The organism is Streptomyces sp. NBC_00386, from assembly GCF_036063235.1.
Taxonomy (GTDB): domain Bacteria; phylum Actinomycetota; class Actinomycetes; order Streptomycetales; family Streptomycetaceae; genus Streptomyces.
This window is the reverse complement of the sequence record NZ_CP107950.1, coordinates 5,234,030-5,291,132: the sequence shown is the minus strand read 5'-3', so window position 1 is coordinate 5,291,132 and position 57,103 is coordinate 5,234,030. Positions and strand designations below refer to the sequence as shown.

Below are 57,103 nucleotides of genomic sequence, written 5' to 3'. Positions count from 1 at the left end.
GAGCTTGTCGACGGCGGCGAAGGCGGGCAGGTCACCCAGGTCGTCACCCGCGTACAGAACAGCCTCCGCACCGATCTCCCGGACGTACTCCATGAGGGCGACGCCCTTGTCCATCCCGGGCGGACGCAGCTCCAGGACCATGCGCCCCGGCTCGACGATCAGCCCGTGCCGGGCGGCCAGTTCACCCAGCGGCTCCCGGAGCGCCTCGAACGCGGCCTGAGGATCGGCGGCACGCCGCGTGTGCACCGCGACGGCACGGCCCTTCTCCTCGATCCAGGTGCCCTGCCAGGCGCCGATACCGTCGAGGAACCCCGGCAGTTCGGCGCGGACGGCGGCCACGCCGGGATGCGGGGCGGGGGCGGTGACCGTGCCGCTCACCGCGTCCCAGCGCTCGGCGCCGTAGTGGCCGAGGACGACCAGGTGCTCCAGTCCGGCCACGCCCGCGAAGCCGCCGTGGCGCACGGCCACACCGGCGGGGCGGCCGGTGACCACGGCGACGGAGGCGACCTTGGGGGCGAGCGCGGCGAGTGCGGGGACCGCGTCGGGGTGCGCGCGGGCCCGGTCGGGGTCGGGGACGATGGGGGCGAGGGTTCCGTCGAAGTCGAGTGCGACGACGGTGCGGGTGGGGCGCGTGAGGATCGCTTCCAGAGCGTCGCGTCCGGCGGGGGTCACCGGGGCCGGCAAGGAGTCCTTGGATTCGGGGTGGCTGCCCATGGGGCGACCCTATCCGGGCGGGGGCGACCGCACCGTTCCTATGGATGAGCGGAAGTGAGTCCTGCTGCCCGGACTCGTGCTCGATCAGGCCGGATGCCCCGGTCACCCGGGTCGGGCCGGATGCCCCCGCCTCACCGCTCGTCCCGGCGGGCCTCCCGGACCCGGCGCAGTCTGTTCACCGTGACGGGGTCGTGCGCGAGGGCGCGCGGGTCGTTCAGCAGCGCGTTCAGGAGCTGGTAGTAACGGACCGGGGCCAGGCCCAGCTGCTCGCGTATGGCGCGCTCCTTGGCGCCGGGACCGGGGAAGCCGCGGCGCTCCAGGGCGAGAATGCTCCGTTCGCGCGTGGGCAGCTCTTCCATGGACAGCACGGTAGTCCCCGGCACCGACAAGCGCCGGGGCCGGGGCCGCCGTGCCGCCGCGCCCGGGGTGCGGGTCCCGGAACGTGGAATACGACGTCTCCTATCGCGTGAGTGGACTAGACCTTTCAAGGGGTAAAGGGCGACACTGTCCCCCGTGAGACACGTCATCGCCCTCGATGTGGGCGGCACCGGGATGAAGGCCGCCCTCGTCGGGGTGGACACCGAGCCCTCCCCGGACCGCCCCGACGCGCCGCGGCCGGGGACCCCCGGGCACCCCGCGCTGCTGCACCAGGCCCGCCGGGCGACCGGCCGCGAACGCGGGCCCGACGCCGTCGTCGAGGAGATCCTCGACTTCGCCGCCGAACTGCGCGCCCACGGCGAGGAGCACTTCGGCGAGAGCGCCCTGGCCGCGGGCGTCGCCGTCCCCGGCATCGTCGACGCCGCCGAGGGCATCGCGGTCTACGCCGCCAACCTCGGCTGGCGCGACGTCCCGCTGCGCCGGCTGCTCGGCGAACGGCTCGGCGGCGTGCCCGTCGCGCTCGGGCACGACGTGCGCACCGGCGGGCTCGCGGAGGGCCGGATCGGCGCCGGGCGGGGAGCGGACCGCTTCCTGTTCGTCCCGCTGGGCACCGGCATCGCGGGCGCCATCGGCATCAACGGCGTCGTCGAGGAGGGCGCGCACGGCTTCGCGGGCGAGATCGGCCACATCGTCGTACGGCCCGGCGGAGCTCCGTGCCCGTGCGGGCAGCGCGGCTGCCTGGAACGGTTCGCCTCCGCGGCGGCCGTCAGCCAGGCCTGGGCCGAGGCGTCGGGCGACCCCGGGGCGGACGCGGCGGACTGCGCCAAGGCCGTCGAATCGGGCGACCCGAGGGCGCGGGCCGTCTGGCAGGAGGCCGTCGACGCGCTCGCCGACGGCCTGGTCACCGCGCTCACCCTCCTGGACCCGCGCACGCTGATCATCGGTGGCGGGCTCGCCGAGGCGGGGGAAACCTTGTTCACACCACTGCGGGCCGCGGTCGAGCGACGTGTCACGTTCCAGAAGCTGCCGTCCATCGTCCCCGCGGCCCTCGGGGACACCGCCGGATGCCTCGGTGCCGGGCTCCTCGCCCGGGACCTCCTGAACACCATTCCTACGACTCCCCGGAGGTAACCACCCGATGGCCCCTAGCAAGGTTCTCGCCGGCGCCCGGGTGGTACTGCCCACCGGGATCGTGCACGACGGCCGCGTGATCATCGACGGTGCGCGGATCGCCGGCGCGGGTGCCCCCGAGACGCGACCCGCCGGAGTTCTCGGGGGAGCCCCCGCGGACACGCCCGTGACCGACCTGTCCGGCCACTGGGTGGTCCCCGGCTTCGTCGACATCCACAACCACGGCGGCGGCGGCGCGTCCTTCACCTCGGGAACGGTCGAGGACGTCCTGCGGGGCATCCACACCCACCGTCTGCACGGCACCACGACCGTCGTCGCCTCGACCGTCACCGGTGACATGCACGGCCTCGCCGAACGCGCCGGGATGCTCTCCGAACTGGCCGAACAGGGCGATATCGCGGGCATCCACTTCGAGGGCCCGTTCATCTCGCCGTGCCGCAAGGGCGCGCACTCCGAGGAACTGCTGCGCGACCCGGACCCGGCCGATGTCCGCAAGCTCCTCGACGCGGCGCGCGGCAGGGCCAGCATGGTCACGCTCGCCCCCGAACTGCCGGGCGGACTCGACTCCGTACGGCTTCTCGCCGAACACGGGGTGATCGCCGCGATCGGGCACACCGACGCGACGTACGAGCAGACGAAGGCGGCCATCGACGCGGGCGCGACCGTGGCGACGCACCTGTTCAACGCGATGCCGGCACTCGGGCACCGCGCGCCGGGCCCGATCGCCGCCCTCCTCGAGGACGGGCGGATCACCGTCGAGCTGATCAACGACGGCACGCATCTGCACCCCGCCTCGCTGGAGCTGGCGTTCCATCACGCGGGCCCCGGCCGGGTCGCGTTCATCACCGACGCGATGGACGCGGCGGGCTTCGGCGACGGCCGCTACATGCTCGGCCCGCTGGAGGTCGAGGTCGCGGACGGGGTGGCCCGCCTGGTGGAGGGCGGTTCGATCGCGGGCTCCACGCTCACCCTCGACCGTGCCTTCCAGCGCGCCGTCACGATCGACAGGCTGCCGGTCGAGGACGTCGTGGCGGCCATCTCCGCCAACCCCGCCCGTCTGCTCGGCGCGTACGACCGGGTGGGCTCCCTGGAGCCGGGCAAGGACGCGGACCTCGTGGTTCTCGACGCCGACTTCGCGCTCAAGGGCGTGATGCGCGGTGGAGAATGGGTGGTCGATCCACAACTGGGCTGATTCACACCTTTGTTGCTTGCGGCGGTTGGCCTGGGGGGACTGGGCCGACCGCCGTTGTGTTTGGCATGATCGAGCCTCCGGAACCACCGGCGGGCGTCCGACCGGCGCCCATGTCACAGAACTCTTCGGGGGAGGTCGGCCCAGGTGATCCTCACGGTCACACTGAACACCGCTCTCGACATCACCTATCGCGTGCGGGCGTTGCGCCCGCACAGCTCGCACCGGGTGAGCGAGGTGACCGAACGCCCGGGCGGCAAGGGCCTGAACGTGGGGCGGGTGCTCGCCGCGCTCGGACACGAGGTGACGGTCACCGGTTTCACGGGCGGCGCGACCGGCCGCACCGTACGGGACCAACTGGCCGAGTCGGCCGGGGTGGTGGACGCGCTCGTCCCGGTGCGGGGTTCGACGCGCCGCACGATAGCCGTGGTCGACACGACGACCGGTGACACGACTCAGCTCAACGAACCGGGACCGGCGATAACACCCGCCGAGTGGTCGGCCTTCCAGGAGACGTACGAGCATCTGCTGCGCTCCGCCTCCGCGGTGGCCCTGTGCGGCAGCCTGCCTCCGGGCGTCCCGGTCGGCGCCTACGCCCAGTTGGTCCGCACCGCACGCGCCTCGGCCGTCCCGGTGCTCCTGGACACCAGCGGCGAGCCCCTGCGCCGGGGAGTCGCCGCCCGCCCCGACATCGTCAAGCCGAACGCCGAGGAACTGGCCGAACTCACCGGCTCCCACGAGCCGCTGCAGGCCACCCGCAACGCCCGGCGGCGCGGCGCGCACGCGGTGGTCGCCTCCCTCGGCGCGGACGGGCTGCTCGCCCACACCCCCGAGGGCCACTGGCGGGCCACCCCGCCCGTACGGGCGCACGGCAATCCGACCGGCGCGGGCGACTCGGCCGTCGCGGGCCTGCTGTCGGGCCTGGTGGAGAAACTCGACTGGCCGGCCCGTCTCGCCCGCGCGGTCGCGCTGTCGACGGCGACCGTGGCGGCACCCGTGGCGGGCGAGTTCGACCGGGCCCTGTACGAGAGCCTGCTGGGCCGGGTGACCGTGACCGCGGAGTCCGCCGCGGCATAGCCCCCTTGGCCCCTTCAGCCACCCGGGGGAGGCTAGCGCTCGACCTTCCCCTTCTTCAGCGAGAACTGGTCGAGCAGCACGTTGCAGCTGTCGCCGTCCCCGCAGGACAGGGTGATCGTGTTGGTGCCCTTGTTGAGGGTGGGCCACGCGTAGGTCGTCGTCCAGCCCTTGGCGAAGTCGCCCTCGGCGGCGTGCGCGTAGTTCTTCATGCTCAGCTTGGAACCGAAGGGCTTGCCGTTGACCGTGAGCGTCATCGACGCGTCCTGGCCGGGCACGCTGTAGCGCGCGAACACGGTGTAGACGCCGTCCTCGGGGATGCCGTTGAACGTCCAGGTCACCGAGGCGCCCGGATTGTTCAGGCCGGCCACGTAGACCCCGCCGTCGGACTGGGCGCCCTGGACGTCGGAGGCCGTCGTCACGCCGGTGCTGCCCAGGTTCAGCGCCTTCGCGTCGGCCTTGGGGAGCTCCGCGGGCTTGTCGGACCCCTTCGTCTCCCCATCGGTCGGGGACGCGCTCTGGGCGGTCGAGGGGGTCGGGTCGGCCTGGTTGCCGCCCTTGTCGTCGTCCCCGCCGCCCATCATGGCGATGCTGATGCCGATCACGACGGCGGCGACCACGGCGATCGCGCCGATGAGGAGGCCCTTGGTGTTCGGGCCGCGGCCGCGGCCGCCGTCACCGTGACCGGGCATCGGCGTCCGCGCCGTCTGCGCACCGCCGGGAACGGTCTCGGGAGCCCCGTAGTGGGCGTTCGGCTGGCCGTAGCCACCCTGCTGCGGCACCTGGCCGTACGGGGCGGTGGGGGCCTGCTGGCCGTAGGTGCCCTGAGCGGTCTGCTGGCCGTACTTGCGCTCGCCGACCGCCCGCACCCGGTTGACCGAGCCCGGGTAGCCGTAGCCACCGCCTCCAGAGGGCGGCGTGGCTCCGTTGGCCTGACCGTCGGCGTAGAGATAGCCGAACGGGTCGTCCTCCTCGGGCGTGCTCGCGCCGTTGTTGCCGGGCGTCATCCCTTGGTCTCCTCAGCGGGTGCGGTTCTGATGCGGTACACGAATGAATGGCGAGCCTACCCGGTTTCCCTGGGCCGGACGGGAGGCCTTCACCGCATCGATGCACTGGCCTGTGTCTTACCCCGCGCGCCTGTGCTGTTTGGGACGAGAACGTTTCTCGACGTACATCCGTTCGTCAGCCGATTTCAACACCTCGTCCGCCGTCATTCCGCAGTGGGCCCACCCGATGCCGAAGCTGGCGCCCACGCGGACGGCCCGTCCATCGACCCTGATGGGAGGAATGATCGCGTTCCTCAGGCGTACGGCGAGGTCCTGGGCGTCCGCGCGGCCGAGGCCGTCGGCGAGCACCACGAACTCGTCGCCGCCGAGCCTCGCCACCGTGTCGCCGTCCCGGACCCCGTGGGTGAGGCGGCGGGCGACCTCGATGAGAACCTCGTCACCCGCGTTGTGCCCGAACCGGTCGTTGATCGACTTGAAACCGTCGAGGTCGCAGAAGAGCACCGCGAGCCCCTTGGTGCCGTCGTCCGTCTCGCCCTCGGGCGCGATGGTGTGCACATGGTGGTCGAAGGCCTCGAACGCCTCGGCGCCGGCCCGGAAGTCGAAGCCGTGCCCGTTCCCGTCGTAGGCGGGGTGGCCGTTGTCGTCGTACTCGCCGGACAGCGGGTCCGTGAAATCCCCGTGACCGTACGCCGCGTCCAGCGAGGCGACCGCGCCGGGCGGCAGGGACGCCGGGCGCCGGCAGAGGCGGGCGCCGAGCCGGGAGCGCAGCTCGGCGGAGTTGGGCAGGCCGGTGAGGGCGTCGTGCGAGGCGCGGTGCGCGAGCTGGAGCTCACGGCGCTTGCGGTCCTCTATGTCCTCGACGTGGGTGAGCAGGAAGCGGGGGCCGTCGGCCGCGTCCGCGACGACGGAGTTGCGCAGATGGACCCAGACGTAGGTGCCGTCGCGGCGCCCCAGCCGCAGCTCGGCCCGGCCGCCCTCGGCGGAGGTCCGCAGCAGGGTGCCGATGTCCTCGGGGTGCACGAGGTCGGAGAAGGAGTAGCGGCGCATCGCGGAGGCGGGCCGGCCCAGCAGCCGGCACAGGGCGTCGTTGGTGCGCAGGATGCGGCCGTGCTGGTCGCCGCCCATCTCGGCGATCGCCATGCCGGAGGGGGCGTACTCGAAGGCCTGGCGGAAGGATTCCTCACTGGCGCGCAGAGCCTGCTGCTCACGTTCCAGGCGGACCAGGGCGCGCTGCATATTCGCGCGTAGACGTGCGTTGCTGATAGCGATGGCGGCCTGGAAGGCGTACATCTGAAGGGCTTCGCGGCCCCAGGCGCCCGGCTTGCGGCCGTTGCGCGGCCGGTCCACCGACAGCACGCCGATCAGCTCGCCGTGGCCGCCACCACTGCTGCCGCTGCCGCTGACGTTCGGGGTGTACAACGGCGCGAAGAGACGGTCGGAGGGATGCCACTCGTCCTCGAAGCGGGGAGCGGGACCGTCGGTGTACCACTGCGGTACGTCGTCCTCGTCGAGGACCCAGCCCTCGGTGTGCGGTATGTACCGCAGGTCGCCCCAGGCCTCGCCCATGGTGAGCCGGCGCTCCCAGGACTCGCGGGAGCCGACGCGGCCGGTGATGAGGGCTTCGGCCGCGGGGTTTCCGGCGAGAGCGGCGACGACGAGGTCGCCGTCGGGGCGTACGAGGTTGACACAGGCCAGCTCGTAGCCGAGCCCGGTGACCACGCCGTCGGCGACGGTCTGCAGCGTGTCCGCCAGGCTGCGGGCGGTGTTCATGTCCGCCATCACCTGGTGCAGCTGCCGCAGGGTCGCAAGACGGACGTAGGGCTCCGACTCGGTCTCCATTCGCCCTCCCCTCGAGACCTCGCAGCAACTCCAGGGTTCACTCGGCGTACTGGGTGCTCTTTCGGTTCCGTGCTGACTGCCCGGCGCTTCCCCGCGAACCCCTTCACGCCGTACTGCTTGGTAGCTTCCCGCTCAACGCCTCAGCCACTGAATCACAGCGCGCTCCCCACTCGGTACACAGGGTCAACAAAATATGGCTCCTGTGACTCAAGTCACAGCGGAACCTGAGCAATTGAGTGGAGATTCTGCATTTCCGTGTGCGTCTGACGCATGCATTATTGGCCGACTGTGCAAAACCTGTGCACGCCCGGACCTGTGGAACGAGTACGGACGAGAGTACGGCCGTCCCGGCCTCCGCGTTCGCCCGCCCCGCCTTCGCCCCGGCGCCGGGCCCTCTCCGCCCGCTCTCTCGGTCCCCGGACCTAGGTCCCGGTTCGGGCCGAGGTCCGATGCGGCGCCCCCGGCGCGGAGACTAGCGTTTCGGCGTGCTCACGACTCCCCCTGCCCTCGCCACCACCCCGTCCGTGCATGCTGAGGGGGTGAGCAACGACGAGTTCCGCGCCGCCATGACCCGGCTCGCCGCGGGTGTGGTCCTGGTGACCGCGCACGAACCCGCGCTGGCCCCCGACGGGCCGCGCGGCGAGGACATCGGCATGACCGCGACCGCGTTCATGTCCGTCTCCCTGGACCCGCCGCTGGTCCTGGTCAGCCTGCGCGAGGGGTCCCGGATGGACGACCTGCTCGACGAACAGCCGCTGTGGGGCGTCTCCGTGCTCGCGGAGAGCCAACGCCACATCGCCGGCCGCTTCTCCATGAAGGGCCGCATCAGCGACCGGCTCCTCTTCGAGGACATCCCCTACGTCCGCGGCGAGGCCTCCGGGGCGCTTCTGGTGGGCGGCGCCCTGGCCACCCTGGAGTGCAGCACCGAGCAGCGGATCCCCGCGGGCGACCACACCCTCGTCATCGGCCGCGTCCTGACGGCCCGGGTGCCGAGCGCCGACGGCGGGCCCCTGACCTACTTCAAGGGCCGCTACCGGCAGCTCGGCTGAAGCGGCCCGGGCAGGCGGAAAGCCTCGGGGCGGCCCTCAGCCCCAGTCGCGGCCCGTGCGGCCGCGCTTGGTCTCGGAGCGGGCCTTCTTCTCGCGCAGCCGGCGTTCGTTGATGCCCCGGGGGATACGGGTGGCACGGCGCGGTCGGGGCGGCGGCGCGGTGGCCTCGGCGAGAAGGGCGGCCAGGCGCACGGCCGCCGTCTCGCGGTTGCGCCACTGGGAGCGGTGCTCGGAGGACCGGACGCTGACGACCCCGTCGACGAGCCGTCCCGCGAGCTTCTCGAGGGCGCGGTCCTTCCACACGGGCGGCAGCGCCTCGGTGCTCGCGAGGTCGAAGCGGAGCTCGACCTGCGAGTCGCTGGTGTTCACGTGCTGCCCGCCCGGCCCGCCGGAGCGCGAGAAACGCCACATGAGCTCGGCCTCGGGCAGGGAGACGGAGCCGCGGATGACATAGGGACCGGACATGTGTTCATGGTCGCCCGCGCGGCCGGTCCGCGTCACGCGATTTTCGGCGTCTCTCGGGGTGAAGAGGGAAGTCCGGGTAAAAAAGGTAAAGACACACGGAACCTCGGGTACCCCCCTCGGCGTTCATAGGGGTGACGGTAGCTTCGTCCTCAGTACGAAGCCCGTACGTCACGAGGGAAGGGACTCCCAACAATGGCTGTAAGCCTGTCCAAGGGTGGCAATGTCTCGCTCACCAAGGAGGCTCCGGGCCTGACCGCCGTCACCGTGGGCCTCGGCTGGGATGTCCGCACCACCACGGGCACCGAGTTCGACCTCGACGCCTCGGCCATCGCGGTCAACCCCCAGGGCAAGGTCTACTCGGACGCCCACTTCGTCTTCTTCAACAACAAGCAGACCCCGGACCAGACCATCGTCCACACCGGTGACAACCGGACGGGTGAGGGCGCGGGCGACGACGAGGCGATCAACGTCAACCTGGCGGGCCTCCCCGCCGACGTCGAGAAGATCGTCTTCCCGGTCTCCATCTACGACGCGGAGACCCGCACGCAGAACTTCGGCCAGGTCCGCAACGCCTACATCCGCATCGTGAACCAGGCCGGCGGCGCCGAGATCGCCCGCTACGACCTCTCCGAGGACGCCGCCACCGAGACCGCCATGGTCTTCGGCGAGCTCTACCGCAACGGCGCCGAGTGGAAGTTCCGCGCGGTCGGCCAGGGCTACGCCTCGGGCCTCGCGGGTATCGCGCAGGACTTCGGCGTCAGCGTCTGACAGCCGCGCGCACGCGCACGATGAGCGAAGCCCCCGGACCGCGGTTCACCCGGGGGCTCCTCTCATGGGGCAGCGCCGTCCGAGTCCGGCGGGCGGGACGCCGGGGCGCTCACGGACGTCGGCCTGTCCGGCGGCTCACGGGTGGGCCGGCTTGCCCTTTCCGTACAGCCAGTTCTTCCAGATCCCGCTGAAATCCTTGTCCGGTGCGGCCTTCTCGACGTACGCGGTGAACTCGGCCGTGTCCGCGTTCGCGTGACGACGGGTGGCGGCCCAGCCCTGGACGATGTCGTAGAAGGTGTCGTCGCCCACCAGTTGGCGAATCTTGTGCAGGACCATCGCACCGCGGTAGTAGACGGGCGGGTCGGAGATCTGCGCGGCACCGGGCGGGTCGGCGGGCGGGAAGGCCCAGATCTCACTGCTGTCGACCGGTTCGTAGTAGTCGCCCTTGTAGAGGGCGTCGAAGATCTCCTCGGCCGAGTCGCCGTCGTGGTCCTCCTGCCACAGCCACTCCGCGTAGGTGGCGAAGCCCTCGTTGAGCCACATGTCCCGCCAGGACTTCGGGGTGACCGAGTCGCCGAACCACTGGTGGGCCAGTTCGTGGACCAGGGTTCTGGTGTCCGGTGCGCCGGGGAAGACGGGGCGCGTCTGGGTCTCCAGGGCGTAGCCCGCGTCGTCGGCGCGGTCCACGATCGCCCCGGTGGAGGAGAAGGGGTACGGACCGAAGTTGTACTCCGCCCAGTCCATGATCTCCGGGATCTTCCCCAGCACCTTCTCGCTCGCCTGCTTCTGGGTCGGGTCCACCGCCGTGTAGACCGGCAGCCCGTTCTTCGCCGTCGAGCGGGTGACGTCGTAGCTGCCGATCGCGAGCGTCGCCACATAGCTCGCCATCGGCTCCGCGGTGTGCCAGGCGTAGGTCGTCCGGCCGTCCGTGGTCGACTCGCTCGTCAACTCGCCGTTGGAGACGGCCTGGAGGCCCTTCGGGACGGTGATCCTGACGTCGTACGACGCCTTGTCGGAGGGGTGGTGGTCGCCGGGGAACCAGGCCATCGACCCCGTGGGCTCCCCGAGGGCGAGGGCGCCGTCGGCCGTGCGCAGCCAGCCCTCCTTGGAGGAGTCGGCGTCGGTGATCGTCCGGGGGATCCCGGAGTAGCGGACCGTCGTGCTGAACGTCTCCCCCTTGTCGAGGTCGTCGTGCGGACGCACGGTCAGCTCCTGGCCCGCCCGGCTCCAGCGGGCGCCGCGGCCCTCGACGGTGACGTCGGAGACATCCAGCCCCAGCAGGTCGAGACGGAAGGCGCTGAGGTCCTCCAGGGCCCGCGCGGTGATCTCGGCGGTCCCCGTCAGCCGCTTGTCCCGGGGGTCGTAGGACAGGGTGAGTCCGTAGTGCGCGACGTCGTACCCGCCGTTGCCCATCTTCGGGAAGTACGGGTCGCCGACGCCGGCCGCGCCGGGTTTCCCGTGCACGCCGTCCCCGCCGCAGGCGGTGAGCCCGGCGACGAGCGCGAGAGCCAGGGCAAAGGGGACGGTGACGGAAGATCGGGGCACATCCGCGATCCTAGGCGGCCGCTCCGCCACCTGCGGGGCGGCCGTCGTATCCCGCGGTCCGACCTCCCCGGTCCGGCCGGAAATCGCTGCCCCGGTGCCCTCGGCCCGGCCGGAAACCGCGACTCCTGGCGCCCCGGCCCGGGCGGAAACCGCAGCCCCCGGTGCCCCCGGCCCGGGCGCAAACCGTGGCTCCCACCCGACCGGGAAGCGGGCGCCGCCCGGCGTGACACCATCACCTCGTGCTCGACATCGGCTACGCCCTCTCCAACCGCTTCCCCGACCCCCCGCAGACCGACTACCGCCGGGCGGACGTCCACGCGCTGCGGCACGACCTGTTCTGCGGGGACGTGTACCTCGCCGACACCAAGACGGACCGGGAGGTGTCCACGGGCTGGGGCTGGGTGCCGGTGCTCGACTTCGCGTGGGCGCTGTGCGACATCGTGGAGCAGCTCGACCGCGACCCGCTGGGCAGCCGGGCCTCCCGCCCCCAGCAGGCGGAACTGGACTTCACCGAGTCGACCGACCGCATGCTCTTCGAGCGCCGCTTCGGCTGGGTGGACATCGAGGCCGACTGGATGCCGGGCGACGAGGAGCCGCTGACCTTCTCGCACACCGAGTTCCGCCGCGAGGCCCGTGACTTCCTGCACGACCTGCTCGCGGACCTCACCGACCTGCACGAGGACCTCGCCGAGAACCCGGCGATCTGGACCCTCCAGGCCCGCTTCCCCCGCGTCTCCTAGAACCCGGACAGCCGGCGGGTCTCAGGCCCCCTCCGCGCCGCCGTCCACCCGCACCCCCAGGGCTGCCGCCAGCACCGGTGCCAGGTCCAGGAGCTGGTGGGTGCTGATGACCGCACCCGCGAGCCGGTCCACGCCCCGCGCGATGTCCAGCTCCGCCGCCGCGCGCAGGTCCACGTCCACGAGGGTGGCCTCGGTGAGGTCCGCTCCCTTCAGGACGCAGTCCACGAACTCCACCCGCTCCAGGCGGGCGCCCCCGAAGTCCGGCTCGACCAGGACGCAGCCCTCGAAGACGACGTCCTTGAGTCTCGCCTTGCGCAGATTCAGATAGTCGATCTTCCCGCCGCGCACGACCACCCGCTCCAGGACGGAGCCGTACAACTGCGCCCCGCCGAGGCGGGCGTCGATCAGCTCGACATCGCGCAGCGTCGACTCGGCGAGATCGGTGCCCACGCCCCGGATGCCCGTGAGGACCGAGTCCAGCACGCGCGCGTGGTGCAGCCGTGTCTCGTCCAGCGCGCAGCCCGTCAGCGCGCAGTCCATGAAGCGGGCTCCCCCGCCGTCCTGTCCGGCGAAGTCCGCCTCCCGGAACTCCAGCCCGTCGTAGTCGCCGTCCGGCTCCAGCTCCGCCCCGTCGTACGGCTCCAGCGCGGGCAGCCGCAGCTCCGGCCGCCGTGCCGCCCTCAGGCCTGATCCCGGTGCCTTCGCACCCGTCCCGCCGCGTCCGCCCGCCACTCTCCTCGCCATGCCCCCATCCTGCCCGCCGCCACTGACAACGGGCGCCGGCCCGCGCGGACGCCCGCCTGCCACATCACGCCGACCTGCGGAAACGCACGGCATGTCACATCACGGGCCCGCGTCACGTCGTACACACGGAAAGCCTTGTCGTCAGAGCACCGCCGGAAGCGCGAGCGCAGGTCGGCCACCACCGAGCAGACACCGAGCAGAGGAGACCTCCAGCCATGTACCGCATCACCGTCATCGGCGGCGGCTTCGCCGGACTCACCGCCGCCATCACCGCCGCCGAGGCGGGCGCCGAGGTCACCGTGTACGAGGCTCACCACACGCTCGGCGGGCGGGCCCGGACCGCCGAGGGGCCGTACCGGACGAACGAGGGACCGCACGCCCTCTACAGCGCGGGCCCGCACTGGACCTGGCTCCACCAGCGGGACCTGATCGGAGCGCTCGCCCCGATCCCGCCCCTGGAGGCGGCCCGGCTGCGCCTGCGGCACCGGGGCGTGCTGCGCCGCACCCCACCGTTCGCGATGCTGAAGCTGCTGCGGCGCTCCTGCCAGCGGGCTCCGGCGGACGTCGACTTCCTGACCTGGGCGAGGAAACAGGCCGGAGAGGAGGGCGCGCGGGCCGCGGCTCACTGTTCGGCGGTCGCCCTCTTCCACCACGATCCCGGTTCGCTGTCGGCGGCGTTCGTGCAGGAGCGGCTGCGCCGGGCCGTGAAGGTGCCGACGGAGGTGCACTGCCCCCGGGGCGGCTGGGCCGGCGTCATCGACCGGATGGCGGGGCGGGCGTGGAACCTCGGCGTGCGGATGGAGACGCTGGCCCGGGTGGACGCCGTCCCCGAGGGCCGGGGCCCGGTCGTCGTCGCCACCTCGCTGGCCTCGGCCCGCCGTCTGCTCAAGGACGACTCGCTGACCTGGCCGAGCGGCCGTACGGCCCTGGTCGACCTGGCGCTGCGGAGCCGCCGCGGGGACGCGTTCGCCGTCTCCGACCTGGACGCGCCGGGCTGGATCGAGCGCTTCACCGCCCGGGACCGCACCCTCGCCCCGGCCGGTGAGCAGCTCCTCCAGGGGCAGTTCCCGATCGCCCCGGGAGAGTCCGGGGCACACGGCGCCGCCCGTGCCGAGCAGCTCCTCGACCTCGCCTTCCAGGGCTGGCGCGAGCGCGTCACCTGGCGGCGTACGAGCGTCGCGAACGGCCGTACGGGCGCGGTCGACCTGCCCGGCACGACCTGGCGGGACCGTCCGCGCATCGACCGGGGCGACGGCGTCTACCTCGTGGGCGACCAGGTCGCGGCTCCCGGGGTGCTCTCGGAGGTGTCCTTCAACAGCGCGATGGAGGCCGTGTCGCTGGCCCTGGGCCTCCGGGAGCGCCTTGACCTCAAGCGAGCTTGAGGTTGAACAGTGGTCAGGGCCTGACCGGTCGATCCCGCCGATTCCGAGGAGCCCCCGATGTACGCGATCCGACTGCACGCCTTCGGTCCCGCCGAGAATCTCGTCCACGAGCGGACGGAGGACCCCGAGCCGGGACCCGGCCAGGTGCGGATCGCCGTGGCCGCCGCGGGCGTCCACCTCCTGGACACCGCCCTGCGCGCGGGCATGCGGGGCGGCCCGGCCCCCGAGCCCGTCCTGCCGACCGTCCCCGGCCGTGAGGTCGCCGGAACCGTCGAGTCCCTCGGCGAGGGCGTCGCCGGGCTCTGGCTCGGCAGACGCGTCGTCGCCCACCTCGGTTTCGCCCCGGGGGGCTACGCCGAGCTGGCGGTCACGGACGTCGAGCGCCTCCACGACATTCCCGGGAATCTCGACTTCGCGCAGGCCGTCGCCATGATCGGGACGGGCCGTACGGCCATGGGGATCGCGCAGTTCGCCGAGTTCGGCCCCTCCTCCGTGGTCGTCGTGCCCGCGGCGGCGGGCGGCGTCGGCACGCTCCTCGTGCAGTACGCGCACCACGCGGGCGCGACCGTGGTCGGCCTCGCGGGCGGCCCCGAGAAGGTGGCGCTGGCCCGCGCGAACGGCGCCGATCCGGCCGTCGACTACACCGATCCCGACTGGCCGGGGAAGGTCCGCGCGCACCTCGGTGGCCGGGCGGCGACCGTCGTGCTCGACGGCGTCGGCGGTGACGTGGCCCGGGAGGCCGTCGGACTGCTCGGCCCCGGTGGCCGGCACCTCGTCTTCGGCTGGTCCGGCGCCGGTCTGCGCGACGGCTCCCCGTACCTCGTGGAAGGGGTGTCCGAGCAGGTGCTCGGCCCCGTGATGATGCGCAGGGCGGGCGGACCCGACCCCGTGCGGACCCTGGAGCTGCGGGCCCTGGCCGAGGCCGCGGCCGGCCGCCTGGTCCCGGCCGTGACCCGTTTCCCCCTCGCCGATGCGGCCGCGGCGCACCGGGCCCTGGAGAGCAGGGCGACGATCGGAAAGGTGGTGCTGGAACCATGACCACGAGCCGGTGGAACGCGCCCCATGAGGCCGAATCGCCCAAAGATGCGACCCATTCCGTTCCATGGTCTTCTGGGCGAATGAGTGTCACCCGGACAGGTGAACCAGAAGCGCCCGTGGGTCCCGACCCCCATCGCTGGTGGGCGCTGGTGATCATCGCGCTCGCCCAGCTCATGGTCGTGCTGGACGCGACGATCGTGAACATCGCCCTTCCGTCCGCGCAGCACGATCTCGGCATATCCGACGGCGACCGGCAGTGGGTCATCACGGCCTACACGCTGGCCTTCGGCGGGCTGCTGCTGCTCGGCGGCCGTGTCGCCGACCTCGTCGGACGCAAACGCACCTTCGTCATCGGACTGATCGGCTTCGCGGTGGCGTCGGGCATCGGCGGCGCGGCGACCACGTCCGGCATGCTGTTCGGCGCCCGCGCCCTCCAGGGCGCCTTCGCCGCCCTGCTCGCGCCCTCGGCGCTGTCCCTGCTGACCACGACCTTCACCGACCCGAAGGAACGCGGAAAGGCGTTCGGCGTCTACGGAGCGCTGGCGGGCTCCGGCGCGGCGATCGGGTTCATCCTGGGCGGCCTGCTGACGGAGTACCTGAACTGGCGCTGGTGTCTGTACGTCAACATCCCCATCGCGGTGATCGCGGTCTTCGGTGCGTTCGGACTGCTGCGCGACCGGCCCGGCCACAAGAACGTCCGGCTGGACGTGCCCGGCGCGGTGCTGGGCTGCGGCGGACTGGTGGCGATCGTGTACGGGGTCAGCGAGGCGGAGTCGCACGGCTGGTCGGCCCCGTTGGTGCTGGGTCTGATCGTGGGCGGGATCGCGCTGCTGGTCGCGTTCGTGTGGTGGCAGAACAGGGCGCCGAGCCCGCTCCTGCCGCTGCACATCGTCAAGGACCGCAACCGCGCCGGCTGCTTCCTGACGATGGGGCTCGCCGTCATCGGCATGTTCGGCGTGTTCCTGTTCATGACCTACTACCTCCAGGTCGTCCTCGGATACTCGCCGGTGAAGACCGGTCTGGCGTTCCTGCCGCTGACCGTCGCGATCATCATCGGTTCGACGCAGATCTCGGCGCGGCTGCTGCCCCGTGTGGCGCCGCGCGTACTGATGGTCCCGGGCATGATCCTCGCGGCCGGCGGCATGCTGTTCTTCACCCAGCTCACCGTCGACTCCGCCTACGCCACCGAGCTGCTGCCGGGGCTGCTCCTGCTGGGTCTCGGCATGGGCCTGACCTTCATGCCGGTCTTCGCCACCGCGACCGCGGGGGTCGCCCCGCAGGACGCGGGCGTCACCTCGGCGACGGTCAACACCTCTCAGCAGGTGGGCGGTTCGATCGGCACGGCGCTGCTGAACACCATCGCCACCACCGCGAGCGCGACCTACATCGCCGCCCATCTCCGCGATCCCTCTCAGAAGGAGCTGATCACCCGGGAGGGCGTCGTCCACGGGTACACCGTGGCCATCTGGTGGGCCGTCGGCATCATGCTGCTGGCCGGCCTGGTCGCGGGGCTCATGGTCACGGCCAAGGCCCCCAAGCACGCGCCGTCGGACGCGGCGGTCGCGGAATCGGTGGGCTGACCCCGGCCCCCGGACGGTGTGGCCCCGGCCGCGGGGAGCCGGCGGCCGGGGCCACACCGGCACCGGGTCAGTGGCGCCCCGCCACCCGGTCGGCGATCCGGGCCAGCCGGGACGACTCCGGGCTGTGGGTGGCCCCTTCACGGCGGTCGGCCGTGCGGTAGGTCGCGTACATGCCGTGGACGCCGATCCAGCGGAAGGGCTCCGGTTCCCACTTGCGGACCTTGTGGCCGACCCAGGGCAGGGCGGTCAGCTCGGTCGCACCCGCCTGGCCGGAGTCCTGCCGCACGAGGTCGCGCAGGGTGCGGGCGGCGAGGTTGGTGGTGGCGACGCCGGAGCCGACGTAGCCGCCGGCCCAGCCGAGGCCCGTCGAGCGGTCCAGGGTGACCGTGGCGCACCAGTCGCGCGGGACTCCCAGAACGCCCGACCAGGCGTGGGAGACCTGGACGCCGGTCAGGGACGGGAAGAGGCGGACGAGGATCTCGTAGAGGGCGTCGATGGTGGAGCGCTGGGTGCGGCCGTCGTTGTCGGTGCGCGAGCCGAAGCGGTACGGGACGCCGCGGCCGCCGAGCGCGATCCGGTCGTCGGCGGTGCGCTGGGCGTACATGTACGCGTGGGCCATGTCGCCGAGCGTCTCGCGGCCCTCCCAGCCGATCTCCGCCCACTGGCCGGCGGTCAGCGGCTCCGTCGCGATCATCGAGGAGTTCATCGGCAGCCAGGTCCGCTTCTGGCCCTTGAGGTTCGCGGTGAAGCCCTCGGTGCAGCGCAGGATGTAGGGGGCGCGGACGGTGCCGTACGGGGTCACCGCGTGCTGCGGGCGGATCTCGGTCACCGGCGTCTGCTCGTGGACGGTGACGCCGAGCGCCTCCACGGCGGCGGCGAGGCCCTTGACCAGCTTCACCGGGTGCAGCCGGGCCCCATGCGGGGTCCAGGCCGAGCCGACCGCGTCCGCGACCCGGATCCGCTCGGCGGTCTCCTTCGCCCCGTACAGCTCGCGGTCCTTCTCGCCGAACGAGAGCTCGTGCGCGTGGAAGGCCTTGAGCCGCGCGAGCTGGGCGGGCGTGTAGGCCACTTCCAGGACACCGCCCTGGTGGATGTCGGCCTCGATGCCTTCTTCGGCGGCCACCCGGACGACCTCGTCCACGGTGTCGTTCATGGCCTGCTGGAGCCGTACGGCCGCCTCCTGGCCGTGCAGCTTCGCGTACCGGTCGCGGCCCGCGATGCCGTTGTAGAGCCAGCCGCCGTTGCGCCCGGAGGCGCCGTAGCCGCAGAACTTCTGCTCCAGGACGGTGACGCGCAGGAAGGGGGCCGCCTTCTTCAGGTAGTACGCGGTCCACAGTCCCGTGTAGCCGCCGCCGACCACGACGACGTCGGCGGTCGCGTCGCCGGGCAGCGGCTCCCGGGGTGCGGGCAGGCCGTCGTCCGCGTACCAGAAGGAGATGCCACCGTTCACGACCCTGCTCGCCGAGCTGCTCATGGCGGGACGCTAACCCCGGGGGGTGTCGGCTGTCTCCTTCGGATTCCGTGCTTTTCCGCGCCCTCTGGTCAGCGGATAACAGGCGAGTCCGATGAGAACGGAGGTGAAATGCCCGAGATCGGTGAAGGTCCGCTCCATCATGAAGGGAATTCCGTACACCGCCAGGACGACCACCAGATACGCGTATCGCCAGGGCGTGGCGATCCGGTAGGTGAGCACGCCGACCACCCCCGCCAGGGCGTAGCTCACCCCGACATCGAGGGTGTCGACCGCGGAGTGCGGTGCCACGCCGTGCTTGATCGCCCAGAGCAGCGCACCCTCGCTGACCAGCGTCGACAGCACGTGCGCGGCCGCGTTGACCGCCAGCCAGCGGGCGGTTCCCAGCCAGCGTTCGGCGGGCGCCTGGAAGACGGTGTAGAGAACGGCGTACGGAATCCAGTGCCCGCCGTCGATCCACATCGCGCTCGCGAACAGCACCCGCACCGGGTTGTTCGACAGCTCGTGGATGTTCGTCGAGCGCTGCCGCAGGAAGTCCTCTTCGAAATCCGGGGACATGTGGTGCAGGGCCACGGTGGTGACGAAGAGAATCGTCAGCCAGATGTACGTGCCCGGCGCCCCGCGCACGTACATCCACACCCTGTGGAAGAACCGTTCACCCCGCATGGCCTGATTCACCCATGCCCGCAGTGTCCCTGACGCGATCGACATTCCGGACGAGCCGACCGGGTCACGGGAGCGCCCGGCACAACGGCGGACCCGGCCCGGGCGGGCGGCGCGGTGACCCCCTACTCTCGGCCCATGATCCGTACCGCTGTCCCCGACGACATCCCCGTCATCCACACCCTGGTCCGTGAACTCGCCGAGTACGAGAAGGCCCTGGAGGAGGCGCGGGCGACGCCGGAGCAGCTGCGCGAGGCACTGTTCGGAAAGAGTCCGGCCGCGTACGCGCACATCGCGGAGGACGACGTGACGGGCGAGCCGGTCGGCTTCTCCCTGTGGTTCCTGAACTTCTCGACCTGGCGCGGTGTCCACGGCGTCTACCTGGAGGACCTGTACGTACGCCCGACGGCGCGCGGCGGCGGCCACGGCAAGGGGCTGCTCACGGAACTCGCGCGGATCTGCGTCGAGCGCGGCTACCAGCGCCTGGAGTGGTCCGTCCTGAACTGGAACCGGCCGGCGATCGACTTCTACGAGTCGCTCGGCGCGCGCCCGCAGGACGAGTGGACGGTGTACCGGCTGACGGACGACGCGCTGGAAACCCTCGGAAAGCGCGGCTGAGACCCCGGACAGCCGCGCGGTCCGCGCCCGGCGGCACCGCCGGGCCCGTTGAACGAACGCGAAGGCCCGGCTCGGACACCGCCCGAGCGGAGGGACACGCGTTCATCGGCCTTCCAGGGCCTGCTCGGCGGATCCTGCCGGGCAGGCTTCTGGTCCCGAGGAGGGCTCAGCGCTTGAGCGTGAAGGTGAAGTCGCCGGAGAGCCTGCCGCTCAGCCGGACCGCCGAAACGAGCTTCCCGTCCGTGATCAGTCTCTCGACCTCGGCCCGTGAGAGACCGCAGCCTTCGGCGATCAGTCGCACCGGCCGGACAGGGATCCGCGCCGCGAAGCGGACCGAGACATCGATCACCTCGCGGTCCAGGTGATCCGATCCGCCGGTGTCGAGGCGCCAGGCGTCCTCCCAGTCGAGTGCTATGCGATTACGGCGCCGCACGGCCGGTTCCTGGAGTAACTCGGCCGCAAGGACGGGGTCGTTGTCGTGCAGCCGGTCCAGCAGCTCGGGCCGTACGGAGCGCACGTTCATCCGCTCCATGACCGTGAGCTTCGTGGTCTCCCCGCAAGCGGTACACAGAGCGAGGAGCCAGACGTCGATGAGCTTGTGGTTCGCGTTGACGCGAAATTTACCGCTCGTCCGGAAGCTGTCGGAGGCGCACACATGGCAGCGACGGCGAACGAGCGGAAGACGGACGGGTTCGACTACCCAGTTTTCGAGCACAGAAGTACACCTGTTTCAGCGAGGAGTCCGCAGCGGAAAGCAGCGCGGCGCACACGCGCGACGAATGAGCACTCGGGAGGTCTCACAGGGGGTGCAACGGCATGTCCCTGACTGGACGACTTGTCTCGACAGCGCGGTGGTGCTGCACAACGGCGCCGGTCTTCGGACATCGCACCACCAGATTCTGCGTATCGATCGGCGTGTCATCACCGGTGGGACGGAGGTGACTTGCGCCGGCCGAGCCGGCGAGTACGACGGACGCTACGGACACACGGGCACCCCGCGCGTCCACGACGGGTTCAACCGCCAGGACGCATCCCGCTGACTTTTCTCCGCCGCGGCTGCGCATCCCGCTTACCCGCCCCGAGCGCCGCCACGGGACCGTCCGTCAGACCCCGCACCCGGCGGACCAGCTGCTCCGCAGTGCGAAAGGGCAGCACCCCGCAGCGCCGGGCGCATCTCACGGGTGAGGCCGATGCGACCGACGCGGCGAAGCCCTGTCGGGGTGAGAGATGCCTCCCGGCGGAGGAAGGGAAGAGAACGGGACCGGGGCGGGAACACCGCATTACATAGTGACGTGTATGTGTGCACACTCCCCGAGAAGCTCGCGGTCCAGACTGCTCCTGGTGATGCCGAGTCATCAACTCGTGCAGAAGGGAACCGAGTTGGGGTTCCGAATCTGGTCGCTATGGGATCCGTCGCAGCTTGAGGCTGACTTCGCGCCGCACGTCGACGCAGTCTCCGAGGAGCTGCTGCTCACCGACTTCACCGACGAGAGCGGTCTGCGCGAGGCCGTCGCGCAGACCGCGCGGCGCCATGGCATCGATACCGTGCTGCACTGCGGACACGGCAGCTCCGTCCTGCCGGTGGTCCGGGAGGCGTGGCGGCTGGGTCTGTCTCCGAACCCTCCGGCGGTGTACGAACGGCTCCAGGCCCGCGAAGGGGACGGCCGGGTCCCCGCGGAGGCTCCCAGGGTGAGCGTCGAGACGCTGACCGTGAACGAGACCCACCACGTCGTGGGGATGACGGCTCAACGCACCACGGGGCCGCCGCACTTCCTCGTGACGGGCCACCTCCATCCGGCGCCGTTGACCGACGACGAACGCAAGATCATCGGGGCGGCGGTCGAGGAGAGGCTGACGGCGAGCGGATACCGTTCCGGTCCGGCCCACACACAGGTGGCGCTGTTGCCCGACGGGCCGCGGATCGTGTCCTGTCGAGCGCACCTGGGCGCCGACCGCATCCCCCTGCTCGTGGAGATAGCGCGCGGGTTCGACCTGGAGGCGGCGGTCTTCACGGGTCTCCAGGGCAACCACCCGGTCGTGCCGAGCTCTTCCCGGTACGCGGAGGTCGGTTTTTTCCTGCTGCCCGAAGGGCGGCTGGAGACGTACACCGGCGTGGAGGACATCGCCGTCACCCCGTGGGTCCGCGGAGCCCGCTTCCCGTACGCCGCCGGTGACCGGATCGCTCCCGTCGGCGACCCGCGCGCCCGGCGCGCCTATGTGGTCGTCGAGGCCGACACACCGGAGCTCACCCGCGAACGGGTCGCCAGGGCACGACGCGATCTTGTCACCTACATCCGGCCGGCCGACCGATGACGAGCGCCGGGTAGGTACGTTCCGCCTCCGGAGCGGGCGAAGGCACGGGGGCAAGGTATGAAGTGGGCATGCCTAGTGCTGTTTTTCCCCGGAATGATCTACCCTCGCGAGGAGTGCGTTCCATCTCATCACTGACGGGGGAGGTCAGGGTGCGGACCGTGACATCTAAACAGGGTGAAGACGACACAAGTCCTCCACCGGAATTCGTCGTCCTGGGATCTCTGGAGGTCCGCAGCGGCAGCACTCTCATACCCGTCACCGGGGATCTGCAAAGACGTGTCCTCGTGGCGCTGCTCCTCGAGGCCGGGCGCGTCGTGCCCGTCTCCCGGCTGGTGATGGCCGCCTGGGACGAGGAACCGCCGGACAGCGCCGAGCACCAGGTACGCAAGACGGTGGCCAAGCTGCGCAGTCGCATTCCGCACGGGCCCGACATCATCGTCACCGACGGACCCGGATACCGCGCGGTGGTCGACACCGGGCAACTCGATCTGCTGCAGCACCAGAAGCTGTTACGGCAGGCCAGGGAATCACTGGACACGGGGGAAGCACAGCAGGCCGCCGCGCAGTTGCGTGAGGCGCTGGCGCTGTGGCGAGGACCTGTGCTGGCCGGTTCCGGCGGCCGTGTGGTCGACGCCGCCTCGACGGCCCTGGAGGAACAACGGCTCACCGCCGCCGAGCAGTTCTACGAACTGTGCATCGACGCGGGCGAGGCCGCCGAGATCACGGGTGAGCTGCGGGTCCTCGTGGACGAGCATCCACTGCGCGAGACGCTGCGCAGCCGGCTGATGCTCGCCCTCTACCACTCCGGGCAACAAGCCGCCGCGCTCGACGAGTTCGCCCGCGTACGCGACCACCTCGCGGACGAACTGGGCATAGACCCCGGCGTGGAGCTGACCGGACTGCACGAACGCATCCTGCGCCAGGACCCGTCGCTCGCCCGTCCGGAACGCTCCGCGTCCCGTGTCCCGCACCAGGTGACCAGGGTCCCGCACGCGCTGCCGTTCGACGTGCCCGACTTCTCGGGCCGCAGCTCCGAGCTGCGGGGGATCTGCGATGCGGCCAGACGCGCCCCGGAGGGGTCACCGACGGTCCTGGCCCTCGACGGCATGGGCGGCGGCGGCAAGACGGCCCTGGCCATCCGCGCCGCCCATCAACTGGCCGAGCAGTATCCGAACGGCAGTCTCTTCATCGACCTGCACGGCTTCACACCGGGCCAGACGCCGCTCAGCGTGTTCCACGCGCAGGGAGACCTTCTCGCCGCCGCCGGCATACCCAGCGATGAGATACCCACGGTGCCGGCGGGACGCGCCACGCGATGGCAGTCCTACATGCGAGGCCGTCGCATGGTGTTGATCCTGGACAACGCCGCCGCCTCCGAGCAGGTGCGGGCGCTGATCCCCGCCTCCTCCGACAGCCTGGTCCTGATCACCAGCCGCCCGCGGCTGACCGGACTGGACGGAGCCGAGTGGCTCTCCGTGGGCGCCCTTCCGGAGCTGGACAGCCACCAGCTCCTGCGTAACACCCTCGGTGCCGAACGCGTCGAGAGAGAGCCGGAGGCGGCCCGTGAGCTGCTGCGGCTGTGCGGAGGGCTCCCGCTGGCGGTCAGGATCGCCGCCGCCCGGCTGGCGAACCGTCCGTACTGGACCGTCCAGCGACTCGTCGAACGGCTGCGCGACCACAGCCGGCGACTGGACGAACTCACCATCGAGGGCAGGGGCGTCGCGGGCGCGCTGCTGCTGTCGTACCAGTCCATGCCCCCGGACCAGCGCACGGCCTTCAGGCTTCTGGGACACCACCCCGGACGCTATCTGGACACCGAGGAAGCCGCCGCGCTGCTGGACACGGATGCCCTGACGGCCGAGGACGTACTGGAAGAACTGGTCGATGTACGGCTGCTGGAGGCCAGGGAACCGGGAGTGTACGCGCTGCACGATCTTGTGCGCAGCTTCGTGCAGCGGGTCGCGCAGGATCAGAGGGAGCCGGAGGACGGGCAGGCGGTGCGGCGACTGCTGGACCACTACCTGAACACGGCGGAAGCCGCGTGCGACACGCTGTTTCCCGGGCGGCGCCGTTTCGGCGAGCGCGGAGAGACAGGCCGGGCGGGCGACGAGTTCGGCCACAAGGACAAGGCGCTCCAGTGGCTCGACCAACACCGCGACAGTCTGCTGGCAGCGGTGGACACCGCGTATCACGGAGGACTGCTGTGGCACGCCGCGCGGCTGCCGCGTGAGCTGGGTTTCCACTCCAGCATCCGCGGCTACGACGCCAGCGCCAACATGGCGCTGGAGAAGGGTGTCAGCGCGTCGCAGCAGCTCGGGGACCGGACTTGGACCCGGCTGAACCTGATGAACCTGGCCATGGGCAAGTGGCGGCTGGGGCAGTTGCGCGACGCGGTCGCCCGGCTGGAGGAAGCCGTCGACCTGTCCCGGCTGATGGAGGACGTGCAGAGCGAGGCGGAGTGCCGGGCCCGGCTGGGACAGGCGTACAACAGCATGGGGGAGCTGGAACGCGCGCTGCGGCTGTGCCAGGAGGCCAACACGTGCGCGCAGGAACTCGGCTTCACCCGGCTCGACGGCTCGTCGTTGAGCACGCTGAGCCTGATCCAGGTACGGCTGGGGAAGTTCGAGGAAGCGGCGGAGTCGGCGGAGCGGGCTGTGGTCATCTTCGACTCGATCAAGGAGATTCAGCTCTCCGTGGACGCGCTGAGCAATCTCTCCCAGGCGATGGAGGGACTGGGCCGCTTCGAGGAGGCGCTCGCCCGGGCCGACGCGGCACTGGAGCGGTGCCAGCGCATCAACATGCCCTCCGTGTTGCCGCTGGTGCTCGCCCGCAGAGCCGACGTGCTGGTGCGCCTGGGTGAGCTGGAGGAGGCGGCGGACAGCGCCGGCCACGCCCTCACCAAGGCCACCAGCAGCACCGACGACATTCACCGTGCCACCGTGCACCTCTCGGTCGGGCGCGTGCTGTACGCGCAGAGGGACCTGGACACCGCGCAGGCTCAGCAGCTTCTGGCCCACGAGATCGCCTGTCGTATGGAGTTGCGCTACGACGAGGCGTGCGCGCTGTGGGGCCTCGCCCGTACCGCCGAGGCCCGGGGACATACGCAGGTGGCCCTGCAGCACCGCTCGGCGGCGGACAACCTGTTCTCCCTCATGAACGTGCCGGAGACCGCACGGTGAGTCCTGCGCGTCGGACGGTTCACGACGCGGGGATCGGGCGGGTGTCCAGAGGGGAACGGGCGGGGAGGACGGACCGGGAGCATCAGCGGAGTCGAAAAGGTCTTCCTTCCCAAAGGAGTTCACTCATGCGCTTCGCCCCTGTCGCCGCCGCCTCCGCCATCGCTCTCGGGACGCTTCTGGGGGCGTTCACGGCCTCCTCCGACGCCGGCGTGCCGACGACGGTCCAGCAGCGCACCGTCGCCTCCGCCTCCTTGACGGACATGGTCGAGCTGGCCGACAACAACGGCAACGGCTGAGCCGGTGGGCCGCAACCAGTGGCTGCGGCCCACCGGTCCAGCCACCAGGAAGAGTCACTGTCGAGAGTCGGCACCGCATCAGGCGGTGGCCTCACGTCCGGTCCGTCCGCGCATCACACGCGTTGATCCGCGTCACGCCGATGAGACCGGACAAGTGCCTTCCGGCGTGAGCTTCGCGATATCCGCGCCGCGATCCCGTTCACGGCAGTGAGGCTTCTGCCCAATCCTTACCGAGGGGGAACACAATGGCCATTCGGGTACTCATCTGTGACCAGCTGCCCGTTATCGCGGACGGTCTCAGAACCCTCCTCGACGCGGTGCCGGGCATCGACGTGATCGGCACGACCCCCAACGGCATGGAAGCCATCGTTCTCGTGCGCACCACGCAGCCCGATGTCGTGGTCACGGATCTGAGCCTCCAGACCATCTCCGGACTTGAGTTGATCCGCAGGCTCGGCAAGGAGGACGAGCCGCCCAACGTCGTCGTGTTCACCGCGTCCGACACCGACAAGACGGTGAGCGACGTACTGCATACCGGCGTGAGCTGCCTGCTCGGAAAGGACGCGAGCCCGCAGGAGCTGATCACCGCGATCCAGGCGGCAGCCGCCGGGCAGACCATGCTCGCGCCGAACATCGCGCAGCGCCTGGTCACCTGGTTCCGTGCGCAGCCGGAACCCCAGGCGACCGTTCTGTGCCCGGAGGTGACCGAACTGACCCCGCGGGAACGGGAAGTGACCCGGATGGTGGCGCAGGGCATGTCCACCGAGGAGGTGGCCCGGGAACTGATCATCGGCGAGGCCACGGTCCGTACCCACCTCTACCGCGTGCGCACCAAGCTCGGGGTCCGCGACCGTGCCGAGCTCGTGTCACTGGCCTACCGGACCGGGCTCATCCACTCGGCCGGACAGTCCACCGGCGACGAGAGGACCGCGTCGCCGGTGGGCCTGCGCGCGAGTTGACCCCTCATGGCCGGCCCGTCGCCACGACCGGAAGCTCCGTACCGGCCGCGGCGCGACGGGCCGTTCGCATGCGCTCGGCGCCGACCGTCCGCCACAGCGCGGCGGGATCGCCGTACCGGACGGACTCGGCCGCGGCCAGCCGGAAGTACCGGTGCAGCCCCAGTTCCGCCGTCATCGCGCGCACCCCGCAGCTCTGCATGCCCGACCGCACCACGTCGCGCGCGGTCTCGGCGGCCATCGCCAGCGCTACGACCGGTGCGGTGCCGACGGCGTCCGGCTCGGAGTCGACCAGCCAGGCCCCCCGGTACACCGCCGCCCTGGTCGCGCGCAACGCCACCATGGCTCGCGCCAACGGGAACGAGACCGCGGGCAGATCACGTAGCCTGGTGCCGAACTGCCGCCGGAAACCGGCGTATTCCACCGCGATCCGGTGCGCGCCGTCGGCGATGCCCAGCAGATAGGCAGCCTGCCGCAGCCGCGCCCGCGCGAGCGGACCGGTGGGCGAGTCGTCCAGGGGCCCGAGCACGTCCGCCGTGGTGACCGGCGTGGCCTCGAACCGGACGGCCGGCGGCCAGGACCCGGCCTCCACGCCGACGCCGGTCGCATCGCGTGACACTGCGACGAGCACCGGCTCGCCGTCTGCCCTGGTGGCCACCAGAAGCGGCCCGGGGCCCGCGTCGTCGACCGTGACCGTGCCGGTCAGCTCCCAGCCGCCCGCTCGCGGGATCGCGGTGGGACCGCTGCCGACCGGCAGCGCTTCCAGTCCGGCCAGTGCCGCGCCTGCCGGACCGCCCGTGTCGGCCGCCATCGCGTCGGCCCGGTAGGAGTTGCCGCATGCCGCGCGGCCGAGCTCCTCGCTGACGAGCACCCCGGCCGTCAGACCGAGGCCGAGACCGCCGGCGGAGGCCGGCCGTTCGAAGTCGGCCGCGCCCAGCGCGTCGAGCACCGCCCGGGTCGGACCGAAGGCTCCGTCGGTCACCGGTGCGCCGTGCAGTCCGGTCCGGGCGGGGACGCCGGCGAGACCCGTGCGCAATGCCCTGCGCAACTGGACGACGAGCGGATCGGGGGTGAGGTCCATGTCAGTGTTCTTCCTGTCCGATGGAGTCGAACGCGGTGGCCATGATCTGGAGCATCACCTCGGAGGTCCCCGCCGACAGCGTGAGCCCCGGCGCCTCCCGGTGGGCGGAGTCGAGGGTCACGGCCGCCCTGGTGCGGTTCGCCCGCTGCTCGGGGCTGGGGATGCCGACGGCCCACGCCGCGATGCTCTGGGCGAGTTCGCTGCTGTGGTACTTGGCGACGGCCGTCGAGACCTGGTCGACCTGGTCCGACGCGAGGCCGGTGAGGACCTCCCAGGCGAGGACGTGGTCGGCCGTCAGCGCGCCGTACCAGCGGCCGATCTGCTCGAGGCGGTCGTCGTGCGGAGAGTCGGGGGCGTCGTCGGTCAGTGCGTCCAGCGCGGCCTCCAGCCAGCGCTCCGCCTTGAGGTGATAGTCGAGACCGGTGCGTTCGATGGCCAGTGCCTCGTTGAGCAGCGGCCACCCCTCGTCGCGCGGACCGAGGAGGTCGTCGCCCGACACCAGGACCGAGTCGAGGTCCACCCGGTGGAAGTGCTCGTCGCCGATGCCGGGTATCACCGACACCGTCACACCAGGGGCGCCCAGGTCGACCAGGAACAGACTGATTCCCTGGTACTTTCCGCCCCCGGCCGTCGTACGGGCCGCGCACAGCCCGAGGTCGACGAACCGTGTCTTGAGGCTGAACACCTTCGTGCCGGTGATCCGGTAGCCGTCGCCGTCCGGTTCGGCCACGGCCCGCAGCGCACCGAGATCCGATCCCGCGTCCGGTTCGGTGTAGAGCACCGAAGCGAAACTCTCACCACGGGCCAGTGCGGGCAGGTACCGGCGCTTCTGCTCGTCGCTGCCCGCCATCAGCAGGAACTGGCCTACGATCTGAATGGTGTTGACATGGAAGGTGTCCGGCACTCCCGCGCGCACCAGTTCCTCGGCGACGATGGCGGCGTCGGTCAGCGGGCGGCTTTCTCCGCCGAACTCGACGGGCCAGTGCACGGCGAGCAGTCCCAGTTCTCCGAGCAGGCGATAGAGCGGACGCCCGTCCGGCTCGACACCGTCCGCGCCGGTGGCCTCCGCCGCCGCGGCACGTACCTCGGCGGAGAGCAGCGTCTTGCGCACGTCCGCCCGGAACCGTTGTTGGTCCTCGGTGAATCCGAACCGCATGTACGTCTCCTCAAGAGGCGAGCGTCTCTTCGATCGCCGCGACGACCCGGCTCAATGCCGGTTCTGTGAAAAGGGTGTAGTGGTCTCCGGGCACGCTCTCGGCCCGGAACGGACCCGTGCACACCGTCCGCCACCGCTCTTCCGCGGCGATGTGGGGCGAGGCGGTGAGCACGGTGACCGGTCCGCCGTACGGACCCGGTGGGCGGTACGCCTGCATGGACAGGGCGGAGGACCGGAAGGTCTCGAAGCGCGCGGCCAACTCCGTCTCCGGGAGCCCCAGTTCGACGCCGAGGTCCGTCAGTGTCTTCCCGACGTCGGCCACGCCGGCTGCCGGGTCGTCGAGGACCGCGCGTACCGCCGGGCCGTCGCGTCCCGTCAGCCTGGCGACGTCGTGGACGAACCGCTGCCGTACCGTCGGCTCGTCGAGAGGGGCAAGGTCCTCGTCGTAGTCGGCGTCCAGCAGAACCACCGGCGGCCGCTCTCCGGTCCTCCGCTCGATCTGCCGGGCGACTTCGAAGGCGAGCACACCGCCGTACGACCAGCCGGCCAGGCAGCACGACTCCGGCAGGCCGGTCTCGACCAGGGACTGCGCGATCCTGGCGGCGGTTGCCGCCATCGCGTCCTGCGGAGCCACGGAGGCGTCGCGTGGGTCGGCGGCGAAACCGGTCACGCCGATGCCCTCGGACAGTGCCCTGGCCAACGGCATGTAGCAGAACAGTTCACCGCCTGACGGGTGCAGCAGGATCACCTGCGCCGGCCCCGCCGCACGCATCACCACCGGTGCCCGGCCGTCACTCGGCGCAGCGGTCCGGACGGCTTCCTGCCCGGACAGGCTCTCCAGCGCGCCGAGCGGATCGCCGTCGTCAGCGCGCCGTGCGGCGCGTCCGGTGTCGATGGTGGCGGCCAGGTGGGCGACGGTGGGCGAGACGAAGAAGTCGCCGAGCGTGATCTCCACCCCGAACCTGCGGTTGATCGCCGACATCAGCTGAACGGCCTGGAGACTGTTGCCGCCCGACAGGAAGAAATCGTCGTGCACGCCGATCCGGTCGTCGCGCAGCAGGGGAGCGAGCACGTCGCGCAGCAGCCTGCGTTCCGTCGCGGTGAGCGACCCGTCGCCGTGCCCCTCGCCCGTACGGCTCAGGTCCGGAGCGGGCAGCCTGCGCCGGTCGACCTTGCCGCTGCTGGTGAGCGGAAGCTCGTCGAGCACCACGAAGTACGACGGGATCATGTACGACGGCAGGAACGTGCCCAGATGCTCGCGCACCGCCGGTGCCTGCTGCCCGGTGACCCCGGTCAGATAGCCGACCAGGTGCTTGTCCCCGTTGCCGTCGGTCCACGCCTGCACGCTGACCGGCCCGATCCCGTCGAAGCCGGTCAACGCCGACTCCACCTCGCCCAGTTCTATCCGCAGCCCGCGGATCTTGACCTGTTGGTCGATCCGGCCGAGGAAGACAAGGCGTCCGTCCGCCAGCCGTTTCACCAGGTCTCCGGTCCGGTACAGCCGTCCACCGGGCGCGGTGCCGAACGGGTCGGCGATGAACTTCTCCGCGGTCAGCTCGTCCCGGTTGAGGTAGCCCCGCGCCAGACCACCGCCTCCGATCACCAGTTCACCCGGCACACCGACCGGCACCTGACGCAGGCCACGGTCGAGCACGTGTGCCACATGGTTGGTCATGGGCAGGCCGATGGGCGGTGAGGCGTCCCAGGTGCCCGGGCACTCCTCCACGATCATCGTCACCGTGCACTCGGTCGGCCCGTAGCCGTTGAACAGCCGCCGACCGGGGTTCCACCGGTTCACCAGCTCACCGCTGAACGCCTCGCCGCCGACGAACGCGATCCGCAGGCCGGTGAACTTCTCGGGTGCCAGCAGCGGCATCACGGTCGGGGGCAGGTCGATGACGGTGATGCCGGCCCGTTCCATCAGCGACTGGAGCCGGTCGACGGACAGCCGCTCGTCCTCGGTCGCCAGGCACAGGCGTGCTCCGGTCAGCAGCGCCGAGAACGTCTCGAACACGGAGACGTCGAAGGTCACCGAGGCGAACCCGAGCACCCGGTCGGCCGGTGTCAGACCGAACAGGTCCCGCGTGGAGTCGATGAAGTTGACCACGCCGCGGTGCTCGAGCAGCACCCCCTTCGGCTTGCCCGTGCTGCCGGAGGTGTAGATGACGTACGCGACGTCGCCGGGCTTCGCCGCGAGCGGAGGATCGTGGTCGGGCATCGCCGCCAGTTCCTCGCGGACGTCGTCCAGCGTCACGACGGGTACACCGACCTCGCTCACCGTCTTGCCGGCCTCGGCGTGCGCGATCACCGCACGCACACCCGCGTCGGCGGCGATCTCCGCGACCCGCGCGGGCGGGTGCGCCGTGTCGAGCGGCACGTAGGCCGCGCCGGTCTTGAGTACCGCGAGGATCGCGGTCGGCACGTCCACGTTCCTGCGCAGACACAGGCCGATCCTCGTGCCCGCCTCGACGCCGCGCTCGCGCAGCAGGGCGGCGAGCCGGTTCGCGCGGGCGTTGAGTTCGGCGTAGCCGGTCTCGACGCCCGCGACCACGACGGCCACGCTGTCCGGGGACTCCCGAACGCGCGCCTCGAACTCCTGCACGATGGTGGATTCGCGTATCGGCCGCGTCGGCCCCCTGCCGACCTCGGCCAGGAACTCCTTGTCCGCCGGGCTCAGCATCTCGGCGGCGGACAACGGAGCGTCCGGGGCGGCGGTCAAGGTGTCGAGCAGTCCGTCATAGTGCCGGGCGAACCTGGCGATGCTCTCGGCGTCGAACAGGTCGGTGTTGAACTCGACGGCAAGGCGTGCGTCGGCTCCGGGAGCCGTCTGCTCCGTCAGGTTCCAGGTCATGTCGAACCGGGAGACGCCGGTCCGGACGGTCTCGTGCGAGGTGGCGATGCCGGGCAGGCCGGTCGTGGTGCACGCGTCGTCCGCGCCGAACACGATCTGGAAGACCGGTGAGCGTGACGGGTCGAGGACCGGTTCCACCGCGTCGACCAGCCTGTCGAACGGCAGTCCGCCCTGCTCGTACGCCTCGGACGACACACGCTTGACCCGCTGAACCAGCTCACGGAAGGTCGGGTCGCCGGAGACGTCCGCGCGCAGCACCCTCATGTCGGTGAAGAGTCCGATCACCGATGACAGTCCGTCGTGCCGCCGGTCCGCATCCGGCGAGCCGATCACCAGGTCGTCCAGGCCGGAGTAGCGGTGCAGCAGAGTGAAGAACGCGGCGACGAGGACGTCGAACGGGCTCGCGCCCTCTTCCCGGGCCAGTCCCCTCGCCCTCTCCAGGCCTTCGTGCCCGACGGAGAAGCTGCCGCTGTCGCCCTCGAAGGTCCGTGTCTCACCATGGGGCCGGTCGGTCGGGAACTCCATCACCTCGGCGCCCGCCAGCTTGTCCCGCCAGTACGCGGCCCGCTTGTCCAGGTCGCCGCTGTCGCACCGGCCGCGTTGCCACACCGCGTAGTCCGGGTACTGCACGGGAGGACCGGACAGCCGTGGTGCGTCGCCGTCGCGCAGCGACCGGTAGCACTCGGCGAGTTCACGCATGAGCACGCCCCGCGACCGGGCGTCGCACACGATGTGGGGTACGTCGAGCAGGAAGAGATGGTCGTCCGGCTCCACCCGGACCAGCACCGCGCGCCACACCGGCGTCCGGGTCAGGTCGAACGGTGTCCCGCTCCGGCTCTCCACCAGTGCCCGCGCGGCGGCGAGCCGCCGCTCGTGGTCGGCGCCTTCGACCTCGATCAGCGGCAGTTCGACCCGGACCTCGGGCACGACCACCTGCACCGGGCCGCCCTCGCGCTCCACGATCCCGGTCCGCAGCGCGTCGTGCCGGGCCACGACCGCGGCCAGCGCCGAGCGCAGCGCGCGCGTGTCCAGACCGCCCCGCAGACGCAGGCACAACGGCGTCCCGGCGACAGGGCCGTCCGGAGCCGGGCCGTCGAGGAACCGGAGGGTCTCCTGCGCGTACGACAGGGGTACCGGCCCCGTGTCACCGCGCGGCGTCGGGCCACGCCGCGCCGCGGCTTCCGCCTGCTCCCTCAAGCGCGCGAGGAACCGCGCGCGGCGCTTCGCGGGCAGCGCGGCGAGACGCCGGGTCATGTCGGTCACCGAAGACTCCTCACGGGCAGCGGTGCGTCGCCCACCCGGCCGCCCGGGCCCGCGGGCAGGTGTGCCAGCTCCGAGATCGCAATGGTCAGCACGTCGATGCCACGCAGGTAGTCCGACAGCACGATGTGCTCGTCGTCGGCGTGATCGAGACTGCTGTCGCCCGGGCCGTAGGTCGCCATCGGGATGTCCCAGACCTCGGCCAGGGTGTTCATGTCCGAGGTGGCCGTCTTCACCACCAGCCGTGGCTGGGCGTGCAGCCTCCGGATACCGGACACCAGCGCGCGGACCGTCGGGTCGGCCCGGCCCACCCGGCAGGCCGCCACCGAGTTCAGCACTTCGAGGTCGCCGGCCGGCAGACGGTCGCGCAGCGCGCTCACCAGCCCGTCGACGTCGAATCCCGGTGGGACACGGACGCTGAGGTCCGCCGTCGCTTTGGTCAGATCGCCGTTGAGGCGGCACAGCGTCGCGCCCGGCTGGTCGAACACACCGTGGCCGGCGTCCGGACCGAGCAGATCGACCAGCGCTTCCCAGCAGACGACGGCCAGTTCGGACGCCTTCGGCACCGGGTTGCTCGGGTGGGTGGCAGGACACCTGACGGTGTAGCGCAGGTCCAGCTTGCCCTTGTAGCCGAGCACCACGCTCGACCAGCCGCTCGGTTCGCCGATGATCAGCGCGTCCGGCCGGTCGTGGGTGGCCCGGATCGCCATCGCGCCACGCGAGCGCGGGGTCTCCTCCTCGACGACGCCGATCACCACGATCCGGCCGGGGAAGTCCGCCGCGCCGGCCGCGGCACAGATCATCGCCGCGAGCGGTCCCTTCGCGTCCACCGCGCCGCGGCCGTAGAGCCTGCCGTCCTCGGAGCGGACCGGGAGCTGACCCGAGACGGTGTCCAGGTGGCCGAGGAGCATCAGGGTCGGTCCGTCACCCCGTTCGATCACGCCGATCACATTGCCCACGGCGTCGATGTGCGCCTGAAAACCCAGGTCCGCCATCGCTACGGCCAAGTAGTCGGCCAGCGCGCGCTCCTGGTAGGACGAGGAGGGGATCTCCAGCATCTCGCGCAGCAGCCCGGCGGCGTACGTCTCGGTGACGTTGCCCGACGAAGTGAACGCCCAGTTCATCGTTGCGCTCGTTCCAGTAGGTGGTCGACGATGTGGTCCGCGACATCGACCTGGTCGCCGAGTGCGGACTGGAAACCGGTGAACTCGACCCGGTGATTGACCTCCAGAACCAGCAGCCTGCCGTCGCGGTCCTCGATCAGATCGACACCGGCGATGTCGGCGCCGACGGCGGCGACCGCGGCGAGGGAGAGCTCGGTGATCTCCGCCGTCACCTCGCACGGCCGGGTCCGCCCGCCGAGTGCCACATTGGTGCGCAGGGCCTCGCCGGTCCGGTAGACGGCGCCCAGCACCCGGCCGCCGACCACGATCACCCTGATGTCCCGGCCGGGCTTGTCGATCAGCTCCTGCACGTACCCGAGGTGCGACTGCGGACCGGGCAGAGCGGCGGCGTACTCGAGCACGCTTTCCGCCCCGGCACGGTCGGGCAGCCGAACCACCAGCCGGCCCCACGAGCCGACCAGCGGTTTGATCAGCGCCGGATAACCGAGGGAGTCCAGGGCGGCCAGCGTGGCCTGCGGGGTGAGACCGAGCACGGTGCGCGGTGTCGGCACCCCGGCCGCCTCCAGAGCCACTGTGGAGCGCCACTTGTCGCCGCACACCTCGGTCGCGTTCGCGCTGTTGACCACGTCGACGCCCGCCGCGGTGAGGCAGCCGGCCGCGTACGCCGCGCGGACCTGGCCGATCTCCCGGTTCAGCGCGAGGTCCCAGGGCAGATCACGCCGCCCGGCCAGGAACCACTGTCTGCGTGTGTCGACCTGCTCGAAGGGGACCCCGCGCCGGTCGAATGCGTCGAACAGCCTCTTCTCGTCGGCGCCGACCCTGCTGGCGAGTACGGCGATCCTGCAGTCACCTAGGCGCTCTGGTGTCCCTGGCACGTGACCTCCGCATTAGAACCACTGACTGATCGGACGGCATAAACGGTCTGTCTCGCGAATAAGGAAACTATGAGGGAACCGGCGCTGTGCGCGTCCGCGGCAAGTTCATTCCCGGCGACGCGTTGCGTTGACTTTTCTCCCCGCGACGGCGAATTCTGCTTACTCGGCTCGGGCGGCGTCTGTGCCACTCTTGATCGGATTCGAATACCTGCCGCAACAGATCACTGTGCGCTTTCCGTTCGGCTGGAGCCGGGCCGCGCCAGAGAAGAGGGGGAAACGTGGGAAACACACAGGAGCGGATCCCGGTGCTCGCACTGTGGAGCGCGCCGCGCTGCCGCTCCACCGCGTTCGCGCGGATGATGACGGAGCGGGGCGACCGCGTCGTCGTGCACGAGCCGTTCTCCCGAGTGGTCGACTTCGGCGAGGTGGAGGTCGACGGCCGGGTCGCACGCTCGGAGCAGGACGTACTCGCGGCGCTGGGTGCCGTCGCGGCGCAGAAGCCGGTGTTCTTCAAGGACACCACGGACTTCCACTACCCGGCGCTGCTCGCCGACGAGACCTTCCTTTCGGCCGCGACGCACACGTTCATCGTTCGCGACCCTGCCGAGGCCATCGCGTCGCACCATGCGCTCAACCCGGACCTCGGCCGCGACGAGATCGGCTTCGCCCGGCTGTACGAGATCTTCACCGCCGTGCAGGCCGCCACCGGCACCACGCCTGTCGTGATCGACTCCGAGGACCTGCTCGACCGGCCGGCCGAGACCGTGCGGGCGTACTGCTCGGCGGTGGGCATCCCCTTCCTCCCGGACGCGCTGAGGTGGGAGCCGAGCATGCGGCCGGAATGGCAGTCGACCAGCAAGTGGCACAGATCGACCAGCGAGACCGCCGGCTTCACGCGCGGCAGGAACGGCGGAGCCGAGACCGTCGAGGCGGACCCGACACTGCGGGCCTACCGCGATTACCACCTGCCGTACTACGAGAAGCTGCGCGCCGTCGCACTCCGGCCGTGACCGTGCCGACCGGAATAGTCGACATGATTACCCGGCGAGCGCACCGGACAGTGATCCGGGTATTCAAGGTAGTTATGGTGCGGACGAAAAATTTGAACGACCGGGCTAGATTCGGAACATAGGGCGGTATTTCAGTGAGGTGGGTCACTTGACGGGCGTTCCGGTGTCCTCTGTCAAAACAAAGACGTGTGAACCGGTCGACATTTCCGGCCATCGCAACAACACGGCCATCTCCGCGGCGACGGAGACCGAAGCGGGCGCATTCAATGTATGGAGAAACTCGTTCGCTGCCGAGTACCTTCCCGCGGGCCGGAGCCTCGTCCACGTGGACGGTGTTCCCTTCGAGTTCCCTCCGGTCTGCGAAGGACCGGACAACGTCCGCTGCGCCGGGCAGTTCATTCGTGTCCCTGAGGGCCGCTACGACTGGATCCACGTCCTGGCGGCGTCCGAACGGCGCTGCGAGGACACGGTCGAGCTGAGTTTCGCCGACGGCTCGATCGACATGGAACCGCTGAGGGTCTCCGACTTCTGGGCGGCACCCGCGTGGTTCGGCGAGGTGAAGGCGTTCGAGAGCCTCGCCATGCACTACCCGCACCACGTGCAGCGAGGTGTTCCGGCAGTGATGTGGGCGCAGCGCGTGCCGGTCACCCGGCGGGCCGGCCTGACCGGCGTCCTGCTGCCCCGCAATGTCGCGGTGCATGTCTTCGCGGTCACCCTCCAGCGGACGGAGCTCTGACATGACCGCCGACGTGACGACGCGGACGTACACGATCACCGGACCGGAACCCGCGTGGTGGTACCGCGACCTCGTCAGCTGCCTTCACTCCACGTTCGGTGCGCTCCTGATACGGGAGGGGGCCGACCCGCTGGCCGTACTCGGCGCGGGGTGGCGGTTCCTGCACCTGCCGGGTGACGTCAGGTCCGAGGAGTTCTACTACCCGTGCCCCGCCGACGAGTCCGGTGGCACCGACCTCGGCGCCGCTCTGGCACCCCACCACGAGTTGCACGCGCGCTGGTGGCAGCCCGCCGACGAGAACGACGTCTGGCGGGAGGTGCGCGCGGCGCTGGCCGACGACCGTCCGGTCATCGCGGCCGTGGACAACTACCACCTGCCGTTCCGGCCCGCGTACGGAGACGTGCACGCCGCGCACCTGGTGGTGATCTACGGCCTGGACGAGAGCCGCGGGGTGGTCCACGTCTCGGACGCGATGCCACCCGCGTTCCGCGGTGCCGTCCCGATCGAGAAGTTCCTGCTGAGCTGGGACTCGGCGAACCCGACCGACGTCCAGGACGCGTTCTTCAGCGACTCGCGGATCGGCCGACGCTGTCTCGACGTCCGCCTCGACGCCCCGCCGGAGCCCCTGACCCCCGAACTGCTCGGCGGCTACCTGCGCACCGACGTCGACGGCTTCACCACGGCCGGCTCCGCCCGTACCGGTCTCGCCGGATACGACGAGTTCGCCGCGGAACTGCTCGGCCGGTGCCGGGCCGCGGACGCCGACGCGCTGCGCGAGCTGTACCCGTTCGGCTGGGCCATGCAGGCGCAGGCGTCGCTCCACGGTGAGCTGCTGCGCCGCTGCGGCCACGAATGGGACGATCCGGCGCTCGCCGGGGCGGGACGCGCGGTCGAGACCGTCGCGCACGCGTGGACCGGACTGCGGTTCACCGGTGCACACGGACTGGAGGACCCGAGCGCGGCCGCATCCGACATCGCACACCACGTCACGACGCTGCGCGGCGCGTACGAGCGTGCGGTCGCTGCCGTCGGAGCGGCGGCGGCGCGGCTGTGACCACACACGTACCGACCACCGTGGCCCTGTGGAATGGAGAGTGATGAGCAAGCTGGCAGCGTTCGGCGGCACGGCGGCCGTGCCGAGGGACCGGCGCCGTGTGGAGTGGCCGTTGGTCGAGGAGGAGGACCGCAAGGCCGTCCTCGACGCGCTCGACGGCTCACGGCTGGTGTCCGACACCGACGGTGTGAACCCGGTGTCCGGTCTGGAGGAGAACTGGGCCCGCCGTTTCGGTTTCGAGCACTGCGTCGCGGTGTCCAACGGCACCGCGGCACTGGCCCTCGCGCTGGCCGCGCTCGGCGTCGGACCGGGGGACGAGGTGATCGTGCCCGCCCTCAGCTTCATCGCGACCGGGCTCGCACCGGTGCACCAGATGGCCGTTCCGGTCTTCGCCGACATCGACCCGGTCACCTTCAACCTCGACCCGGCCGACGTGGAGCGCCGGATCACGCCCCGGACCAAGGCGATCATCCCCGTGCACCTGCACGGGGCGCCCGCCGACATGGACCGGATCACCGCGATCGCCCGCAAGTACGGCCTCGCGGTGGTCGAGGACGCCGCACAGGCTCCCGGGGCCACCCACCGTGGGCGGCCGGTCGGCGGGATCGGCGACGCGGGTGCCTTCAGCCTCCAGGTCAGCAAGAACATACCGACCTGCGGCGAGGGCGGTCTGCTGGTGACCCGCGACGCCGAACTGGCCGAGGCGATGCGCCGGGGCAGGCAGTTCGGCGAGGTGATCGAGGCCGGCCGCGAGCGCGCGTACGTGTCCTACGGCCTGGGCTGGAACTACAAGATGAACGCCCTCCAGGCCGCGTTCACCGACGCGCAGCTCGCCCGGTTCGACGGGTACGAGCGCGCGCGGCAGCACAACGTCACCGAGTTCCTCGCGCGGCTCTCGGAACTGCCCGGCCTGCAGGTGCCGACCGCGCTGCCGGACACCACCCACGCCTGGCACATCCTGCGGTTCCGGTTCGACCGGGAAGCATTCGGCCTGGACGGGGTGCGGCCGGAGGCGCTGCGCTCGGCCCTGCGGCGGCTGCTGCGTGCCGAGGGCGTACCGATGTCGCAGTACCAGCTCATGCCGCTGCCCGACCAGAACGTGTTCGTGGACCGCGTCGGCTTCGGCTCGGGCTACCCGTGGGCCGTGACCGGTGCGCGCGGAACGGTCGCGGGCAAGGGCTACCCGGTGACCCGCGCGGTCATCGCCGACTCCCTGACCATCCAGAAGCGTCATCTCCACCCCGGGGCGGGCGAACTGCTCGGCCTGTACGCGGACGCCTTCGAGAAGGTGTGGGCCAACAGGGACATGGTGGCCACACTCGCGGAGGCGGCTTCATGACCGTCACCCCGATCCTGGAGCGGGACGCCCTGGACACGGTCGCCGCACGTATCCGCGCCCATGTCGTCGACATGTGCGCGGGGCCCGAAGGCGGCCACCTCGGCGGTGCGTTCTCCTGTGCCGACGTGCTCACCGCGCTGTACTTCTCGGTGCTGAACGTGGACCCGCTGCACCCCGACGATCCGGACCGCGACCGCTTTCTGCTCAGCAAGGGGCACGCCGCCGTCGGTCTCTACGCGACGCTCGCCGAGCGGGGCTTCCTCCCGGTCGGGGAACTCGCCGGATACGGACGCCCCGGCAGCCGGCTGATGGGCCATCCGGTGCGTGCGGTGCCCGGAGTGGAGATGCCGACCGGATCGCTCGGCCACGGACTCGCGCTGGGCTGCGGATTCGCGCTGGCCGCCCGGTACGCCGGGCGTGACGCGCGCACCTTCGTACTGCTCGGCGACGGCGAGCTCCAGGAGGGCTCGGTGTGGGAGGCGGCCATCGCGGCCGCGTCGCTGCGCCTCGACCGGCTGGTCGCGGTGGTGGACCGCAACGGACTGCAGCTGACCGGTTCCACCGACGGCATCGCGCCGATGGAACCGCTGGCCGACCGCTGGCGCAGTTTCGGCTGGGCGGTCCGCGACGTGGACGGCCACGACCCGGACCGGCTGGCGGACCATCTGGGCGCCGCGCCGTGGGAACCGGGCAAGCCGAGCGTGCTGATCGCCCGCACGGTCAAGGGCCACGGGCTGCCGTTCCTCGCCGGCCGCAGTGCCAGCCACTACGTGACCCTGTCGCCGCGCAACCACGCGCGGGCGGTCCGCGCCCTGCGAGCCGCCGAGGCCGCCGGATGAGCCGCGCGACCCGGGAGGCGTACCGGGACAGTCTGCTGCCGCTGCTGCAGCGGTGTCCCGAGCTGATGTGCCTGGACTCCGACACCGGTCTGTTCGACGCCGAGTACGCCGAAGCGGCCGGCGACCGGTATCTCAACCTCGGTATCGCCGAGCACAACCTGATGGGCATCGCCGCCGGGATGGCGGCGTGCGGGCGGGTCCCGTTCGTCAACACGATGGCCGCCTTCGCCACGTCCCGGGCACTGGAGGCGATCAAGATCGACATCGCCTACAACCGGTTGCCGGTCCGCATCATGGCCACCCACGGCGGTCTCGCCGCGGGCCACCTCGGCCCGACGCACCAGGCCCTGGAAGATCTCGCCGTGATGCGGGTGCTGCCCGGGATGACCGTGGTGGTGCCTGCCGACGCCGCCGCCACGGAGGCGTTCGTCGAGCAGAGCCTGAACCTGCCCGGACCGCTCTACGTCCGGCTCGGCCGCAAACCGACGCCGGCCCTGCCCGCGGCCCCGCCGCCGGTCGTCGGAAAGGCGCAGACGCTGCGGCAGGGCGGCGACGTGGTGCTCGCGAGCTGTGGCCCGTACCCCGTGCTCGCCTGCCTCGCCGCGGCGGACGTGCTGGCCGGACAGGGCATCGAGGCAACCGTGCTGAACATGCACACCCTGCGGCCGTTCGACACGCAGACGCTGGTGGCCGCGGCCCGGCCGGCCTCCCTCGTGGTGACGCTGGAGGAGCACTGGCGCGGCGGCGGTCTCGGTGGCGCGGTGGCCGAAGCGGTGGCCGAGGCGGTGCCCACGAGAGTGCTGAGACTCGGCATGCCGGATCAGTTCGTCGACACGGTCGGCAGCCAGGAACACCTCGTCAACCACTACGACCTCACCGCGGAACGGGTGGTGAGGACGGTCCGTACCGCCCTCGACACGGCTGCCGCTTCCTGGAGGCCCGGTCGGGAGGACGTCACCACGAGGCCCTGATCGTGGTCGCCCTGCGGATCGCCGTGCGCAGTTCCGGGCGCCTCACACCGACAACGACCGGTGCGTCCGCACCGACCCGGTCATCTCCCACCCGTGACACGAGAACCTCCGAAGGAGACAAGTGCCGTGGACACCACGAACAGCCATGTAGTCCATCTCGGCTTCGCCGAGCAGCACATCGACTCGATCGAGTTCGGCGAACACCAGGTGTCCCTGCTGGTGCACCGGCACGTCGCCGAGCACATGTCGGACGCCGCGCGGCAGCGGTTCGCCCGCATCGGCGTTCTCGACGTACCGCACACGCTGGACTTCGATGCCTACGATCAGGCCCTTGACCAGATGATTCGCCTGATCGACGAGTTCGCCGCGGAACTCGGCCCGCCGACCGCCGTCGTCGCCATGTACGAACACGTCACTCTGCCCGCGGCACGACTGCGCGACCACTTCGGTGTGCCGGGAGTCGACACCGAAACGGCGGTGCTCTGCCGCGACAAGGTCCGTATGAAGGAGGTCGTGCGGAGCAACGGCATACGCGTTCCCGCGTTCTGGGCGGTGGACGCGGCCACTCCGTACGCCGGCCTCGAGAAGATCGCGGACGCCGTTCCGGGCCGGCTCGTCCTCAAGCCGCAACGGCAGGCCGGCAGTTTCGGCATCATGGTCTTCCGCGACGGAGCGGAGTTCCTCGCCCATGCCCGGGCCCACGGCATCCCCGACGATCACGAGGTCGAGGAGTTCGTCGAGGGCGACGTGTGCCATGTCGACGGAGTGGTGAGGGACGGTGAGATCCGTTTCATCAGCGCCTCCCGGTACATCGGCGACTGCCTCGGCTTCCAGAACGGGCAGCGGCACCTCTCGGCCGTCACGTTCGACGACGCCTCGACCCTGGCACGGATCACCGACTTCACCGCGCTCGTACTGAAATCGCTGAGGCTCCACACCAGCACCTTCCATCTGGAGCTGTTCCTCACCCCCGACGACGAGCTGGTCTTCCTCGAGGTCGGCAACCGCTTCGGCGGTGCCTACATCAGCGATTCCCTCCGCGCGGTCTACGGCGTGGACCTGGTCCGCGAGTCCGTCCTCGCCTGCATGGGGCTGCCGTCCGAGGTCGGGACCGTCACCGGCATCCTGGACCACGAGGGCGTCGGCGCCTCCGGCTGGCTCTACTGCGCGCTGCCGGAGAGCGAGCCCCGCGTGGTCAGGCGGATCCGGGGTCTCGACACGTGCCCGGACTCCGTGGTGCTGTCCGACATCCCCGACATCGGCCAGACGGTCAACGACGACATCACCGTCTTCCCCACCGCCGGCAAATTCGCGTTCTCCGGAGCGAGCACGGCGGAGGTCGAGCGGGACATACGGCGGCTGGCCGCTGCGTACACCCTCGAAACAGCCTCCCGGAGGATCCCGCACGTCTGATCCGCGCCACACGGAAAGGTGTATCCATGATCACAGACAGTGCCCCCGGCACCACGTTGCACCTGGGAGATCTGCACGGCTCCTTGTCCGACCCGGTGCTGAGTTCCATGACGCTCCTCAACGAGATCGCGGGACGGTTCCCTGAGGCCGTGTCCTTCGCGGCCGGGCGGCCCTACGAGGAGTTCTACGATCCGCTGCAGCTCCACGACCACCTGGAGCGGTTCCGCAAGTACCTCGAGGTGGAGCGCGGCCTCGGCCCCGACCAGGTACGGACGGCGCTCTTCCAGTACGGCCACACCAAGGGCCTGCTGACGGACCTCCTGGTGCGGCACCTGGCCGTCGACGAAGGGGTCAGTGCCGTCCCCGAGTCCGTCGTGGTGACCACCGGCTGCCAGGAGGCGATGATCCTGCTGCTGCGCGCCCTGCGTACGGGCGACGAGGACGTGATCCTGGCTCCTGCACCGACCTACGTGGGTTTCCTCGGGGCGGCGCGTCTGATGGACATGCCGGTCCTGCCCGTCGCGGAGGGCACCGGGGGCATCGACGTCGAGGACCTGGTGGTACAGATAGGCCGGGCCCGGCAGCGGGGACTGCGCCCGCGGGCCTGCTACGTGGTGCCGGACTTCGCCAACCCCAGCGGGCTCAGCATGAGCCTCGCCGATCGCCGGCGACTCCTCGAAGTGGCGGAACGGGAGGAGATCCTCGTCATCGAGGACAACCCGTACTCCCTGTTCAACGCCGACGGCCGACGCCTGCCCGCGCTCAAGTCGCTGGACACCGCTCGGCGCGTCGTCTACGTGGGCTCCTTCGCCAAGACGGCCTTCCCCGGCGCTCGCGTGGGCTATCTGGTTGCCGACCAGCTGGTCTCGGACGCGGACCCTGGTGAGGGCCCGCTGCTGGCCGACCAGCTCGCCAAACTCAAGAGCATGCTGACGCTGAACACGTCGACCGTCTCCCAGGCCGTGGTCGGCGGGAAGCTGCTGGCGAACGACTGCAGCATGACCAGGGCCACCGAGCGCGAGGCACAGGTCTACCGTCGCAACCTCGCCGCGGTCATGACCGGCCTGGACAGACACTTCCCCGCCCCGGACGACGGCTCGCGGCCCCGGACGACCTGGAACGTCCCCGGCGGCGGGATGTTCGCGGTGGTCTCCCTGCCCTTCGAGGCCGACGACGCGATGCTCGAGTACTCGGCAAGCCGGTTCGGGGTGCTGTGGACCCCGATGCGCTACTTCTACCCCGACGGTGGAGGCACCCGCCAGATCCGCCTCTCCTTCAGCGTGCTCACCCCCGCACAGATCGACGACGGTCTCGCGCGGCTCGCCGCCCTCGTCCGTGACCGTGACCGTACCGCCTGATCCTGCGGCATCCGCGGACCCCGGCCGGTGGCATCCGAGGGGCGGACCGGCCGCCTCCCGGCTGTCGCCCGCCCGGACCGTGGTGCCCCACACGCGTCAAAAGCCCCGCAGGTCCTCGGCCTGCGGGGCTTCCGCGCTCTCCACGTTCCGCGGCCGGCGGGGACCGGCCCGCCGCGAGCCGGGACGGAGGCGGGCCGGCCGGGACCGGACGCGGAACCGACGCGGCTCCCGCGGTCGCTGGGGGAGCTTCGAACATCTCCCCCAGCGGCACGGGAGCCGCGTGCGTTCGTCAGGTTCCGGCTCAGCCCAACCGCAGCCGCAGGAAACCGCTGATCACGCCCAGTGCCTCCCTGGCGGTGTCGAGCACCGCCGCCATGGACAGAAAACCGTGCGGCAGATCCGCGTACCGGCGGCAGTCCACCGGCACGCCGGCGAGCGAGAGCGCCTCCGCGTAGGCCTCGCCCTCGTCCCGCAGGGGACAGAACTCGGCCGTGATCATGAGTGCCGGGGGAAGTCCGCTGTGGTCGGTCGCGTTGAGCGGTGAGGCGTAAGGGGAGTCACCGTCGGCGGGATCGGCGATGTAGTGGTTCCAGAACCATGGGACCGAGTGGCCGTTGAAGAACATCGGATCCAGGTTGTCGCGCATGGAATCCGTCGCCGAGCCGAAACGCATCGCCGGGTAGATGAGCACCTGGGCGCTGATCCGCGGTCCGTCGTCGTCTCGGGCCATCAGGGAGACCGCGGCGGACAGGGTGCCGCCGTTGCTGTCTCCCGCGACGGCGATGCGTCCGCCGTCGGCGCCGAACTGGGACGCGTTGTCCGCCACCCATTTCACGGCGGCGTAGCAGTCGTCGATGGCCGCCGGGAACGGATGCTCAGGCGCCAGCCGGTAGTTCACGGACACGACCACGCAGGAAGCCATGGTGGACAGCGCACGGCAGAACGCCTCCGACGTGTCCAGGGAGCCGACGACGAAACCGCCGCCGAAGAAATAGACCAGGACGGGAAGCGGACCGTCGCTTTCGGCCTGCGGACGGTACACCCGCAGCGTCAGCGGGCCGGCCGGTCCTGTGATGTCGAGATCGAATATCTCTTTCGGTTGTTCGATCCAGTCCCAGACCGCGGCCTCGGTTTCGCTGTCCGCTTTTCGGGCCTCGTCGACCGACATCGTGTAGAGCGGGGTGAAGCCGGTTGCGGCACGAAATTTCCTGATACCTTCTACGATTGGATGAAGCGGCACCAGAACGCCTCCAGTTCTTCGGTATCAACGGTGCATGATCTCCGCGCTATAAGCACGGGTCCAGGACGCGTTCTGCCGCGCCGCGAAGAACACTACGACCGCGCCGCCGCTGCGCACGTCCGCGGCAAGTTCGTTCGCGGGGACATATTGAGTTCACTTTCCTCTCCCGCGGTTAAGCATCTTGCTTACCTCGGCGCACCCTCCTTCCGTGCCACTCTTTTCCTGCCAGTTGTCCATCGAGCCGAGTCTGAGGCAGTGACCTGCCACGGGTCGATGATGCGAGTGAGTGGACATACGGACTTGAGGGGAAACACGCCGCGCCATGACCATTGAAAACGCGACTCCACAGACCGCCGGGGACAGCGGCTTCCTGGAACGTCCGGACGCGCACCCCGCACGCGTCTACGACTACTTCATAGGCGGCGAGAACGGCTTTGCCGCCGACCGGGCGGCCGGTGCCTGGATCCGCATGCAGGCTCCTGACCTGCTCGCGACGATGCAGGCGAATCGCACCTTCCTTTCACGGGCGGTGCGCTGGCTGACCCGACAAGGCGTCGACCAGTTCATCGACATCGGTTCCGGCTTCCCCGTGTCGCCGAACACGCACGAGATCGCCTTGTCCGCGGCCCCTTCGGGTTCCGTCGTCTACTGCGACGTCGATCCCGCGGTGGGACAGCGCACGCGCGCGCTCATCTCCGGACAGGCGGGGGCTTCCTTCGTACTGGGCGACATCTGCAGCCCCGAAGAGCTGCTGGCCCAGCCGGCCGTCCAGGACCTGATCCGTTCCGGCCGCCCGGTGGCCTGTGTGCTGGCCGCGGTTCTGCACTTCGTGCCGGAAGGCGCGGACCCCGCCAGGATCACCGCGGTTCTGCGTGAGGCCCTGCCCCCCGGCAGCTATCTCGTCGTCTCCCACATCGCGGGCGACATGCCTTGGGGGGACCGCAACGACAAGGAGACACTGAAGCGCGCTTTCGAGGACATGTACCCCCGGACCCGAGAACAGGTCACTGATTTCTTCGGCGATTTCGAACCGGTTGCGCCCGGTGTGGTTCCCGCGGCCCGATGGCATCCCACCGAGGAGACCGCGGGGGAAAATCCCGACTCCGCCATTTACGGCGGAGTCGCCCGCAAGATCTGAGCCTGGACCGACCGCCCATGGGTTCTGCCGGCAAAACCGCGCGGGACCACTTCACGCAGACGGCCGCGGGCCGCAGGGGTTCTCCCCTGCGGCCCGCGGCGCTTTCGCTACGCGATCGCCCGTCCGCCGGGCCGGCCGACTCCGTCGAGTACACGACGACGGGCGCCGACCAGTCCCGCGCCGCTGCGGACGGACAGCGGCGTCCCGGGTCCGAGCACCGCGAGCGACCCCACGTACGGGGCAGGCAGCGGGAGATCCCGGAGGGTGTAGTCCTCCGGACGGCCGAGCTCCTCGGGAAGCGCGAGCAGCGTCGACCCGAGAACCTCGATGCGCCCCGGGTGGACCGCGAGTCCCTTGCCGACCGCCTTCAGCACGGCTTCCTTGCGCGTCCACAGCCGTGCGAAGTCGGCGTAGTCCAGGCAGATCGCGCGTTCCCGCTCCGTCAGTGCCGTGACCAGTGGCCGCTCCCCGGCCGTGGCGTCCTCGACGTCCAGGCCGACGGACCGGTCCGAGACGGCGACCACGGCGAGTCCCCCGGCGTGCGAGAGCGAGAAGTCCAGACCTGGGCCGGCAGCCTCCACGACCGGTTTCCCGTGTCCCGTGTCACCGCAGTGGGCGCAGGTCCGGTCGAAGCCCAGGGCTCCCGGATCCCGTCCCAGCCTCTCCCCGAGGACGAGTCGCGCCAGCACCCACGCGGCGAGAAAACGATTCCGGTCCGCCGCGCGCAGGATCCGCCGGCGACGGGCGCGGTCGCGCCCGTCCAGGAGTACGGCGAGCGACTCGGGCACCTGGTCGACGCGTACGTACCAGACGTCAGCCACGGACGCCCTGCTCCACGGGCACACGGTCCACGGCGCTCCTCCGTTCCTCTCGTCAGGGCCCGGCCGTTCAGGCCACCGGCATAAGGAAGTTCTCGCTGATCCGGTCGATGGTGCGGAAATCGTCGACGCTCAACGAGCCGACGTCGATTGCTTTCCCGGAAAGGTCCTCCAGAAGAGCGATGAATTCCAGGAACGAGATCGATGCGATGAGCCGGGATTCGATGAGATCGGTGTCCCCGGAAATCTCTCCGTCCAGATCCGGGTTCTTGGACCGGAGCCAGTTGATGATTTCGTTCATGGTCATACCTTCCTGAGCTGTCGTTTCGTGGCGATGAGCGCCCTCTGCGGGTCGCCGTGCACCTGCAGCAGCGCATGGACCCAGCGCTCCACACCGAACGCCAGGCACCCGCTGTAGGCGGACTCGTCCGCGAAGCGGATGCCAAGACGCTCGCCGAAGAAGTTGCGATGACGGTTGACCGACGCGATGGCGGTCCCGTCGTCCGATACGAACTCGAACTTCACGGGGTCCAGTTGGTTGAGGAGCGCCCGCGAGCCGTCACCGAGGTAGAACGGATCGGTCGCCGGCTCCCGGCGCACCTTGATCCCGAGCAGGTCGGCCAGGCCCAGTACGAGCTCGGTCGCCCGGCTCAGATGGTCCACCACGCCTTCCTGGCTGCCGACATAGAGCGCTTCACGCATGTGGAAGGCGCGCAGTCGGCGCAGGCCGTCGTAGTGGTCCTCGTTCCTGAAGCAGCGGCCCACCGACGTGATGACCTCAGGGGTCTCGAAAGCGCGCTCCTTCAGCGACACCAGCAAGCCGTAGCACGTCGCGGTGGGCAGATAGCAGCCGGTCGAGGCGAGAGGGTGCTCGGGGGACGGGGTCGAGACCTCCCCTCGCGCCAGTTCCCCGCGGGCCCGGTCCGTGAGCGTGGCCACCGGGAGTCCGAGGTGAGGGAAGTTGCGGAAGAAGTCGAGGCGTGCCAGGTCCTCCTCGGGGAGCAGCGCCGGGCCGGCCACCTGCCGGGCTCCCAGAGCGGCGGCGATGCCCTGGAAACGGGTCTCGAGAGCGTCGAACAGGGCGGCCTCTTCGGGTTCGAGGACCGCGACTCCAGGTGCGACAAATGTCGGCATGAGATCTCCCGTCAGTGGAACAGGCCGATGCGTCGATAGAAGTTGTTGGTTCGTTCGGTGATGCGAGCCGTGATCGCCACCCTCGCCGGATCGGCCATGACAGAGGCACGGAACCGCCCGGGGTTTTCGATACCGGCGTCCTGGTAGGCGTCGCGGCTGTACAGCATCTGGATGATCAGATCGATGTAGCCGCGCAAATAGTGACCGACTTCTTCGACTTCTTCGACAGAGTGTGTCCTGCGGACCTCGTCGAACAGCGCCTTCACGAGCTTGCCGCCGAAGGCGATGTGCCGGGACTCGTCGCGGTGGTGAATTCGGTTGACTGCTCGCACCGTCTCCGGAAGATCCGTGTCGGCCGCCATCTTGGCGTTGAAGTAATCACCGATCATCTCGAAGATGAGTATCTGACTGAAGACGATGAAGTTGTTCATCTCCGGCGCGCGCTCGTCCGTCGGGAACACCATCCGCCGGTCCGGGTAGATGCGACCACCGTAACGGAGGCAGAATTCGGCGAAGAACCACATGTGCTCGTTCTCTTCGCCGATGAAGTGGTGGAAATACGGTGTGGGAATCTCGTAGCCGGGCGTGTGAATGCGGCGCATCACCTCGATGAGCAGCTCCCTGATGCCGTGAGCAATCAGACTGTAGAGGTTGACGCTCTCCCAGCGTGAGAGTTCCACGAGTTGTTCGGGGCTGAGCTCCCGTTCCGCGGAAGTGCCATGAACGGAAAGCAGCTCCCGACTCATCCACAAGCCTTCCGGCGTGATCGATTCGGGCCACTCGAAGGTACGGTACGGATTGTAGTAGTCATCGACGGAGACATCTATGAGCCTGCGTACGGCCCGGGCGAATTCGTCCGTCCACTCGATCGTCGACGCTGCTGACACGTAACCTCCTCGATAGTACCGTTGACTGACCGAAACAGCCGGTCCGGCGTGCCAAGAAGGACCGTACGACTACGCCGCCCCCGTGCGCGTCCACGACAATTTCAGGCGCGGGAACACATTGCGTTGACTTTTCTCTCCCGCGACTCATCGTCTCGCTTACTCCGGAATGCGGGGATGACTCGGATTCGTGGCACTCCGTCGGCTTCCCGGCCCGACGGGAGCGGGCCACCTCCCGGACGGATGACGGTCACCCCGGCGGTGGAGTCCTGTCCGTCCGGTAGGCGTCAGTAATCGGAGTGCGTAATCGCTCGGGAAAAAGTCAGCCCGGCGCGTCCTTCGGAATGCGTGCGCCGCGGACGCGTGGGGCGGGGGTGAGTTCGTAGTTTCCCTGTTGGTGGAGCGGACGGTGGAATCCTGCACCCACCAGCTGATCGACGTCCCCGAGCACACCCGGCGCTGCGAATCCGGCCGGGTGGAGCTGTTCGCCACGCCCGTGGCGGAGCCGGACGCATTCGACCCACCGCGTGCCGGCAGCTGCGACGTCATCGATTCGTTCAGCTCATCGACCCGGAGGAAATCGACGTCGTCCCGTCACACGAATCGACAGTCACCGTCCGCGCGCCGCCCTCCCGTGCCTCCACCGTGACGAGACGTTCGGAAGGTCCACCGCTCCCGGGACGATCGACGCCGCCGCGCAGCCGCGACTCGTGTCTCCCGTCTCCGGCGGTCCGGCACGGATTGTCGCCGTCCGGCGAAGGCCGCGGCGGATCGAGCGGGTCCCTCTCTACGACACCGGCCCCGACAGGGAGCCAAAAGGAGTATCGCCATGACTGTGGACGTCCTCTCCTCCCAGGACCACATAGCCCTCGCCGATCGCTGGGGCGCTCACGACTCCGTGCCGTTCCCCGTGGTGCTCACTCATGGGAAAGGCGCCTGGATGACCGATCTGGAAGGCCGCCGCTATCTCGACTTCCACGGGGGGTACTCGGCGGCCAACTTCGGCCACCAGCACCCCGACCTCATCGCCGCGGCCAGGGCTCAGCTCGACCGGCTGACGCTGAGCACCCGGGCGTTCCACCACGATCAGTACGCGCCGTTCTGCCGTGAGCTGGCCGAACTCACGGGCACCGAGACGGTGCTGCCCTCCAACTCCGGCGGCGAGGCTGTCGACACGGCGGTGAAGATCGCCAGGAAGTGGGCCTACCAGGTCAAGGGTGTACCGGACGGAGCGGCCGAGATCATCGTCGCGGGCGCGAACTTCCACGGCCGTACCACGACCATCGTCTCGTTCTCCACACACCCGAACCATCAGGCCGGGTTCGGCCCGTTCACGCCGGGCTTCAGGGTCGTGCCGTTCGGCGACATCGACGCGCTGCGCTCGGCGATCACCGAGAACACGGCGGCGGTCCTGCTGGAGCCGATCCAGGGCGAGGCCGGCGTGGTCGTTCCGCCGAAGGGATACCTCGCCGAGGTCCGCGATCTGTGCGACGAGAGCAACACGCTGTTCGTCGCCGACGAGGTCCAGTGCGGACTGGCCCGTGCCGGCACGACCCTGGCGCTGGACCACGACGGTGTCCGCGCGGACATGTACACCCTGGGCAAGAGCCTGAGCGGCGGGATCCTGCCGGTGTCCGCGGTGATCGGCCGCGCCGACGTCCTCGGGGTGATCACGCCCGGCGACCACGGTTCGACCTTCGGCGGCAACCCGCTGGCGTGCGCGGTCGGCCTCGCGACGGTGCGGCTGCTGGCCACCGGGGAGTTCCAGGAACGCTCACGCGAACTCGGCGCGTACCTGCACTCCCGCCTGAGCGAACTGGACGGTGTGACCGAGGTCCGTGGGCGCGGCCTGTGGGCCGGCGTACAGATCGCCGAAGAGCATGTGGCCGGGCGTCGGGTGACCGAGGCGCTGGCCGAACGCGGCCTGCTGTGCAAGGAGGCCAAGGGACACCTCCGGGTGGCACCCCCGCTGGTCGTCACCCGCGAGGAGATAGACCTCGGCGTCGACATGATCGCCGACGTGCTGTCCTGAACCGGACCCGGGGAGGACACCCGCATCGGGCCGGCCTGACCATCGATGGGACTGGAGGGAATTCGTGAGTGACTTCGCAGGACTGGTCGCGATCGTCACCGGCGGTGCGTCGGGCATCGGCCTGGCCACGGTCAATCGGCTCAGCAGTTGGGGAGCCCAAGTCGCCGCTCTCGATCTGAAACCGGAGGGGCTCCCGGACGGCGTCATGGGCGTCCAGGTCGATGTCACGGACGACATCCAGGTCAAAGCCGCCGTCGACGCCGTGGTCGAGCGGTTCGGCAGGCTGGACGTCGTGGTGAACAACGCCGGAATCGGCGCCATCGGGGACGTCACCGCGAACGGTGACGAGGAGTGGTCGCGCGTACTGGACGTCAACGTGGTCGGGATGGTCAGGGTCGCCCGGCACGCGGTACCGCACCTGCGGCGCTCACCCGCGGCGTCGATCGTCAACACCAGCTCGATCGTGGCGTGGGCCGGGGTGGGGCAGCGGGCACTGTACTCGGCCAGCAAGGGCGCGGTGTACGCGCTGACGCTGGCCATGGCGGCGGATCACGTCCGGGAGGGCATCCGGGTCAACTGCGTCGCCCCCGGCTCCGCGGACACCCCGTGGATCGGCAGGTCGCTGGAACAGACGGAGGATCCTGTGGCAGCCCGGGCCGCGCTCGACGCGTTCCAGCCCACGGGTCGTCTGGTGTCGGCCGACGAGGTGGCGGGCGCGATCGCCTACCTGGCAAGCCCGTTGGCGAGCGCCGTGGTGGGCACGGTGCTCGCCGTGGACAACGGCATGCACGGTCTGCGGCTGCGGCCCCGGAACCCGTAGCCGGCGGGCCGGACAAGAGACACCGCCGCGGGCCGCAGGGGTTCTCCCCCGCGGCCCGCGGCGCTTTCGTGGAACCACGGCGGCGGCAGGAACACGAACGGTGTCACCCGCCGAGCCGCTGTGTCCGTCCGGCGGCAGGTGAAACCCGGCGGGACGACCGCCGGGTCGGTGGAGCGGTCGTGCGGACGGCCGGCCCCCTGCCCCCTCACCACCGGGCCGAGCGTCAGGAAGCCGGTTCTCCGGCCGTGGAGGCGGGGCGACGGAGCCGCAGACTGAGCTGGGCGCCCAGCAGCCCCAGTACGCCGACCAGGGTCCACAGCGCCCAGGGGGCGACCGCGTACACGGCACCGCCGATGACCGGTCCGGCGCCCGTGCCGATCGCGTATGCCGCGCCGTACACGCCCTGGTAACGCCCGACCATCCCCGGCGGAGTCAGACTCGCCAGGTGGGCCTGGACGACGGAGGAGTACGCCATCTCGCCGAACGTCCAGGCCGTCACCGTCGCCGACAGCATGACCATTCCGGTGGTGAACCCGGTCAGCGCGAGGCCGGAACAGGTGAGCAGGTTGGCGGCGGCCAGTACGTACTCCGGCCGGAACCGGGAGACCACGCTGGTGATGGGCAGCTCCAGCAGCACCACCAGCAGACCGTTGAGCCCCATGAGAAGACCGAAGTCACGCTCGTCCAGACCCACGTCGTCGACGTGCAGGGGCAGGCCGACGGTGGTCTGGGTGTAGGCGAACATGGAGAACACGGTCATCAGCAGGAATCGCACCAGGACGCGGTCGGTGAGCATCTGCCGGTACCCGACCGCCGGCTCCGCCCGTGTTTCCGCGGTGCCGGAATCGGACCGCTGCTGCGAGGGGTCCCGCAGCAGCACCGCCACGATCACGCCGAACAGCAGGAGAGCGGCGGCCTCCAGCAGGAAGAGCCCCGTGTAGGAGATGGTGGCCACCACGCCGCCGAGCACGCCGCCCAGGGCGGAGCCGATGTTCTGGGCGAACCGGAGCACCCCGAAGGCGGCGAGCCGTTGCTGGGAGGACGTCACGGCGTCTACCAGCACCGCGGCCATGGCCGGCCGGTAGACCTGTGACACCACGCCGATGAGACCGACCACGGCGATGACCGCCGGGAGAGGTGCGAGGAACGGCACCATCGCCGTCAGCCCGGAGGTGGCGACGACGGACAGCAGGATGGCCCGCCGTCGGCCGATCGTGTCGGTGAGGTGGCCGCCGACGACGTTGCCGAGCACTCTGCCCAGGCCGGCCGCGCCCAGCACGAGCCCCGAGGCCGCGCCGGAATGTCCGCGCTGGGTCAGATAGAGCACGATGAACACCGGCAGGAAGGTGCCGGCCTGGAGGATCAGGTTGCCGAGACAGATGACCCAGACCCGGCGGGGCAGGCCGCGCAGGGCGTCACGGAATCGCGGCTCGTCGGGGCGCGACCGGTCCGATGTCTCGGTACTCACGCCGTTGACCCGGTGCGCATGGGTACGACGGTGCTGTTCAACGTGGTTCCTCCGTGTCGTGTGCCGTACTGGAACTCGGCGGCTTCCTGTCCGTTCGCAGGTCCTCTACCGCGGGCCGCCGGCGTAGAGGTGATCACGTTCGATCTCCCGGAGCCTCCGGTAGTCGGCACGAAGCTGTTCCGGATCCTCGGAGATGAGAATCACGTACCCCGGCTGGGTCGCGACGTCGATCGTCCGGGGAAGCGGCGCCCCTTCCGGATGCGTCGTGACGGCATGGGCGTAGGACGGGAGTGCGCGGACGGCGGCCATCGCCTCGTGGGACGGGGCCACGCCGTCATCACCCCGGTTGATGAGATGCACGTACCGCAGACGTTGCAGCAACTGGTAAGCGGTGGTGGGCAGTCGGTCGAACTCGGCGGGGTTCGCCACGGCCAGGGCGATGAGGTCGATCTGGTTGGTGCCCAGACAGCGATTGCCGATGTCCGGAACCTGCCCCCCGCCGAAGCGCGCGGCACACTCGACGAGCACCGGCCCTCTGGCGGTCATCATGACCTCGGTGTGGCCGGCCCAGTTCCGGACCTCCAGGGCGTCGAGCACCTCGTGGGTGTAGGACTCCACCTTCTTGGCTTCCGGATCGTCCGGTGACAGCGGCTCGTTGTAGTCGTAGATGATGTTGCCGCCGGGAAGCCGGATCTTGTAGTACCGCCAGATCTCGACGGTGTGGTGCCTGCCGTCACGGCTGACCGTGTTGACGAAGTACTCGTCCCCGTCCAGGAACTCCTGCGCGAGCACGACCGTGTTGGGCTTTGCGTGGCGGTCGGGGCTGGTCATGATCTGCTCGTGGACGGCGCGGACCTGGTCCGCGGACGAGCACGCCACGACGTTGTCGGTGCCGGAGCTGGCGACCGGTTTCAGGACGACCGGGTAACCGGCGGTCGTCTCGGCCCACTTGATGATCTCGTCGGCATCGGACGAGACGATGGTGGCCGCGTGCTCGACTCCCGCGTCGCGCAGGGCGAGGACCATGTCGTACTTGTTGCGGCGGGACGTCGGCCGGCTCATCCCGTTGCCGGGGGTGCCCAGTTCGGCGGCGAGCCGGTCGGTCAGCTCGACGCCCGACTCCCCGACGGAGATCACCCAGTCGACCCCGTGCCCGCGCAGCGCGGACGCCGTGGCCGCGATGTCACCGTCGTGCCGGACCTTGTCCACAAAGCCCTCGGGGAACGGCAGCCGGGATATGTGGACGTCGGGGTTCGGCGACTGGACGTGCACGCACTCCACGCCGAACCGGTTCAGTGCGGGCAGGAGATGACGCCCCAGAGAGAAAGCGTCGACGAACGCCACTCGCTTCGATCGCGCGCCGGAACTGTTGGGCATCATCAGCTACTTCCCTTGTGAGTCGGACAGTTCACGGACAAAAGGGCCCTGGCCGTGCCGGTGACCGGACCTCGGACTCGTGGTGATCGCGGTGCCGGATCCGGCCAGTGCCCGGCTGACGGGGTCGGCCGCGCGCCCATCCGCTATGCGGACCGACAGCACTCCGCCGACCAGTGCCTCCCGTGCCGCGACGAGTTTGAGCGCCATGCCGCCGCCGGCGAACCGGCCGGGCGCGCCGGTCGCCGGCACATCGTGGGTACTCAGCACGCTGGTCTCGTCACCGGGATCGGCGAGCACCCCCGGTGCGCCGGTCAACAGCACCAGCCGGTCGGCGCCGAGTGCCACCGCGAGCGCGGCCGCGACCCGGTCGGCGTCGACGTTCACCGGATGGCCGTGCTCGTCGATCGCGGGAGGCGAGACCACCGGCACGAAGCCGGACCGCAGCAGGGCTTCGGGGAGTTCGGTGCGCACCTCGCCGAGCCGACCGCTGAAGTTGTCCCGGACCAGGGTCGTCCGGCCGTCCACCACGGACCGCACGGCGGACTTGCGACGGGCGCGCAGCATGCCGCCGTCCAGGCCGGTGAGACCGACCGAGAGCACCCCGAGCCGGGACAGCTCTGCGACGATCCTCGGTTTGACCCCGCCGGCCAGCGCGAGGGTGACCACTTCCAGCGTCGCCGGGTCGGTGTACCGGGTGGACACCCCGTCCGGGGCGACGAGGGTGCGCTGCGGGACACCGAGTCTCCCGGCCAGCCGGGCGATTTCCCCGGAGCCGCCGTGCACCAGGAGGACCGGCTGTCCCTCACCGACGAGCCTGGCGACGTCGGCGCAGATGCCCGCGGCGTCGACGGACGGGTTCCCGCCGCACTTGACGACCGTCAGTGGTCTGGTGGTCACGGTTTCTCCGATTCGCCGAGGTTCGGATGGAACGGATGCGGGCCGGGGAAGGCCGGCCACCGCCGGGCGGACCGTGGCCGGCCCCGGTGAATGCCGCGTGCCTGCCCCGGCCGCTACTCTCCCCAGTCCTCTTCGACCTCGGGCGCGCGGGCGAGCACCGCCGGGCTCAGCGCCACGATCTCCAGTTCGCTTCGGCAACCCGCGCAATCGATGATCTCGTTGAGCCGCGCAGATTGGCTGATCTGCACCTCGTCCTCACACTCAGGACAGGCCTGCATGGTGGGCATGTGACGAATTCCTTTCGATCGGTTGTTCCAGAGCGGATCGCCGGACCGCCGCGTCGAAAGGGACGCTACGACCACGCCGACGTCATGTGCGTCCGCGGCGAAGGCATCCGGGGAGACACGTCGTGCTGACCTTTCGCCCTCGCGGCTGAGCCCCTCGCTTACCTCAGGGGCGAAACATCAGCGCACCGCATCTGCGCGATTGAATTTTCCGCGGACGCACACGGTGGTGGTGTGCTCGTAACGTCCGTTCCACACGGCAGGCCGGGTGGGATCGGCGCGTGCACCGGCACGCCGGTCGTACCGACGGACAACGTCTGCTCTTCGAGCGAGAGGAACCGGTCGTGAAGGTGCTGTCTGCTCTGCGTTCTCTCATCGCGCGTCGGCAAGCCGCTGAGGAACACGGTGGAGAGGACGACCGGGCCGCCGCCTGCCCGTGCGGTTCGGGGCCACCGGACTTCCCGCGGACGACAACAGTCTGGGCACGGCGGGGCTATCCGTCCTCGTGCTGGTCGTGCCGGTGTCGGTGATCGGCACAGCAGGCAACCCTTCGCCTTCATCGATCGGAGAGCCATGCGTACTCCACCCCCCTTCGGCTATCAGCAGCTCCACGAGGGATCCGTCCTGATCACCCGTAAATGCCGCACCGTCAACGTCGTGCGCGGCAAGGAGCAGGTGTCCGAGCTGCTGTCGGCTCTCAGGAGCGGAGACACTCAGGTCGTGCTCTCCCGCTACGCGGGCCGTGCGCGCGAGACGAACACGCCGCGCCGGACCGGAACGTGACCCGGACGTGAGTGCTCCGCCTGTCCGGGGTGTCACCTCCTGGGAGGTGACACCCCGGACAGGCGCCGGCGAGACCGGTGATCCGTCAGCGGAATTCCAGGAAGAACATGTCGCGGTACCCCTCCGAAGTCGCCGGGGCCACCCGCACGGGAGACACGGAGTGCAGAGCCGTGCGGTCGTCCAGGAATATGTAGTCCCCGGGCTCGCTCAGGGTGTGGCTGAGCACCGGGGACCCGCCGTTGTCGTAGAGCGTGCTGACCCCACCGGTGACGGCCTTTCGCGCGACCAGCATCATGACGATGTGCTCGACGCCGTCACGGTGGACTCCCTCCGGGGTCGGATTCCCGAGTTCCTCCGCGGAGGCGACGATGCGGTGCTGATGGACGTTGATCTGCCGGACAGGAGCCACGGGTTCACCGTCGGGCGTGCTCTCCGCGATGCGGGCGACGAAATGTGCCAGCATCCGCAGGAACACGGAAGTGTCCAGCAACGCCTGGTCGATCGGTTCGAAGCGGCGGACGATGCCGCCGTTCAGCCGGTTGATCTCCTTGCTCTGGAGGAAACCGTTCCGGCCGGCCGACCGGACGGCGCCGTCGGCGACGTCGTACGAGATCTCGGAGTGCTTACGGCGTCGATAGGTTCCGCCGTCCCCCATGTACGGGTCCAGCGGCAGGCCCTCCCAGAACCGGCTGAACTTGTCCCAGTCGTCGCCACTCCGGAGCAGGTCGTCACGCGCGTTGCCGAGCGAGAACTTCGGTCCGCCCATTCTCTCGATCTCCTTTGGCCAGGTCGGCGGTTCTCGGACGGTCGGGCAGCCCGGGGGTCAGCGGCGTCACGGAGATGTCACGTGACACGCCATCCGCCCACGGCGCTCAGGACGTTCGCCGCGCGGGCACGCAACTGGCCCACGGAATCCGCGGTGATCGCGAAACGGAGAAAGTAGTTCTCCTGCTCCAGGTCACTGACCTGGTAGCCGTCGACGACCACCGCCTTGATGACGCCCGGGAGTTCGCACAGGTCGT

Annotated in this window: 52 protein-coding genes (2 of these 52 cut by a window edge); 26 read left to right on the top strand and 26 right to left on the bottom strand. The window is 70.4% G+C overall.

The annotated features are described in order from the left end of the window. Positions 1 to 714, bottom strand: partial view of a trehalose-phosphatase gene (gene otsB / locus OG780_RS23365; RefSeq protein ID WP_328451165.1) — the 5' portion only. It extends 141 nt beyond the left edge of the window; the window shows 714 of its 855 coding nt (coding positions 1–714); it begins with the start codon at positions 712 to 714; its stop codon lies beyond the left edge, outside the window. Positions 715 to 845: 131 nt separating this feature from the next. After that, positions 846 to 1,073 carry a DUF3263 domain-containing protein gene (locus tag OG780_RS23360; RefSeq protein ID WP_328451163.1) on the bottom strand — a complete coding sequence of 76 codons (228 nt, stop codon included), beginning with the start codon at positions 1,071 to 1,073 and terminating at the stop codon, positions 846 to 848. A gap of 154 nt (positions 1,074 to 1,227) precedes the next feature. Here OG780_RS23360 and OG780_RS23355 point away from each other — a divergent pair, with 154 nt between their 5' ends. From OG780_RS23355 to OG780_RS23345, 3 genes are all read left to right on the top strand, one after another. Continuing rightward, positions 1,228 to 2,223, top strand: a complete 996-nt coding sequence (locus OG780_RS23355) for an ROK family protein (RefSeq protein ID WP_328451161.1) — start codon at positions 1,228 to 1,230, stop codon at positions 2,221 to 2,223. Positions 2,224 to 2,230: 7 nt separating this feature from the next. Continuing rightward, a complete protein-coding gene (gene nagA / locus OG780_RS23350; protein WP_328451159.1) occupies positions 2,231 to 3,415 on the top strand; it encodes an N-acetylglucosamine-6-phosphate deacetylase in 1,185 nt (394 codons plus the stop codon). Positions 3,416 to 3,559: 144 nt separating this feature from the next. Further along, on the top strand, positions 3,560 to 4,489 hold the full coding sequence (locus tag OG780_RS23345) for a 1-phosphofructokinase family hexose kinase (RefSeq protein ID WP_328451157.1): 930 nt from the start codon (positions 3,560 to 3,562) through the stop codon (positions 4,487 to 4,489). A gap of 32 nt (positions 4,490 to 4,521) precedes the next feature. Here the strand turns inward: OG780_RS23345 and OG780_RS23340 are convergent, their stop codons facing one another. Continuing rightward, complete coding sequence (locus tag OG780_RS23340) at positions 4,522 to 5,493, bottom strand: carbohydrate-binding protein (protein WP_328451155.1); 972 nt, start codon at positions 5,491 to 5,493, stop codon at positions 4,522 to 4,524. A 117-nt stretch (positions 5,494 to 5,610) separates the two neighbouring features. Then, the gene (cdgB, locus tag OG780_RS23335) at positions 5,611 to 7,332 is read right to left on the bottom strand and encodes a diguanylate cyclase CdgB (protein ID WP_328451153.1); all 1,722 of its coding nucleotides are present in this window, start codon (positions 7,330 to 7,332) and stop codon (positions 5,611 to 5,613) included. Positions 7,333 to 7,817: 485 nt separating this feature from the next. Here cdgB and OG780_RS23330 point away from each other — a divergent pair, with 485 nt between their 5' ends. After that, entirely contained in the window at positions 7,818 to 8,381 is a 564-nt protein-coding gene (locus tag OG780_RS23330; protein ID WP_328451151.1) for a flavin reductase family protein, read from the top strand. 36 nt (positions 8,382 to 8,417) lie between these two features. On the opposite strand, the gene arfB is transcribed toward OG780_RS23330, so the two are convergent. Next, positions 8,418 to 8,846, bottom strand: coding sequence for an alternative ribosome rescue aminoacyl-tRNA hydrolase ArfB (arfB, locus tag OG780_RS23325; RefSeq protein WP_328451149.1), 429 nt, complete (start codon positions 8,844 to 8,846; stop codon positions 8,418 to 8,420). Between the two features lie 192 nt (positions 8,847 to 9,038). Here arfB and OG780_RS23320 point away from each other — a divergent pair, with 192 nt between their 5' ends. Next, positions 9,039 to 9,614 carry a TerD family protein gene (locus OG780_RS23320; RefSeq protein WP_328451147.1) on the top strand — a complete coding sequence of 192 codons (576 nt, stop codon included), beginning with the start codon at positions 9,039 to 9,041 and terminating at the stop codon, positions 9,612 to 9,614. A 135-nt stretch (positions 9,615 to 9,749) separates the two neighbouring features. Here the strand turns inward: OG780_RS23320 and OG780_RS23315 are convergent, their stop codons facing one another. Continuing rightward, the gene (locus tag OG780_RS23315; protein WP_328451145.1) at positions 9,750 to 11,159 is read right to left on the bottom strand and encodes a M1 family metallopeptidase; all 1,410 of its coding nucleotides are present in this window, start codon (positions 11,157 to 11,159) and stop codon (positions 9,750 to 9,752) included. A gap of 239 nt (positions 11,160 to 11,398) precedes the next feature. On the opposite strand from OG780_RS23315, the gene OG780_RS23310 reads away from it, so the two are divergent. Continuing rightward, complete coding sequence (locus OG780_RS23310; protein ID WP_326787033.1) at positions 11,399 to 11,899, top strand: hypothetical protein; 501 nt, start codon at positions 11,399 to 11,401, stop codon at positions 11,897 to 11,899. Between the two features lie 21 nt (positions 11,900 to 11,920). On the opposite strand, the gene OG780_RS23305 is transcribed toward OG780_RS23310, so the two are convergent. Beyond that, positions 11,921 to 12,643 carry a pentapeptide repeat-containing protein gene (locus OG780_RS23305; RefSeq protein ID WP_328451141.1) on the bottom strand — a complete coding sequence of 241 codons (723 nt, stop codon included), beginning with the start codon at positions 12,641 to 12,643 and terminating at the stop codon, positions 11,921 to 11,923. Positions 12,644 to 12,858: 215 nt separating this feature from the next. Between OG780_RS23305 and OG780_RS23300 the strand changes: the two genes are divergently transcribed. The 3 genes from OG780_RS23300 to OG780_RS23290 all read left to right on the top strand — a co-directional run bounded on the left by OG780_RS23300 (position 12,859) and on the right by OG780_RS23290 (position 16,643). Then, positions 12,859 to 14,025, top strand: coding sequence for an NAD(P)-binding protein (locus OG780_RS23300; RefSeq protein WP_328451139.1), 1,167 nt, complete (start codon positions 12,859 to 12,861; stop codon positions 14,023 to 14,025). Positions 14,026 to 14,082: 57 nt separating this feature from the next. Next, entirely contained in the window at positions 14,083 to 15,063 is a 981-nt protein-coding gene (locus OG780_RS23295) for a zinc-binding dehydrogenase (protein ID WP_328451137.1), read from the top strand. Between the two features lie 80 nt (positions 15,064 to 15,143). Further along, entirely contained in the window at positions 15,144 to 16,643 is a 1,500-nt protein-coding gene (locus OG780_RS23290; protein WP_328451135.1) for an MFS transporter, read from the top strand. Positions 16,644 to 16,710: 67 nt separating this feature from the next. On the opposite strand, the gene OG780_RS23285 is transcribed toward OG780_RS23290, so the two are convergent. Both OG780_RS23285 and OG780_RS23280 read right to left on the bottom strand, forming a co-directional pair. Next, complete coding sequence (locus OG780_RS23285; RefSeq protein ID WP_328451133.1) at positions 16,711 to 18,117, bottom strand: NAD(P)/FAD-dependent oxidoreductase; 1,407 nt, start codon at positions 18,115 to 18,117, stop codon at positions 16,711 to 16,713. A 9-nt stretch (positions 18,118 to 18,126) separates the two neighbouring features. After that, entirely contained in the window at positions 18,127 to 18,780 is a 654-nt protein-coding gene (locus OG780_RS23280) for a rhomboid-like protein (RefSeq protein ID WP_328451131.1), read from the bottom strand. 135 nt (positions 18,781 to 18,915) lie between these two features. Between OG780_RS23280 and OG780_RS23275 the strand changes: the two genes are divergently transcribed. Continuing rightward, a complete protein-coding gene (locus OG780_RS23275) occupies positions 18,916 to 19,395 on the top strand; it encodes a GNAT family N-acetyltransferase (protein ID WP_328451129.1) in 480 nt (159 codons plus the stop codon). A 166-nt stretch (positions 19,396 to 19,561) separates the two neighbouring features. Here OG780_RS23275 and OG780_RS23270 read toward each other — a convergent pair whose 3' ends face one another. Continuing rightward, positions 19,562 to 20,110 (bottom strand): DUF1062 domain-containing protein, encoded by a 549-nt coding sequence (locus tag OG780_RS23270; protein ID WP_328451127.1) that lies wholly within the window; start codon positions 20,108 to 20,110, stop codon positions 19,562 to 19,564. Between the two features lie 665 nt (positions 20,111 to 20,775). Here OG780_RS23270 and OG780_RS23265 point away from each other — a divergent pair. The 4 genes from OG780_RS23265 (at position 20,776) to OG780_RS23250 (ending at position 26,142) form a co-directional block, all read left to right on the top strand. Then, a complete protein-coding gene (locus tag OG780_RS23265; protein ID WP_328451125.1) occupies positions 20,776 to 21,708 on the top strand; it encodes a phosphoribosylglycinamide synthetase in 933 nt (310 codons plus the stop codon). Positions 21,709 to 21,857: 149 nt separating this feature from the next. Next, on the top strand, positions 21,858 to 24,887 hold the full coding sequence (locus tag OG780_RS23260) for an AfsR/SARP family transcriptional regulator (RefSeq protein ID WP_328451123.1): 3,030 nt from the start codon (positions 21,858 to 21,860) through the stop codon (positions 24,885 to 24,887). Between the two features lie 125 nt (positions 24,888 to 25,012). Then, complete coding sequence (locus OG780_RS23255) at positions 25,013 to 25,183, top strand: hypothetical protein (protein WP_328451121.1); 171 nt, start codon at positions 25,013 to 25,015, stop codon at positions 25,181 to 25,183. 245 nt (positions 25,184 to 25,428) lie between these two features. Further along, positions 25,429 to 26,142: a response regulator transcription factor gene (locus tag OG780_RS23250; RefSeq protein ID WP_328451119.1), complete on the top strand. Its 714-nt coding sequence runs from the start codon at positions 25,429 to 25,431 to the stop codon at positions 26,140 to 26,142. A 4-nt stretch (positions 26,143 to 26,146) separates the two neighbouring features. On the opposite strand, the gene OG780_RS23245 is transcribed toward OG780_RS23250, so the two are convergent. Genes OG780_RS23245 through OG780_RS23225 form a run of 5 tightly spaced genes read right to left on the bottom strand, consistent with a single transcriptional unit; the run spans position 26,147 to position 34,486 of the window. Continuing rightward, positions 26,147 to 27,220 (bottom strand): acyl-CoA dehydrogenase family protein, encoded by a 1,074-nt coding sequence (locus OG780_RS23245; protein WP_328451117.1) that lies wholly within the window; start codon positions 27,218 to 27,220, stop codon positions 26,147 to 26,149. A gap of 1 nt (position 27,221) precedes the next feature. Continuing rightward, a complete protein-coding gene (locus OG780_RS23240) occupies positions 27,222 to 28,376 on the bottom strand; it encodes an acyl-CoA dehydrogenase family protein (RefSeq protein WP_328451115.1) in 1,155 nt (384 codons plus the stop codon). A 10-nt stretch (positions 28,377 to 28,386) separates the two neighbouring features. Then, a complete protein-coding gene (locus OG780_RS23235; protein ID WP_328458318.1) occupies positions 28,387 to 32,481 on the bottom strand; it encodes a non-ribosomal peptide synthetase in 4,095 nt (1,364 codons plus the stop codon). 5 nt (positions 32,482 to 32,486) lie between these two features. Continuing rightward, positions 32,487 to 33,611 carry a M20/M25/M40 family metallo-hydrolase gene (locus tag OG780_RS23230; RefSeq protein ID WP_328451113.1) on the bottom strand — a complete coding sequence of 375 codons (1,125 nt, stop codon included), beginning with the start codon at positions 33,609 to 33,611 and terminating at the stop codon, positions 32,487 to 32,489. Further along, on the bottom strand, positions 33,608 to 34,486 hold the full coding sequence (locus tag OG780_RS23225) for a RimK family alpha-L-glutamate ligase (protein WP_328451111.1): 879 nt from the start codon (positions 34,484 to 34,486) through the stop codon (positions 33,608 to 33,610). The genes OG780_RS23230 and OG780_RS23225 overlap by 4 nt, the downstream gene beginning before the upstream one ends. A gap of 278 nt (positions 34,487 to 34,764) precedes the next feature. Between OG780_RS23225 and OG780_RS23220 the strand changes: the two genes are divergently transcribed. The 8 genes from OG780_RS23220 (at position 34,765) to OG780_RS23185 (ending at position 43,206) form a co-directional block, all read left to right on the top strand. Beyond that, positions 34,765 to 35,496, top strand: a complete 732-nt coding sequence (locus OG780_RS23220) for a sulfotransferase family protein (protein WP_328451109.1) — start codon at positions 34,765 to 34,767, stop codon at positions 35,494 to 35,496. Positions 35,497 to 35,821: 325 nt separating this feature from the next. Then, positions 35,822 to 36,232: a hypothetical protein gene (locus OG780_RS23215; protein ID WP_328451107.1), complete on the top strand. Its 411-nt coding sequence runs from the start codon at positions 35,822 to 35,824 to the stop codon at positions 36,230 to 36,232. A 1-nt stretch (position 36,233) separates the two neighbouring features. After that, positions 36,234 to 37,286, top strand: a complete 1,053-nt coding sequence (locus OG780_RS23210; protein WP_328451105.1) for a BtrH N-terminal domain-containing protein — start codon at positions 36,234 to 36,236, stop codon at positions 37,284 to 37,286. Between the two features lie 43 nt (positions 37,287 to 37,329). Next, on the top strand, positions 37,330 to 38,625 hold the full coding sequence (locus OG780_RS23205; protein ID WP_328451103.1) for a DegT/DnrJ/EryC1/StrS family aminotransferase: 1,296 nt from the start codon (positions 37,330 to 37,332) through the stop codon (positions 38,623 to 38,625). Then, the gene (locus tag OG780_RS23200; protein ID WP_328451101.1) at positions 38,622 to 39,464 is read left to right on the top strand and encodes a transketolase; all 843 of its coding nucleotides are present in this window, start codon (positions 38,622 to 38,624) and stop codon (positions 39,462 to 39,464) included. Before OG780_RS23205 ends, OG780_RS23200 begins: the two co-directional genes overlap by 4 nt. After that, positions 39,461 to 40,435 carry a transketolase family protein gene (locus OG780_RS23195; RefSeq protein ID WP_328451099.1) on the top strand — a complete coding sequence of 325 codons (975 nt, stop codon included), beginning with the start codon at positions 39,461 to 39,463 and terminating at the stop codon, positions 40,433 to 40,435. The genes OG780_RS23200 and OG780_RS23195 overlap by 4 nt, the downstream gene beginning before the upstream one ends. A gap of 126 nt (positions 40,436 to 40,561) precedes the next feature. Continuing rightward, entirely contained in the window at positions 40,562 to 41,848 is a 1,287-nt protein-coding gene (locus tag OG780_RS23190; RefSeq protein ID WP_328451097.1) for an ATP-grasp domain-containing protein, read from the top strand. 26 nt (positions 41,849 to 41,874) lie between these two features. Continuing rightward, a complete protein-coding gene (locus tag OG780_RS23185) occupies positions 41,875 to 43,206 on the top strand; it encodes an aminotransferase-like domain-containing protein (protein ID WP_328451095.1) in 1,332 nt (443 codons plus the stop codon). A 301-nt stretch (positions 43,207 to 43,507) separates the two neighbouring features. Here the strand turns inward: OG780_RS23185 and OG780_RS23180 are convergent, their stop codons facing one another. Further along, positions 43,508 to 44,374, bottom strand: coding sequence for an alpha/beta hydrolase (locus OG780_RS23180; RefSeq protein WP_328451093.1), 867 nt, complete (start codon positions 44,372 to 44,374; stop codon positions 43,508 to 43,510). 394 nt (positions 44,375 to 44,768) lie between these two features. On the opposite strand from OG780_RS23180, the gene OG780_RS23175 reads away from it, so the two are divergent. Beyond that, a complete protein-coding gene (locus tag OG780_RS23175; protein ID WP_328451091.1) occupies positions 44,769 to 45,584 on the top strand; it encodes an SAM-dependent methyltransferase in 816 nt (271 codons plus the stop codon). Positions 45,585 to 45,691: 107 nt separating this feature from the next. On the opposite strand, the gene OG780_RS23170 is transcribed toward OG780_RS23175, so the two are convergent. The 4 genes from OG780_RS23170 to OG780_RS23155 all read right to left on the bottom strand — a co-directional run bounded on the left by OG780_RS23170 (position 45,692) and on the right by OG780_RS23155 (position 48,423). After that, positions 45,692 to 46,405 carry a 4'-phosphopantetheinyl transferase family protein gene (locus OG780_RS23170; RefSeq protein ID WP_328451089.1) on the bottom strand — a complete coding sequence of 238 codons (714 nt, stop codon included), beginning with the start codon at positions 46,403 to 46,405 and terminating at the stop codon, positions 45,692 to 45,694. 67 nt (positions 46,406 to 46,472) lie between these two features. Then, positions 46,473 to 46,703: an acyl carrier protein gene (locus OG780_RS23165; protein ID WP_328451087.1), complete on the bottom strand. Its 231-nt coding sequence runs from the start codon at positions 46,701 to 46,703 to the stop codon at positions 46,473 to 46,475. A 2-nt stretch (positions 46,704 to 46,705) separates the two neighbouring features. Beyond that, complete coding sequence (locus OG780_RS23160) at positions 46,706 to 47,536, bottom strand: aminoacyl--tRNA ligase-related protein (RefSeq protein ID WP_328451085.1); 831 nt, start codon at positions 47,534 to 47,536, stop codon at positions 46,706 to 46,708. A gap of 11 nt (positions 47,537 to 47,547) precedes the next feature. After that, on the bottom strand, positions 47,548 to 48,423 hold the full coding sequence (locus tag OG780_RS23155) for a diiron oxygenase (protein WP_328451083.1): 876 nt from the start codon (positions 48,421 to 48,423) through the stop codon (positions 47,548 to 47,550). 826 nt (positions 48,424 to 49,249) lie between these two features. On the opposite strand from OG780_RS23155, the gene rocD reads away from it, so the two are divergent. After that, complete coding sequence (gene rocD / locus OG780_RS23150) at positions 49,250 to 50,452, top strand: ornithine--oxo-acid transaminase (RefSeq protein WP_328451081.1); 1,203 nt, start codon at positions 49,250 to 49,252, stop codon at positions 50,450 to 50,452. Positions 50,453 to 50,516: 64 nt separating this feature from the next. Further along, positions 50,517 to 51,272: an SDR family NAD(P)-dependent oxidoreductase gene (locus tag OG780_RS23145; protein ID WP_328451079.1), complete on the top strand. Its 756-nt coding sequence runs from the start codon at positions 50,517 to 50,519 to the stop codon at positions 51,270 to 51,272. Positions 51,273 to 51,495: 223 nt separating this feature from the next. Here OG780_RS23145 and OG780_RS23140 read toward each other — a convergent pair whose 3' ends face one another. The 4 genes from OG780_RS23140 to OG780_RS23125 all read right to left on the bottom strand — a co-directional run bounded on the left by OG780_RS23140 (position 51,496) and on the right by OG780_RS23125 (position 55,301). After that, the gene (locus OG780_RS23140) at positions 51,496 to 52,740 is read right to left on the bottom strand and encodes an MFS transporter (RefSeq protein WP_328451077.1); all 1,245 of its coding nucleotides are present in this window, start codon (positions 52,738 to 52,740) and stop codon (positions 51,496 to 51,498) included. 105 nt (positions 52,741 to 52,845) lie between these two features. Beyond that, complete coding sequence (locus OG780_RS23135; RefSeq protein WP_328451075.1) at positions 52,846 to 54,120, bottom strand: ATP-grasp domain-containing protein; 1,275 nt, start codon at positions 54,118 to 54,120, stop codon at positions 52,846 to 52,848. A gap of 3 nt (positions 54,121 to 54,123) precedes the next feature. Further along, complete coding sequence (locus OG780_RS23130) at positions 54,124 to 55,014, bottom strand: [LysW]-aminoadipate kinase (RefSeq protein ID WP_328451073.1); 891 nt, start codon at positions 55,012 to 55,014, stop codon at positions 54,124 to 54,126. A 113-nt stretch (positions 55,015 to 55,127) separates the two neighbouring features. After that, on the bottom strand, positions 55,128 to 55,301 hold the full coding sequence (locus OG780_RS23125) for a lysine biosynthesis protein LysW (RefSeq protein ID WP_328451071.1): 174 nt from the start codon (positions 55,299 to 55,301) through the stop codon (positions 55,128 to 55,130). A 570-nt stretch (positions 55,302 to 55,871) separates the two neighbouring features. Here OG780_RS23125 and OG780_RS23120 point away from each other — a divergent pair. Beyond that, the gene (locus tag OG780_RS23120; RefSeq protein WP_328451069.1) at positions 55,872 to 56,081 is read left to right on the top strand and encodes a hypothetical protein; all 210 of its coding nucleotides are present in this window, start codon (positions 55,872 to 55,874) and stop codon (positions 56,079 to 56,081) included. A gap of 85 nt (positions 56,082 to 56,166) precedes the next feature. Here OG780_RS23120 and OG780_RS23115 read toward each other — a convergent pair whose 3' ends face one another. Next, the gene (locus OG780_RS23115) at positions 56,167 to 56,847 is read right to left on the bottom strand and encodes a 2OG-Fe dioxygenase family protein (RefSeq protein WP_328451067.1); all 681 of its coding nucleotides are present in this window, start codon (positions 56,845 to 56,847) and stop codon (positions 56,167 to 56,169) included. A 77-nt stretch (positions 56,848 to 56,924) separates the two neighbouring features. Further along, positions 56,925 to 57,103, bottom strand: the 3' end of a protein-coding gene (locus tag OG780_RS23110; protein ID WP_328451065.1) for an ATP-grasp domain-containing protein. The gene runs 970 nt beyond the window's last position; 179 of the gene's 1,149 nt are visible here — the last part of the coding sequence; its start codon lies off the right edge, out of view; the stop codon is at positions 56,925 to 56,927.

Coding starts and splice junctions, on each gene's coding strand:
- OG780_RS23360 (WP_328451163.1), bottom strand. CDS start 1,073: ATGGAAGAGCTGCCCACGCGCGAACGGAGCATTCTCGCCCTGGAGCGC.
- nagA (WP_328451159.1), top strand. CDS start 2,231: ATGGCCCCTAGCAAGGTTCTCGCCGGCGCCCGGGTGGTACTGCCCACC.
- OG780_RS23340 (WP_328451155.1), bottom strand. CDS start 5,493: ATGACGCCCGGCAACAACGGCGCGAGCACGCCCGAGGAGGACGACCCG.
- cdgB (WP_328451153.1), bottom strand. CDS start 7,332: ATGGAGACCGAGTCGGAGCCCTACGTCCGTCTTGCGACCCTGCGGCAG.
- arfB (WP_328451149.1), bottom strand. CDS start 8,846: ATGTCCGGTCCCTATGTCATCCGCGGCTCCGTCTCCCTGCCCGAGGCC.
- OG780_RS23320 (WP_328451147.1), top strand. CDS start 9,039: ATGGCTGTAAGCCTGTCCAAGGGTGGCAATGTCTCGCTCACCAAGGAG.
- OG780_RS23305 (WP_328451141.1), bottom strand. CDS start 12,643: ATGGCGAGGAGAGTGGCGGGCGGACGCGGCGGGACGGGTGCGAAGGCA.
- OG780_RS23300 (WP_328451139.1), top strand. CDS start 12,859: ATGTACCGCATCACCGTCATCGGCGGCGGCTTCGCCGGACTCACCGCC.
- OG780_RS23295 (WP_328451137.1), top strand. CDS start 14,083: ATGTACGCGATCCGACTGCACGCCTTCGGTCCCGCCGAGAATCTCGTC.
- OG780_RS23290 (WP_328451135.1), top strand. CDS start 15,144: ATGAGTGTCACCCGGACAGGTGAACCAGAAGCGCCCGTGGGTCCCGAC.
- OG780_RS23285 (WP_328451133.1), bottom strand. CDS start 18,117: ATGAGCAGCTCGGCGAGCAGGGTCGTGAACGGTGGCATCTCCTTCTGG.
- OG780_RS23280 (WP_328451131.1), bottom strand. CDS start 18,780: ATGCGGGGTGAACGGTTCTTCCACAGGGTGTGGATGTACGTGCGCGGG.
- OG780_RS23275 (WP_328451129.1), top strand. CDS start 18,916: ATGATCCGTACCGCTGTCCCCGACGACATCCCCGTCATCCACACCCTG.
- OG780_RS23255 (WP_328451121.1), top strand. CDS start 25,013: ATGCGCTTCGCCCCTGTCGCCGCCGCCTCCGCCATCGCTCTCGGGACG.
- OG780_RS23250 (WP_328451119.1), top strand. CDS start 25,429: ATGGCCATTCGGGTACTCATCTGTGACCAGCTGCCCGTTATCGCGGAC.
- OG780_RS23245 (WP_328451117.1), bottom strand. CDS start 27,220: ATGGACCTCACCCCCGATCCGCTCGTCGTCCAGTTGCGCAGGGCATTG.
- OG780_RS23240 (WP_328451115.1), bottom strand. CDS start 28,376: ATGCGGTTCGGATTCACCGAGGACCAACAACGGTTCCGGGCGGACGTG.
- OG780_RS23235 (WP_328458318.1), bottom strand. CDS start 32,481: ATGACCCGGCGTCTCGCCGCGCTGCCCGCGAAGCGCCGCGCGCGGTTC.
- OG780_RS23230 (WP_328451113.1), bottom strand. CDS start 33,611: ATGAACTGGGCGTTCACTTCGTCGGGCAACGTCACCGAGACGTACGCC.
- OG780_RS23210 (WP_328451105.1), top strand. CDS start 36,234: ATGACCGCCGACGTGACGACGCGGACGTACACGATCACCGGACCGGAA.
- OG780_RS23205 (WP_328451103.1), top strand. CDS start 37,330: ATGAGCAAGCTGGCAGCGTTCGGCGGCACGGCGGCCGTGCCGAGGGAC.
- OG780_RS23200 (WP_328451101.1), top strand. CDS start 38,622: ATGACCGTCACCCCGATCCTGGAGCGGGACGCCCTGGACACGGTCGCC.
- OG780_RS23195 (WP_328451099.1), top strand. CDS start 39,461: ATGAGCCGCGCGACCCGGGAGGCGTACCGGGACAGTCTGCTGCCGCTG.
- OG780_RS23185 (WP_328451095.1), top strand. CDS start 41,875: ATGATCACAGACAGTGCCCCCGGCACCACGTTGCACCTGGGAGATCTG.
- OG780_RS23180 (WP_328451093.1), bottom strand. CDS start 44,374: ATGTCGGTCGACGAGGCCCGAAAAGCGGACAGCGAAACCGAGGCCGCG.
- OG780_RS23175 (WP_328451091.1), top strand. CDS start 44,769: ATGACCATTGAAAACGCGACTCCACAGACCGCCGGGGACAGCGGCTTC.
- OG780_RS23165 (WP_328451087.1), bottom strand. CDS start 46,703: ATGAACGAAATCATCAACTGGCTCCGGTCCAAGAACCCGGATCTGGAC.
- OG780_RS23160 (WP_328451085.1), bottom strand. CDS start 47,536: ATGCCGACATTTGTCGCACCTGGAGTCGCGGTCCTCGAACCCGAAGAG.
- rocD (WP_328451081.1), top strand. CDS start 49,250: ATGACTGTGGACGTCCTCTCCTCCCAGGACCACATAGCCCTCGCCGAT.
- OG780_RS23135 (WP_328451075.1), bottom strand. CDS start 54,120: ATGATGCCCAACAGTTCCGGCGCGCGATCGAAGCGAGTGGCGTTCGTC.
- OG780_RS23125 (WP_328451071.1), bottom strand. CDS start 55,301: ATGCCCACCATGCAGGCCTGTCCTGAGTGTGAGGACGAGGTGCAGATC.
- OG780_RS23120 (WP_328451069.1), top strand. CDS start 55,872: ATGCGTACTCCACCCCCCTTCGGCTATCAGCAGCTCCACGAGGGATCC.
- OG780_RS23115 (WP_328451067.1), bottom strand. CDS start 56,847: ATGGGCGGACCGAAGTTCTCGCTCGGCAACGCGCGTGACGACCTGCTC.